This is a genomic window from Halegenticoccus soli (assembly GCF_002844195.1).
In the GTDB taxonomy this organism is placed as follows: Archaea; Halobacteriota; Halobacteria; order Halobacteriales; family Haloferacaceae; genus Halegenticoccus; species Halegenticoccus soli.
The window spans coordinates 1-56,193 of sequence record NZ_PEND01000002.1; the positions used below are offsets into that span (position 1 = coordinate 1).

Here is a 56,193-nt window from a genome sequence, read left to right on the forward strand (position 1 = left end):
CGAGGTTCGACACGGCGGTCTTGTAGTCTTCGACCTCGAGGAACGCCTTTTTGGCGTCCATGACGCGGATGTAGACGACGGCGTCGGCGGTCACCGGCGAGTTGTCGCGAGTGATCGCCTCCTGGCGGGGGACGTCGAGCGTTTGGGTCCGCAAGTCGAACGGGTAGGTGCGGCTGACGAACGGGGGAACGAAGTTGATACCGGGTTCGAGCAGTTTGCGGTACTCGCCGAACACCGTCAGCGCGCGCTTCTCGTACGCGTTGACGATCTCGACGGCGCTGTAGACGGTCGCGGCCGCGAGCAGGAGGGCGAAAAGCCCGACGAACGCGACCGGGTCGAACGAAAACGCGAGGAGGGCGAGCAGCGCGACGGCGCCGAGGGCCGCGGCGCGGGGGACGATGCTCGGGACGCCTCTCGCGCTGAGTCGCCCGAGTTCCCGAAAGAGGCTCGTCATACCTCCCCTTCAAAGTCAATCGAGTTACCTTTTACTCCGATCCGTCGCGCTCGTCCTCGGTTCCGCCCCCGTCCCCCGTTCCGTCACCGTCCTCCGTCCGCTCGCCGTCGGACGCCGTCGCGGTCGTCGCGCCGTCGCGGTCTCCTTCGTCCGTTCCCGCCCCGCTTTCGTCGCCTTCGACGGGGAGGGTTCGCCCTTCGCCGGCGTCCGCGCTTCCGTCCCGGTCGGCGTCGTCGCCTCCGTCGGTATTCCGGCCGGAATCGACCCGACCGTCCCCGCCGTCGACGACCTCCGCGCCCCCGATCTGGGGACGCTCGCCTGTCGCGTTCGCGTCATCCTCAGCCTCCTCGTCGCCCTCCCGTTCTGACGGGGGACCGACGAACCGGCCGGGTTCGCCGGCGTCGCCCGGGTCGCTCTCCCCGTCGCGTCCGCGTTCGCGCTCACGGCGCTCTTCGTCCAGGTCGGCCCCCGCATCCTCGCCGGCGATTCCGCGCGCGATCGCGGCAGACTCCGGATCGTCGAGCGCCTCGGCCCGGTCGCCGAGCGCGTCGAGGCGCGTTCCATCGACCCCCTTCGCTTCGAGTGCAGCGTCCGAAACATCAGACGAGATGACACGAAGCCCGCCGACCCGGCGGTCGAGGGTCCGCGCCTCGGCGGCCGCGGCGGCCATCCGAGCGCGGTACTCCCCCTCGCTCAGCGAGCCGTTCTCGCGCGCCTCGCGAAGGCGCTCGCGCTCCGCCGCGAGTTCGTCGAGGCGACGCTCGAGGCGTTCGGCCTCCGCCGCGACGACCGCCGCCTTCGATTCGTCCGTGCGGGCCCGATCGAGCCGCGATTCGAGCGCGCGCTCCGCGACTTCGCCGCCGACCTCCGCCTTCTGAACGCCGACGACGCCGGCGAACTGCTGCCCGGGGGTGACCGTGGACCGGTCGGCCGTCGGTCCGGCGGTCGCCGGAACTGCGCTCGCCGTCAAAAGGACGGCGACGAGGAGCGCGGCCATCCTGTTCATGCCGGCTCAACGCCCCCGTCGCGCATATATCGGCGCGATCGTCGATCCCGATTTAGCCGGATTAAGCCGGGACGATTCGATTTCCGTCGACCGGTTTCCACCCTACGCATCGGATTCCTCCTCGGGGAGCTTCAGCACGTTCTCGCGCCCGATGCGGAAGCTTTCGAGCTTCCCCTCGTCGCGCAACCCGCTCACGACCTGGCTCGTCCGCGCCTCGGTCCATCCGAGTTCCGAGACGACGGTCTGCTGTTTCATCCGCCCGCCGTTGCGTTCGAGCAGCCGGAGCACGCGCTCTTCGTTGCTCAGGAGCTCCGGCGGCGGCCCGTCGTCGCCGCCTCCCGACTCGCCGCCCCCTCTCTCTCTACCGCCCGCACCGCCGTTCGCGTCGCTTCGGCCGGCAGCGGAACTCTGACCGTCCGCGGTCGATTTCCGCCCCGCCGGCCGCCGCGCCGCGTCGCCGCGCAGACGTAGTCGACCGTCGTGCCGACGCCGCGTCCACCAGACCGCGCTCACGCCGCCGACGAGCGCGAGCGCGGCTGCGAGGAGTACCGGAAGCGACACCGGCGAGCCGCCGTCGGCGACGACGAGCCGCGGCTGGCCGCCGAAGTCCGTCGGCCCGTCCCAGACGACGGCCGTCTCGCGCCGCTCGTCCGGCGGCGGCGAGACGTCTCCGAGGGCGTACCCCGCGGGCCACGAGATCAGGAGGCGGCTCCCGGGGTCGAGGAAGAACCCGTCGAGCGCGTCGCCGACGACCAGCCGGTCGCCGTCGACGGCGGCGAAGCCGATCCACTCGAACCGGTAGACGACGACGCCGTACTCCCGCGGCAGTTGCCGGATCTCGGCGGACACGGAGACGTTCTCGATCGCCATCTCCCGTCCCGTCGCCGCCGCGGCGGCCGCCGCCGTGTCGTCCATCCGCTCTTCGAACCGGGTCGCGTACGCGGTCCCGTTCGCCTCGACGTCCGCCCGGAGGCTCTCGAATCCCGCGGTCTCGTTGTCGTCGTCGAGGCGGATCCGGTACTCGACGGCCCACGCGGCGGTGCCGTCCTCGCTTAGGTCGACCCGCAGGAGGACGCTATCGGCGCCGATCTCCGCGGTTCAAAACGGCCCGACCTTGCCGCCCGGTCCGCCGGCGGACGCGCCCGCGACGCCGAGCGCGACCGGCGCGACGATCACGAGCAGACAGCAGATCGCCGCGACCCGGGGCCGGGCGCGTTCGACCGTGTGCATGTTCCGTTGTTCTCGCCGACCTACAAAGTCGTTGTCACCGACAGGTTAGAGGATAATCAGGGGGTAGTGGCAGTACCTCGCCGGTATACTGGCACGAATCGCGGGCGGATCGAACCGATAGTTCCGAACCTGGAGTATAGTAGAAAAGAGATAGTTCGCACTCACGCCTCCGGGTATCGTTCGAGTTCAAGCGCCAGGTCCTCCACCATGTCGAGGCAGTCTTCGAGGAGCCCCGCCGTGTCGTCGGGGAGGTCGGCGTCGTCGATCTCTTCGAGGCTGCTGTGCGCCTCCCAGGCGAGTTCGGCGTTCGACGTCCGCTGGCTCATATTCGTGTGACGACTGCCCGGCGGGAAAGCTGTTGATCCGGTTCGCACCCCGTGAAACCGCAGCGCGAGCGGGGATCGGCCGGGAACGCGCCCCCGAACCGGAACCGCCGCCTCGGTCCCGACCGATACCCTGATGCCGGCGGCTCACCGCCTCTCGGTGTGTACAGCCTCAACGTCCCGGTCCCCGGCGAGGCGCGACGGCTGGCGGCCGACCTCCACCCCCGGCTCGCGGCCTTCGACCGGATCCGCGAGCGACACACGCTCGTCGCCAAGCGTCTCGGAGAGGGGCCGCCGCACCGCCTCCGCGAACGCCTGCGCGACCCCCTCCGGGGATCGGCGGCCTTCGAAGCGCGGATCGACGGGATCGATTACTTCGAACGGCCCACGCGCGGGGCCGGCCCGGTAGTGTACCTCTCGGTCCGGAGCCCCGGCCTTCGCGCCCTCCACGACCGCCTCGTCGACGAGTTCGGCGCCGTCGAGGGGATCGAGGGGTCGGACTACGTCCCGCACGTCACGCTCGCCCGCGGCGGCCCCGTCGACGCCGCGGAGGAGTTGACGCGAGTCGCTCTCGACCCGGTCGACTGGACCGTCTCGCGGCTCGATCTCTGGAGCGCGACCTACCGGGAGGTCGTCGGCTCGATCGACCTCCCGCGGTAGCCGCGAGGCACGGCCGCGACGGGGGCAGAAAACCGGCCGCGGTGGAAGTGGAAAACGGCTGCGATGGAGGGGAAAATCGGGGGCGGCGGACCTACCGCGCGCGGATCGTCATCTCCATCGGCTCCCGCGGGTGCATCGTGAGCGAGCCGCGCAGCTCCAGCGGCGGCTCCCGCGCGTAGTCGAGTTCGAACCGCCCGGCGACCGTCCCGAGGATCAGCTTCGCCTCCATCATCGAGAACTGCTTGCCGATGCAGTGTCTCGATCCCCCGCCGAACGGGAAGTACGAAAAGCGCGGGCGCGCGGAGCGCCGCGCCGGGGCCCAGCGGCCAGGATCGAAGGCCTCGGGATCGCTGTAAAAGCGCGACGAGCGGTGGACGGCCCACTGCGGCAGCATCACGGCCGACCCCGCCGGCACGCGGTAGCCGCCGAGCCGAACGTCGACCGTCGGCTCGCGGAACATGACGTAGACGGGCGGGTACAGCCGCATCGTCTCCAGCAGGACCCACTCGGTGTACTCCAGGCCCCGGAGGTCGGCCACCGTCGGAACGTCGCCGCCGAGCGCCTCGTCGAGTTCCGCGTGAACCCGCGCCTCCGCCTCGGGGTGCTGCGAGAGGAGGTACCACGCGTACGTGAGCGTCAGCGCGGTCGTGTCGTGACCCGCGAGCAGCATCGTCATGGCCTCGTCGCGGATCTGCCGGTCCGTCTGCTCGCCCCGGTTCTGCGCCCGGAGGAGCAGCGACAGGAGATCCGTCCGCTCCGCGTCGGTTTCGGTCCCCCGCCGCTCCTCGACGATGCCGTCGATGACGCCCTCCAGGATCCGGAGCGCCCTGCGGTACTCGCGGTTCTCCCTCGTCGGCGCCCAGTCGGGGAGCAGAAACCTGAAGGGATCCGGTTCGAAGCGCGCGCCGAGCGGTTCGAGGTTCTCCTGGACGAGGCGGATCCGTTCGTCCGACAGCTCGGCGCCGAGCATCGCGTCGACGATGATCTTCACCGTCAACCGTGCCATTTCGAGCTGCACGTCGACGACGTCGCCGTCGCTCCAGCCGTCGAGCATCGCCTCGGTGTGGTCCGTCATCATCCTCGAGAGCCCCGCCAGCCGCTGCATGTGGAAGGCCGGCTGGGCGAGGTCGCGCTGTCTCCGCCACGCCTCGCCCTCGCTCAACAGCAGTCCGTCCCCGAGCAGTTCGCCGATAGCGTCGTCCTGGAACCGCGGCTTGCGGAACTTCTCTTCTTCCGTCACCAGCACCCGCTCGATCTCGTCGGGTTCGGTGAGCATGTACGTCTCCATCGGGCCGAGGTCGAACCGCACGACGCCGTCGTAGGCCTCCGCGCACGCCGTCACGAACGCGAACGGATCCCGCGCGTACTGCCGGGCGTTCCCGACGATCGGGAGCCCTTTCGGCCCCGGGGGCTCTGTGCTCATCGCCGTCCCTAGGGAGGACGCCCGCATAAGGATTCGGCCGCCTCGCGCGTTTAGGGCCGTTCGAGCGGACGATTCGTGCGAACTAACTATCCGTCCGGGCCGACAGTCGTTCGAGCTGCGTCCCGCGCGATCACGGCCGCGGCGGCTCGCCGTCGTAGGCGTCGTGGTCCGCGTAGAAGTTCAACATCGCGAACTTCAGCTTCCCCGGCTCGATGTCGATCAGCTCCTCCCGCTCCTCGGCCGGGAACGTCCCGCGGACGCCGTACTTCCCCATGTCCGCCCGCGTGTAGCGCTTGTCGACGAGCGCGCGGACGCCGAAGTCCTCCGGCGAGCGGATCACCCGCCCGAGCGCCTGCCGCGTCTTGCGGATCGTCGGGATCTCCACCGCGTAGCGCCACCCGGCGTCGCGCGCCCGGTCGGCGTACGCGCGGTCGTAGGCGTCCTGGACGGCCTCCATCCGCTTCGAGAGGTGCGGGTACGGAACGCCGACCACCACCACCGTCCGGGCGTCGTCGCCGTCGAAGCTCACGCCCTCCGCGAGCGTCCCCCAGAGCGACGTGAAGAGCGCGGCGTCGTCGGACGCGACGAACCTGCTCCGGAGCTCCTCGGTCCGCGTGCCGGGTTCGTCGAGCAGCAGCTCCGTCCCCCTGGCGGCCGACGCGAGCGTCCCGTCGCGGCCGTCCCGTCCGTCTCGACCGCCGACGCTGCCGCCCAGGCGCTCGTAGTACCGCTCCGCCTCGGCGTACGAGGGGAAGAACACGAGCGCGTTTCCGGGGGTAAAGCGGATCGCGTCTTCGAGCACGCCCGCCACGACGCTCTGCGTCTCGGCGTCGTTGCGCTCGCTGGCGAAGAGCGGCGGCGCCCGGACCGCGTACGTCCGGCGGTTCCGCTCGGGGTATTCGAGCCCGTACGCGAGGGTCGCGGGGCTCTCCAGCCCGAGCACGTCCTCCGTCACGTCGAACGGCCGCAGCGTCGCGCTCATCAGGACGCTGGCGTACACTTCCTCGAACAGCTCCCGCGTCACCTCCCGGGGGATACAGGTGTACAGCTCGGCGCGACCGTAGATCTCGTCCGTCCCCGAGTCGCGGCGGACCGACACCATCGGGTGCTGGCCGAGCTTGGTGCCGTCTTTCATCCACGCCGAGACGAACCCCGCCGCCTGCAGGGTCTGACACTCGGAGCGCGTCGGCGTCTCGCCCTCCTTGTACGCCCGCTCGTACTCCTCGTCGAGCGTCTCCCCCAGCTGGAGGGCGAGTTCCAGCTCCGTCTCGATCCCGCGCCCCTCGTACTCCTCCAGGAAGGTGAGCGTCAGGTCGTCCCGGCGGTCCGAGTTCGCGACGGCGACGTCGTGCCAGTTCTCCCCCACCCGCTCGCGCTCCCCGTACTCGAAGGCGTTCGCGTACGTCTCGCGGAGCGCGCGGTAGAAGGCCCCGACGACGTTCTCGGCCGGCTCCGCCCGCGAGTCGTCGGCGTCTTCGAGCTCGTCGAGCGCGCTTTCGAGGGTGTTCTCCGTCAGCGTGCGGGTCGCGTGATCGCGGGCGGCCGACTCGACGTTGTGCGCCTCGTCGAACACCGTGATCACGTCCTCGGGGTCGCGTCCGAGCCACCGGAAGAACTGCTCTCTGATCATCGGGTCGAGCAGGTGGTGGTAGTTGCAGACGACGAGGTCGACCCCCTCCATCCCCTCCTTCAGGAGCTCGTAGCCGCACAGCGTCCGCTCGTCGGCGTACTCGTAGATGTCGTCGGGAGTCCGCACGTCCTCGAACAGCCACGCGAAGAAGTCGTCGGCGTCGCCGACGAGGTTGTTGTAGTAGTGCTCGCAGACGTTGCCCTCGCGCAGCGTCTCCAGCTCCTCCTCGATCGAGCCCAGCTCGTCCATGACGGCGCTCCGGGCCTCGGCTGCGCCCGAATCGCCCTTCCGGCTCTCCCCGAGGAGGGCGCGCTGGCGCTCCTCCAGCTGCCGTTTGTCCTCCTCCTTTTCGACGACCGCCCTGGTCGTGTCCCGGAGGCTCTGACACTCCTGATACCCCACGTCGATGTGACACATCGACGCCTTCCCGCGGAACACGACCGCCCGGATCGGCTCCTTGCGGGTGATCGCGCGGGCGTCCTCGACGAACTGGCGCATCTGCTGGTGGACGTTCGTCGTGATGACGACCGTCTTGTCGCGCTCGCGGGCGTGCTCCAGCGCCGGGACGAGCGCCGAGAGCGTCTTGCCCGTCCCCGGCGCACCCTCGAAGAGCACGTCCTGTCCCCGGGCCAGCGCGTTGGCGATTCTGTCCATCGCCTCCCGCTGGTTCGGATACGGCTCGTCGTAGGGGAAGAACCGCAGATGTCCGTTCGTTTCGGCCACTACGGCCCTCTCGTTCGCCATCCGATTAAAACGCTCGGAGGACGGCACCGCGGAGTGACACGAGTTCGCATATATCAATCTTTCTCCGCTCTGCGCGGCGCGCGCCCTGCCGGGACAGGATCTTGATCGAGAACCCGGAACTCTTTGCCGATGGCTTCCGAAACCGCGACCTCGACCGCGACGATCGAACGAACCGAACCCGGAAACTGGAAGGCCGGCGTCCTCGCCGGTCTCGTCGGCGGCGCCGTGATGGGCGCGATGCTCTCGGCGATGATGACGCCGGTCATCGAGGCCGCGATCCCGGCGCTGTACGGTCTCTCGGGCGGCCTCGCCGGGTGGACGATCCACATGGCCAACAGCGCGATCCTCGGCGTCGTCTTCGCCGGCATCGCGGGGGCGCTGCCCCGGTACGCCGAGACGTCGCTCAAAAGCGCCGGGCTCGGCGCCGCGTACGGCGTCGTCCTGTGGGTCGTCCTCGCCGGCTTCGTCATGCCGATCTGGCTCGGCGCGGTCGGCTTCCCGATGGCCCCGCCGGTTCCGAACCTCGATCCGATGAGCCTCGTCGGCCACGTCGTCTACGGCGCGATCCTCGGAGGGGTTTACGCGCCCCTCGCGGGCCGGATCTGAACACCGAACCGCCCGCGGGTCTGCGTTCGCCGCCGGTCGATCGTTCGACCGGTTCGGACGACGGCCATCCGACTCGATCCGACGCCGATTGACCGCTCGAATCGACCGACGTCGGCCCGTCGTCCGGACCCGACCGACCCGACGTCGGCCGAGGTAGACCGTCCGAAACGTGTTCAGTGTTCGCGTCTGTCACGATTTTCCCGGTGTGCGGCGACCGCGCCATCACGACGCGCAGTTTTGCCGGCTACCGGCGTCTCTTCACGTATGGCTTCCGCAACGCCGACCACGACCGTTCCAGAAACCGCGACCCCGGCCTCCTGGCAGGGGGGCGTCGTCGCCGGCCTCGCCGGCGGCGTCGTCATGGGCGTCCTCTTTGCGATCTTCGCGCCGCCGCTCCTCACCGACGCGATCCCGGCGCTGTACGGCCTCTCGGGCGGCCTCGCCGGGTGGACGATCCACCTGGCCAACAGCGCGATCCTCGGCGTCGTCTTCGCCGCGCTCGCCCGGGCGCTCCCGAAGTACAGCGACACGACCCTCAAGAGCACCGGGCTGGGTGCGGCCTACGGCGCCGTGCTGTGGATCGTCCTCGCGGCGATCGTCATGCCGCTCTGGCTCGCCGCGGTCGACTTCCCCGCGGTCCCGCCGCTGCCGAACGTCGACCTCATGGGGCTCGTGTTCCACGTCGCCTACGGGCTGGTCCTCGGCGCGACGTACCCCGCGTTCAGCCGCTGGCTGTCGCCCAAGGAACGCGCGTCGCCCGCGGCGTGAGACGACACGTCGCGTCGATCGAAACATCCCATTTTAGCCCGTCTCGTGTTCGCCTCACTACCCGTCGTTAACGTCGATTTCACGAATCGGCCGTCGTGACCCGCTCTTCGACGACGCGCAGACTCGTCCAGTACGTCTGCCCCTCGTAGCGGACGAGATAGTTCCCGTTCGGGGACTGATCCACCTCGTCCCTCCCTCTTTTTTCTTCGCCTACCGCGTCGTAGACGTCCGTTCTCGACCTGAACTGGTCGGCCAGCGCCCGCATCGCATCCGGCACCGACTCGCCGTGGGGAACGGTGTAGCCGTGGTCCTCCGCTATCGCCCGCGAGACGATCTCCCGCCGGTCGGCCGACAGCCCCTCCAGTTCGAACTCACACCGCTCCCGGACGTCGCTTCCGAACCCGGAGGCGGATTCGTGGATTAGTTCCGCCTCGTATTCGTACGTGTTCAGCGGCGCGTCGTACGATCCCCTCACGTCGAAGCGTCCGCGCGTCTCGGCGTCCCAGACGATCACCGAGTACTCGGGTTCGGGGACCAGCGCGGATTCTTCGATCGTATCGTCGAGATACAGCAGGGACGTGCCGAATCCGAGGAACTCGATGTCGCTCCAGCCGCGCCGCTCGAACGTCTCTCTGTCCACCTCGGGGAGGTCGTCGTACTCGACCGCCTCCGTGCCGTCGATTTCGCCGTCGGCCGGATTCAGCGTGATCTGAAAGGACGTCGCCGGCTCCGAGTCGACGACGGCGTGCGAGAGTTCGTACACCGCCCCCTCGTAGACGAACGCGTCGCGCGCGTGGACCGGCGGGTCCGTTCCCTCCGCTCGCGGCGACTCGCCGGCGACCGCGTTGGCCACCAGTTCTCGCTCCTCGTTCCGTCCTTCGAAGCTCAGATTCTGACTGTGCGTCGTGCGCTCCGCGATCTCCGCGTCCGTGACCGCGTCCATCTCGAAAGCCGCCGCCGGCGCTTTTCCGACGGCCGCCGCGCCGTTTCCGAACCCGGCGTTCCCGAGCCCGGTGCACCCGGAGAGCGCCGACGCGGCGAGGACGGAGCCGTACGCGACGAGGTCGCGGCGGTTCAGGTTCATACCGGGATCTTCGATCGCCGGGAAAAAGGTCTTCCGTTGACACAAACGCCGATTTCACTCTCCCCGCCTTTTTTCATCGTCGGATCGCGCGGAGCGCGACCGCTCCTCGAAAAAGCTGGATCGAAAAGGCCGCTCGCTCGTCCCTGCGGGACTCGCTCGCGGTTCAGTCACTCCAGGAGCTCGGCCAGCAACCCTTTCTGCGCGTGCAGGCGGTTCTCGGCCTGATCCCAGACCAGCGCGCGGTCGCTTTCGAGCACGCCGTCGGTGATCTCCTCGCCGCGGTGGGCGGGCAGGCAGTGCATCACCTTCGCGTCCGTGCCCGCCAGGAGGTCCTCGTTCACCTGGAATCCCTCGAACGCCGCGAGTTTCTCGGCCCGCTGGTCCTCCTGGCCCATGCTGATCCACACGTCGGTGTAGACCACGTCGGCCCCGGCGACGGCCTCCTTCGGGTCGTCGACGACTTCCGGGGCGCGGCCGAGCTCGGCAGCGCGGCCGAGCACGCCTTCGCCGAGCCCGTAGTCGGGGGGCGTCGAGACGACCAGGTCGATCCCGGCGAGCGCACAGCCGAGGGCGAACGACCGGCCGACGTTGTTGCCGTCTCCGACCCAGGCCGCGCGCACGTCGAACCCGCCGAACGCCTCCCTGATCGTCAGCAGATCCGCGAGCGTCTGACACGGGTGGGCGTCGTCGGTCAGGCCGTTCACGATCGGCACGTCGGCGTACTCGACGAGTTCGAGCAGGTCGGCGTGGTCGAACAGGCGCGCCATCACGGCGTCGACGTACCGCGACAGCACGCGCGAGGTGTCCTTCAGCGGCTCGCCGTGGCCGAGCTGAATGTCGTCCGGTCCGAGGAAGATGGCGTGGCCGCCGAGCTGCGTCATCCCCGTCTCGAAGGAGATGCGCGTCCGGGTGCTCGGCTTCTCGAACAGCATCCCGAGCGTCGACCGCGGGAAGCGCGCGTCGTCCTCGCCGGACTTGAGCGCCGCCGCGCGATCGAGCACGGTCGCCAGATCGTCGGCCGACAGGTCGTCGACGTCGGTCAAGTGCGTCGTCTGGATCGTCATTCCTCACCCGCGAGCCGTTCGCACGCGTCGACCAGCACCGCGACCGAGCGGTCGAACTCGGCGAGCGACAGGTGCTCGTCGGGCGCGTGGTCGAGGTCCGAGTTGCCGGGGCCGTAGGTCGCCATCGGGCAGTCCCACGCCCCCGCGAAGATGTTCATGTCGCTGGTTCCGGTCTTCCGGAGGAGCCGGGGGTCGCCGCCCGCGCTCCTGATCGCCACGCGGAACGCGCGGGCGACCTCGGTCCGGGGGCTCTGCATGACGGGCGGCACGTCGTCGTACCAGTGGACGGTGCCGCCGTTCAGCTCGCCGTCGGCGATCTCTCGCACCTCCTCGACCGTGTACTTCGGGGGGACGCGGAACTGCACGTCCATCGTCGCCTCCACCGAGAGCCCGTCGTCGGTCGTGCCGCCGCGCACGTCGACGGGCTTGCACGTCACCCGCTCGAAGACGGGCGTCCACTCGTCTTCCTCGAAGGCCGCCTCGACGCGGTTCCACCAGTCCATCGCGTCCTGGATGGCGTTGTTCTCGGGGCGGGAGGTGTGGCCCGATTCGCTCGTGGCGACGTACGTCCCGGCGAGCAGCCCCCGGTACCCGAGGGTAATGCCGTCCCAGCCGCTCGGTTCGCCGTTGACCACCGCGCCGGGCTCGTCCGCCCGGTCCTCGACGAGGTGCCGCGCGCCGCGCGAGTCGACCTCCTCGCCGGTGACGCCGACGAAGCTCACGCCGGTCTCGACCGCCGCCGCGGCCATCGCCGCCAGCGGACCGGTCGCGTCGACGCTCCCTCGGCCCCACAGTTCGGGGCCGTCCTCGCCCTCCTTCACTTCGACGGGGATGTCGCCGGGCACGGTGTCGATGTGGGAGGTGAGGAGCACCGCGTCGTCGGCCGGCGCGCGGACGTTCCCGACCTCGTCGATCCACGCTTCGCGACCGTGCGCCTCGAAGAAGGCGGCGAGCCGCTCCGCGGCCGCCCCCTCCTCTCCCGAAGGGGAGGGGATGGAGACGAGGTCGACGAGCAGTTCCCGCGCCTCGGTGTCGACCGCGCCGCTCGCGGCGGCGCTCTCGCCGTCCGCCGCGCTCATCCGAGCACCCCCGTCAGCGCGTCGACGAACCGGTCGGCGTGCTCCTCCTCGACGACGAGCGGCGGGAGCAGGCGGACGACGGACCGCCCGGCGGGGAGCGCGAGCACCCCCTCTTCCAGCGCCAGGTCCCTGAGCACGCGGTTCGCGCCGCGCTTCACCTCGATGCCGATCATGAGCCCCCGACCGCGCACGTCGCGGACGGGCAGGTCGTGCGCCGCCGCGGCCTCCTCGACGCGCTCCGTCAGGTACCCGCCGAGGTCGCCGGCGTGCGTCGGCAGGTCCTCCTCCACGATCACGTCGAGCGTGGCGTTCGCCGCCGCGCAGACGACCGGCCCGCCGCTGAACGTCGACCCGTGGTCGCCGGGCTCCTCGGCGATCCAGTCGGCGCAGAGCGTCGCGCCGAGCGGCAGACCGCTGGCGACGCCTTTCGCCGTCGTCAAGACGTCCGGCGTCACGCCCGCGGCCTCGCAGGCCCACAGCGTTCCGCACCGGCCGACGCCGGTCTGGATCTCGTCGAAGGCGAGCGCCGCGCCCGCCTCCTCGGTCAGGTCGCGGGCCGCCCGCAGGTACTCGGGGTCGGCGGGGTGGATGCCCCCCTCGCCCTGGACGGGTTCGAGGAACACCGCGGCGGTCTCGTCGTCGACCGCCTCGGCGAGCTCCTCCTCGTCGCCGTAGCTGACGAACTCAACGTCGCCCGCGAGCGGCTCGAACGGCGCCTTGTACTTCCGCTTCCACGTCATCGCCAGCGCGCCCAGCGTCCGGCCGTGGAAGCCGCGCTTCGTGGCGATGATCTTCGAGTTCCCGGTGGCGCTCCGGGCGAACTTCATCGCCGCCTCGTTGGCCTCCGTCCCGGAGTTACACAGCCAGACGTTGTCGATCCCCTCCGGCGCGAGCGTCGCCAGCTTCCCGTACAGCTCCGTCCGGGCCGCGACGGGGTACGACGCCTGCACGTACATGAGCTCCGCGGCCTGCTCTTGCACGGCTTCGACCACCTTCGGGTGGCAGTGGCCGACCGCCGCGACGGCGTAGCTCGCGCCGAAGTCCAGGTACTCGGTCCCGTCGTCGGCGTAGAGGTACGGCCCCTCGCCCGACTCGATCGCGACGGGCTTCTCGGAGAAGACGAAGCCGCTCATCCCGCGACCTCCGTCCCGTCGGCGAGCGCGCTCCGCTTCACGTGCGTCCCGCCGCCGTTGAGCGCCGCGATGATCGGGTCGCGGACGTTTGCGTCGGCGACGACGACCTCCGGCGATCCCCCGTCGAGGGCCTCGGTAGCCGCCATGACCTTCTTCGTCATGAAGCCCTCCGCGGCCTCCTTCAGGGCGTCGAGCTCCGCGGGCGTCGAAACGGACTCGACGAGCGTCTCCGGATCCTCGGGGTCGGCGTAGACGCCCGACACGTCCGTCAGCACGACGAGCGTCCCGCCCAGCGCCCCCGCGACGGCCGCGGCGGCGCGGTCCGCGTCGGCGTTGACGGGGACCCCGTCGTCCGCCAGCATCGGCACCGTCACGACGGGCGTGTACCCCCCGTCGAGCAGCGTCTCCAGCAGGTCGGCGTTGACCCCGGTGATCTTCCCGGAGTGGTCGCCGCGCTTTATCTTCTTCTTGCCGTCCTCGACCACGCGGACGGCCGACTTCCGGGGGCCGGTGAGGAGGCCGCCGTCGACGCCCGACAGGCCGACCGCGTCGACGCCGGCCTCGCGGAGGGTGGCCGTCAGGTCGGTGTTGAGCTTCCCGGGCATCACCATCGAGAACACCTCCATGGTGCGCTCGTCGGTGAACCGCCCCTTGATCCCCGACGGCGTCTCGACGTAGGTCGGCTCCTCGCCGAGCTCCTCGAGCGTCTCGTCCACCGCGGTCGAGCCGCCGTGGACGACGACGACCTTCTGGCCGTTGGCGACGAGGTGGGCGACGTCGCCGACCGCGCCGGCGGGGTCGACCGCCCGCGCCCCGCCGATCTTGACCACGACCGGCGGTTCCTCGGCCGTTCCGCCGTCGGTTCGTAACTGTCCTTTCGAATCGCCGTCGATCAGTTCCTCGTGCGCCGCGAGCAGTTCCTCGCGGGCGTAGGCGGTGTCGCGTCTCGTCATGGTTACGGGGCCCCCACGGGGTGCAGTCCGCCGAACTCCAGGCCGGCGGTCTCTTCGAGGCCGAGTGCGAGGTTGGCCGCGTGGACGGCCTGGCCGGCCGAACCCTTCATCATGTTGTCGATGGCCGAAAAGACGACCAGCCGCCGGTTCGGCGGGTCGACCTCGAAGCCGACCTCGGCGTAGTTCGTGCCGGCGACGACCTTCGGCTCGGGGTAGCGGTAGACGCCGCCCCCGCCGGAGACGGTCCGAACGAACGGCTCCGCCTCGTAGCTCTCGCGGTACGCGCCCCAGAGGTCGCCCTTCGTGACGGGACCGTCCGGGAAGACGTGGCAGGTCGCCGACGCCCCGCGGATCATGTCCACCGCGTGCACGGTGAAGGAGACGGACAGGCCGAGGTACTCTTCGATCTCCGCCTCGTGGCGGTGGCTCGTGGGGGCGTAGGGGCGGACGATGCCCGATCGCTCGGCGTGCGACGAGGCCTTGCCGGCGCTCGCGCCGCCCTCCGAGGAGCCGACCTTCACGTCGACGACGACCCGCTCGTCGCCGTCGAGGATCTCCGCGTCGAAAAGCGGCTTCAGCCCGAGGATCGTCGCGGTCGCGTTGCAGCCGCCGGCCGCGATCAGCTCCGCGCCGGGGAGGTTCTCGCGGTTGAGTTCGGGCAGCGCGTACTCGGCCTTCTCCAGGTACTCGGGGCACGCGTGCCCGTCGTACCACTCGTCGTACTGCTCCTCGGTCGAGAGCCGGAAGTCCGCCGAGAGGTCGACGACCGCGTCCGCGGCGTCGAAGAACGCGTCCACGTGCCGCATCGAGACGCCGTGGGGCGTCGCGGCGAACAGCACGTCCACCGATTCGAGGTCCTCCGGCGACGAGAAGCGCAGGTCGAGGTCGCGGAGGTTGGGGTGGACGGAGCCGACCGTCTTTCGGTCGTACTCGCGGCTCGTCGCCTGCGCGATCTCGAAGTCGGGGTGGCCGGCGAGCAGGCGGAGCAGCTCCCCGCCCGTGAAGCCGCTGCCGCCGACGACGGACGCCGAAAGCGTCACGGCGTCACCTCCGCCACCTCGTCGCCCGCGCTCGCGGCCCTGGCTTCGAGCCAGTCGACGACCGCGGCGGGCACGTCGACGTCTGCCGCCTCCGAGAGCGCCTTGAACTCCACGGTGTGGTTCACCTCGTGGACGGTGTAGCTCTCGCCGGTCTCCATGAGGTCGACGCCGAGGAGGCCGCCGCCGACCGCGTCGCTCGCCGCCGCCACGAGTTCGAGCGCCTCGTCGTCGAGCTCGAATGCGTCCGTCTCGCCGCCCTTCGCGGCGTTCGTCAGCCAGTGGTCCGAGCTCCGGGTCATGGCGGCGACGGGCTCGCCGTCGGCCGCGAGCACGCGGATGTCACGCCCGGGTTTCTCGACGAACTCCTGGACGTAGAACACCTTGTGCTCGTAGTGGCCCAGGGTGGCCTTGTGTTCTAAGATCGCTTCGGCCGCGTTCCGGCTGTCGATCTTCGCCATCAGGCGGCCCCACGAGCCGACGACGGGCTTGAGCACGCAGGGGTAGCCGAACGACTCGATGGCCTCCAGCGCGGCCTCCTTCGTGAACGCCACCTCGGTCTGCGGCGTGGGCACGCCGGCCTCGGCGAGCGCCAGGCTGTTCTTCGCCTTGTCGGCGCAGATCTCGGCCGTCTCCGCGGAGTTGACGACCGGGACGCCGTACGATTCGAGAAAGCGCGTCGCGTACAGGCTCCGGCTCGTCGCCAGACAGCGGTCGACGACGAGGTCGACATCCTCCACGGGCGCGGTCGTCCCGTCGAGTCCGAACCGGTGCTCGCGCACGTCGATCTTCGTCACGTCGTGGCCGCGGTCGCGCAGCTCCGACAGGAGCAGCTTCTCGTCCCTGCGGATCCGGGAGTAGAGGATTCCGACGTGCAATTTACTCCCCCCAGTCCTCTTCGAGCTCCGGGGCTCGCTCGAGGACCGGCGGGTTCACGTCGATGACCTCCAGCTCCGCGCCGCAGGTTCCGCAGTCGATGATCTCACCCGTCTCCAGGTCGTCGTACAGGGACACGTCGGCCCCGCACTCGGGACATTCTACCTCGGTCATGCGTGTCTGCTCCTTCCCCGTTGACCACTATAAAGCCTTCGAATATGTATTAAATCAAACAAGACAGATACTACACTCTAACCGGGATTTAGGCGTTCTTTACTCGCATCGGTCGAACCCGTTGTCAGAATTTATATGAATTATGCGTCCCCTACCGGGGACGGCGGCAGCGGTCGCGGCGGTCGTTGAAGGATCGTCTCACACATAGCGCTGTACCTCCGCTGTCAGGCGGTCGTCCGCTTCGACTATCGCGTCGCGTCGCGCGGCGAGCGCGGCGGCGTCCGCGTCGGCGGTCGTCTCCGCGTCGTCGAGCTGGTCCGCGACGGCCGGGGCGGCCGGGCCGCCGGCCGAGTCGCGGCTCTCGACGCTCTCTCCGGGGTCGAGCGCGGACTCGACGGCGTCGCGGGTCACGAACGCCGATACGGGCTCGCCTACCACGCGTTCTGCGGCCGCGTCAAGTGTTGCGACGGCCGACGCCGGGTCGTCGCCGAGGTCGACGTCGGGGGCCGCCTCCGCGACGATCTCGTGGGCCGTGCGAAACGGCATCCCCGCCATCGCGAGCAGATCCGCGACGCCGGTCGCGGTCGAAAAGCCCTCGCCCGCCGCCTCGGCGAGCGCCTCCTCGTTCCACGTCGCGGTCGCCACCGCCCCCGCGGCGACCTCGGTCGCTTCGGCGACGAGGTCCGCGGCGTCGAAGGCGTGCCGGTGTGCGCGCTGCAGATCGCGGTTGTACGCGCGGGGGAGCCCTTTGAGCGTCGTCAGCAGCCCGGCGAGGTCGCCGACCGCGTCGCCGGCGCACGCGCGGACGAGCTCCAGCGTGTCGGGGTTCTTCTTCTGGGGCATGATCGACGAGGTCGACGAGTAGTCGTCCGACAGCTCGACGTGGCCCCTGTTGGCGAAGAGGACGAGGTCCTCCGCCAGCCCCGACAGCGTCACGGCGTGCGTCGCGAGCGCCGAGAGCGTCTCCGCGAGGAAGTCGCGGGCCGACGAGGCGTCCATCGAGTTGCCGAGGACGCCGTCGAAGCCGAGGAGCTCGGCGGTGCGCTCGCGGTTGACGTCGAAGGGTGTCCCGGCGAACGCGGCCGCGCCGAGCGGCGACTGGTTGATCCGACCGTACGCGTCCAGGAGCCGGGCCGTGTCCCGCCGAACCGCCGCCTCGTACGAGAGCAGGTAGTGCGCGACCGTCGTCGGCTGGGCGGGCTGGAGGTGCGTGTAGCCGGGCATCACCGTCCCGACGTGCTCCTCGGCCGCCCCGATCAGCGCCTCGCGGAGCGCGAGCGTCGCCTCGGCCGCGTCGAGCACGTCCTCGCGGAGGCGGTACCGGATGCACGCCGCCACCTCGTCGTTGCGGCTCCGGGCGGTGTGCATCTTCCCGCCCTCGGTGCCGACGCGCTCTATGACCGCCGACTCGACGGCCTCGTGGATGTCTTCCCCCCCGGGAAGCGCGGCGTGGCCCGCCGCCTCCACGTCGTCGAGCGCCGCGAGGATCTCCCCGGCGACCTCGTCTTCGACGATCCCCCGCTCTGCGAGCATCACCACGTGCGCGCGATCGACCGCGAGGTCGGCCGCGAAGATGCGCTCGTCGGCCGCGAGGCTGGAGAGGAACCCGCGGGCGGGGCCGCCGCTGAACCGATCGCGGCGGACGACGCTCGAATCGCCGGGCTCCTCGCTCGTCATCGGATCACTCCTCGTTCGCGTCGGTCGATCCATCCGTCCCGCCGTCGGCGGCGAGTTCGGGCTTCTCGACCTTCTTCGCCACCGAGTTGGCGAGGCGCGACTGGAAGCCGTGGTACTTCGCGACCCCGGTCGCGTCGGCCTGCGTGATGCCGTCGACCGTCTCCGTGTTGAACGACGCCGCCGATTCGGAGTAGACCGCGTAGTCGCTCTCGCGGGCGACCGGGCGGGCCTGTCCGCCCTGGAACTTGATCGTCACCGTCCCGGTCACCTTCTTCTGGGTCTCGTCGATGAATCCCTGCAGCGCCTTCACGAGCGGCGCGTCGACGAGACCCTGGTAGCCCTTCTGGGCCCACTCGTCGTCCACGAGCGCCTTGAAGTCCCGCTCCTCCTTCGTCAGGACCAGCTGCTCCAGCGCCTCGTGCGCGTTGAGGAGCGTCGTCGCCGCGGGGTGCTCGTAGTTCTCGCGCACCTTCAGCCCGAGCATGCGGTCCTCCATCATGTCGGTGCGGCCGACGCCGTACGATCCCGCGAGCTCGTTCAGGTGCTCGATGAGTTCGACCGGCTCCATCTCCTCTCCGCCCCCAGCCGTCGGCTGGGAGCTCGTCGAGGTCCCCCCGACGGTGTTGACGGCGACGGGGTAGCCCTCGTCGAACTCGATCTCCACCAGCTCCGTCTCGCCCGTCGGGGCGGTCGTCCACTCGTAGATCTCCTCCGAGGGAACGTGACCCGGATCCTCCAGCTTGCCGCCCTCGATCGACCGGCTCCAGAGGTTCGTGTCGATCGACCAGACGCCCTCGTTGCCGCCCTCGACGGGGAGGTCGCGCTCCGCGGCGTACTCCATCTCCCACTCGCGGGTCAGCCCGAGTTCGCGCACGGGGGCGATCACCTCCAGGTCGGAGGCGCGCCACACCGCCTCGAAGCGGAGCTGGTCGTTGCCCTTGCCGGTGCAGCCGTGGGCGACCGCGTCGCAGCCGCGCTCCTTCGCCACGTCGAGGATGGCCTCGGCGATCACCGGGCGCGCGAGGGCGGTCCCGAGCGGGTACCCCTGGTAGGTCGCGTTCGCGCGCACGGATTCGAGGCACTGCCGGGCGAACTCGTCTCGCGCGTCGACGACGTAGTGTTCGAGGTCCAACGCCTCGGCGGTTTCTTCGGCCTCCGCGAACTCCGCCGCGGGCTGGCCGACGTCCACCGTGACGCCGATCACTTCGTCGTACCCGTACTCCTCTTCGAGGAGCGGGACGCATACTGTCGTGTCGAGTCCGCCCGAAAACGCGAGTGCCACGCGTGTCATGTACTCCCCTCTCGGGCGTTCCGGGACTTAAATTCTACGCTTCTAATTAACGAAATAAAGGGGCAGAGATGCCTATAGACGATGCAAGAGCTTCTGAGTTCGTAGTCGGAATCTACGGGGTCGGGGGATGAAGTGTAGTTGGGCCTAACGGCCCGGTCGTCGCGGTCGTCGGGCTCGCGGGGCGCGGAAAAGGGGAACGCGGGCGCTCGACGGGGCGTCGAGGTCGCAGGTCGTGCCGCGAGCCGATACCATTGGAACGGTGTTGTCGACGCGGGGTATTAAACGCTTTCGGCGAGGCAAAGCTTACGCGTCCGACTCGTCCTCGCCGGTCTCCTCGGCCGTCGCCACCGCCGGCGGCCGTCTGTGTCGCGTCGCCGACCGCTCCGCCCGGACCGGTAGTCCCGCGGGTCGACAGCCGACCGTACCGGGGCTACCCGGCCGTCTCGGACCGGTCTCTGAGCACCAGCCCCTCCAGCGCGCCGGTGTACTGCATGATCACCGTCCCGAGGATGCTCATGACGAGGACGTAGCCGACGGCGAAGGCCGGAATGACCTCGGTCATCACCCGGGTGGTTCCGGCGGCGGCGGTCGTGGCGATGATGAGCGAGAACTCCCCGCGGGTGACCATGCTCGTCCCGACGCGGAGCGCCCGCCGGTCCTCCAGGCCGTAGAGCCGCCCGGAGAGAAAGCCCGAGACGAGCTTCGTCGGCGTCGTGAGGACCACCGCGGCGGCCAGGAGCCCGGCCGTCGCGGCGACGAGCCGGGGATCGGTGTTGAGGCCGATCCAGAAGAAAAACAGCGCCGCGAACACGTCGCGGACGGGCGACAGCAGGCGTTCGAGCCGCTCGACGTGGTCCGTGTCGGAGAATCCCATCCCGACGAAGAACGCCGCGACGGCCTCACTCACGCCGAGTGCCAGCGCCGCGCCCGCCACCGGGACGGTGATGCCGAGCGTCCGGAGCACGAACGCCTCGTTCGACCCCACGTCGAGGACGCGCCCGAGCCACCCCGATCCGTAGTGGGCGGCGGCCACGAGGACGAGGAGAAAGCCGACGGCGACGGCCACGTCCCGGAGGGTCTCGTTCAGCTCGCCCCCGCCGAGGACCAGCGAGGAGACGACCGCGAGGTACACCGCGATGAACAGGTCCTCGAAGACGAGCGTCCCGAGGATGGGTTCGCTCTCCGCGTCCGCGATCCAGCCGAGGTCGATGAGCGACTTCGTGATGACCGCGCTGGAGGAGATGTAGACGATGCCCCCGAGCAGCAGCGCTTCGAGGACGCTCCACCCGAGGACGAGGCCGATGGCGACGCCGACGGGGAAGTTGACGCCGACGTCGAGGAGGCCGACGGCGGTGAGTTTCCGCCGGTTTTCGAGGAGCCGGTCGAGGCTGAACTCGAGGCCGAGAAAGAACAGCAGGAGGACGATGCCGATCTCCGCCAGGAGCGTGATGTAGTCGATCGCCGCCGCCGAGACGTGCGGGACGGCGGAGAACGGCGGCAGGTCGACCGATCCGAGCACCGACGGGCCGACGAGGACGCCCCCGACGACGTACAGCGGGATGACGGACAGCCCCACCCGCGAGGCGACCGCGCCCGCGGCGGCAATCGCGGCTAACGCGGCACCGAACTCCAGCAGCGAGACCTCCGCCATCTATGCCGAATCACCGACGAGTTCCGTGAACTCCTGGCACTCCTCGCGCGTGCCGAGGACGATGAGCGTGTCCTCGGGCCGCAGCTCCGTCTCGCCGCCGGGGTTGGTGAGGGTCTCGTCGCCGCGCCTGATGGCGATGACGGACGCGCCGGTCCGCTGGCGGACCTGCGCGTCGGCGAGGGTTTGCCCGGCCAGCGGCGAGTCCGCGGTGAGCTTCACCCACTCGATGAGCGAGTTCTCGTCGAGGACGGTCTCGATGGTGTCTGTCCGTATCGGCTGGAAGTACGCCCCCTCCATGATGGTGCCGACCTGTCGGGCGAGCTTGTCCGACAGCTCGAACAGCTTCTCGGAGTCGGCGTCGTCCGACTGTCGGCGGTACAGCTCGCGCTTGCCCGTGTTGTGGATGACGATGACGAGCCGGGAGCCGTCGTTCAGATCCACCTCGAACTTCTTGCCGACGCCGGGCAAGTCGCTCTCGTAGACGGTCACGATCTTCCTACTCGGACGGCGCTAATAAGGTTCCCGACGCGATCTCGCGGCGGACGGCGGCTCTCCGGGCTCGATCCCTCGAACTCCCCGTCCGCCGCGCCTCCGTCGACCTCCGCACCGTCCGCTTACTCCCCGTTCACCTCCCCTCCGGATCTACGTCCCGGCCGCCCGCAGGACGACGAAGATGCCGACGGACGCGACGATCGGGATGGAGAGGTTGTCGTCGATGACGTAGCCGGCGACGATGGGTTTGATCCCGTCGGCGACGGTCGCCCCGGCCGCCCCGACCGCCGCGGCCGCGGCGGCGATCGGCAGCGGCGCGCCGACGCTCGGATCCGTGACGAACGGCCACGCGAGCGCGAAACAGACGCCGAACATCGCCGCCAGCACGCCCGCCTGCTTGATCTGGCCGGCCCTGTTCGACCCGAGCACGCCGCTTATCGGGTCGCCGATGGAGAGCATCAGCATCCCCGGCACCGCGACGTACCACTCGAACGCGAGCGCGACGGCGGTCATGCTGAACATGTACAGCGCGTACCCGGCCGGGTTGTTCTCCTCGTACTCGCGGGTGAGCCTGTCGTAGACCCACCAGTCCAGCCCCCAGTACAGCCGCACGGCTTCCAGGACGGCCGCGACGGCCGACAGCCCGAGCAACACGTACTGCAGCCCCGTCCACGACACGAGTCCCAGGAGGTACAGGAGCGGTATCCCGGTGCCGCTGAGGTGGACGAGCCGACGGCCGAGTTCGCTCACGCTCGCGCTTCAGCGGCCCCGGCCGCCGTCGTCGTACTCCGCGCGGAGGTCGTCGAAGGCCTTCCGCCCGCTCCGGATCGCCGCCAGTTCGTCCGCCAGCGCGTCGATCGGGACGCGGACCTGCGCGGTCGTGTTCCGCTCGCGGATCGTCGCCGTCTCCGCCCCCGCGGTTTCGAGCCCCTCGTGATCGACGGTGACGCAGAAGGGCGTGCCGATCTCGTCCTGTCTGCGGTACCGCCGGCCGATGTTCCCCGAGTCGTCGTACGAGACCGACAGCCCGGCCTCGCGGAGGTCCGAGACGACCTCCCTCGCGACCGCCGTCAGCGCCTCGTCGTTGCCGAGGAGGGGGAACACGCCCACGTACGTTGGGGCGATCTCGGGGTCGAGCGCGAGGTACGTCCGCCGCTCGCCGTCGACCTCGTCGGTCACGTACGCGTGCGCGATGATCGTGTACACCGTGCGGTCGACGCCGAACGACGGCTCGATCACGTGCGGCGTGACGTGCTCGCCGGCCTCGGTCTGTTCTTCGATCCGGAAGTTCGCCACTTCCGCGTCGACGGCGTGCTCCTCGCCGTCGACCTCGACGGTCACCGTCTCGCCGTCGAAGGCGTCGGGGTCGCGCGCGGCGAGGTCGGACAGCGCGTCGGCGACGTCGGTCGCCTTCCCGCCGAACTCCGGGCCGAGGGTGCTCATGTCCGGCTCGACGACCGCCCGCTCGACCGTCTTCGGCTCGTCGTACTGCTCGAAGACGGTGAAGGAGTCGTCGGCGTGCTCGCCGTGCTTCGAGAGGTCGTAGTCGCCGCGGTAGGCGAACCCCGCGATCTCGATCCAGTCGCCGGCGGACGGATCCGCCGCCTCGCCGGCCTCCGACTCCGGAGACGCGGAGACGCCGCCCAGTTCGGCCTCGGCGTCCCAGCAGTCGCTCGCGTAGTGCGCCCGCTCGCCCGAGAGGTGCTGGCGGAACCGGAATCGGTCCATGTCGACGCCGACGCGGTCGTACCACCGCTGGGCGACGCCGAGGTAGTAGCCGATCCACTCGTTCGCGATGACACCCGACTCGACGGCTTCCCCGATGGTCGTCAGGAGGTAGCCGCCGTCGTCCTTCTCCTGCTCCGTCGCGGGGTAGAGCCGCACCTCCACGTCGGCCACGGAGTCGAGCGACGGCTCGTCGCGCTCGGGGTTGATGAACTGCTCCAGCTCCGCCTGGGTGAACTCCCGGGTGCGGATCAGCCCCTTCCGGGGGCTGATCTCGTTTCGGTACGCCCGGCCGATCTGCGTCACGCCGAACGGCAGCTGGTTGCGGGCGTACTCCTTCAGCCGGGGGAACTCGACGAAGATGCCCTGCGCCGTCTCCGGTCGGAGGTAGCCGGTCTGGCCGGAGCCGGGGCCGATCGAGGTTTCGAACATGAGGTTGAAATCCTCGACGGGCTGCCCGGCGAGCGGCGCGCCGCAGTTCGGACACCGCAGGTCGTGGTCGGCGATGAGCTCCTCGACCTCCGGGATCGGCAGGCTCTCGGCCTCCTCGATTTCGGTTTCGTCCTCGACGAGGTGGTCCGCGCGGTGGCTCACGCCGCACTCGGCGCACTCGACCAGCATGTCGTCGAACCCGTCCAGGTGGCCCGACGCCTCGAACACCGGCTCCGGCATCACGGTCGGAGCCTCGATCTCCTGGTTGCCCTCCTTGACGGTGAAGCGGTCGCGCCAGGCGTCCTCGACGTTCCGCTTCAGCGCGGCACCCTGCGGGCCGAAGGTGTAGAAGCCGGCCACGCCGCCGTAGGCCTCGGCCGAGCCGAAGAAAAAGCCCCGGCGCTTGGCGAGTTCCGTGATCGCGGCCGAAGCGTCCTCGACGCCCTGCTCGGCTTCCGCGGTCGACTCGTCCTCACTCATCCTCACAGCGCCTCCAGCAGGTTCACGTCGCGGACCATCCCGATGAGGTCGCCGCCGTTCACGAGCGGGATCTGCTCGATGTCCTTCGAGATCATGAGCTGTGCGGCCTTCTGCGCGGTGCGCTTTCGGGAGACCGTGACGAGGTCCTCGGTCATGAACCGCTCGACCGGCTCCGCGGGGATCTCGACGTTCCGGGTCGGGAGGTAGCGGTTTCCGACCGCCTTGATCCCCTCCCACATCCACTCATCGTCCTCGGTGGCGATGCTGTCGCCGGTGTCGTCCTCGCCCTCGACGACGCGGGCGACCTCGATGATGTCCACCTCGGTGAGGATGCCGGCCATCCCCCCCTCGTCGTCGAGCGCGATCGCGTAGGGGACGTTGGCGTAGTAGATCTCGCGCTCCGCGACCGTCAGCGGGGTCCCGACGTAGGTGGTGTTCACGTCCGGCGTGGCGAGGTCGCCGACCTCGGTTTCGCCGTCCGCGTCGCCGCGGGCGATCGCCCTGATAACGTCCGTGACGGTGACGATGCCTTCGAGCGCCGTGACGGGCCCGCTCTCGCTCACGACCGGAACGCGGCGGGCGCCCGTTTCGACCATGAGCCGGGCGACCGTCTCCAGGCCGTCCTCGCTCGTCGTCGTCGGCACCTCCCGCATCAGGATGGCGAGCTGGTCCTCGTCGGGGTGCTCGATGAGGTCGTCCCGCGAGATCAGCCCGCGGTACTCCTCGCCCTCGTCCGTCTGTTTGACCACCGGCACGGAGGAGAAGCCACGCTCCTGGAGGTACTCGAGGACGTCGTCCCGCGTACCCGGGAGCTCGACCGTAACGACCTCCGAGCGGGGCGTCATCACGTCGGCTACGTTCATATACCCTGCTTACAGGCCGCCGCCTCTTGTACTCTGCGAACCGATCACCGGACGACCGCGTCCGGATCGACCGGCGACGTTCGCGTCCCGCAGAATGTTTGCAACTTCTTAGCACACGTATTTCCGCGCGGGCGTTGCACTGTCACCCGTATGACGGCTGTAAAAATCGTCAAGGTGCTCGGAACGTCTTCGGAATCGTGGGAAAACGCGGCCGAAGAGGCCGTGAACAAGGCCAGCGAGACGATCGACGACATAAGCGGCATCGAGATCGAAGACTGGACGGCGAGCGTCGAGGACGGACAGATCACGGAGTACAAGGCGACCGTCGAAATCGCCTTCCCGGTCCGCGAAGAGGCGTAGCGGGGCGGTCAGTGGATCAGCGGTCGTCGGCGAGGCGACTCCAATCGCGGGTCGATGCGCGACCGATGCGCGACCGATCCGCCATCGATCGACGATCGGTCCGCGATCGATCGCGGATCGGTTCCCGGTTCGCTGCCGCTTTTTTCGCTACGAGTCGATCCAGTTTTCGACGTTCTCGGGGAAGAACTTCTCGTAGTCGTCGTGTTCGAACGACCCCAGGTGGGTGCCGTCGAGCTTCTGGACGTGCGTGTACATCTTCCCCGCCTCCTTCGCCGCCCTCGCGCACCCCGCGGCGTGGCGCAGTTCGTAGGTCCCGGCGACGAGGATCGCCGCCTTCGTCTCGGGGTCGAACAGCGTCGTCACGACGAACGCTCGCCCGGCGGCCTCGGCCCGGTGGACCTCGTATCGCGGGAATTGCCCGGCCTCGAACAGCTCGACGAACTCATCCTCGACGTTCCCGGGAACGACGTGGGTCAGGCCGAACCGGTCGTGCGTCCCCGACTCGGGGCTCTCGGGGGCGGTGTGGCCGGCCGCGACGAGGAGCGTCCGCCACCCGTCGGCTTCGAGGTCCGCGGCCATCGCCTCCGCGTCCGACAGCGTCGCCCGCCAGGCGCTCTTCTCCGCGTCGGCGTTCGCGCTGATCCGCTCCGCGTAGTCCGCGCCCTCGTTTCCGGTTTCCGGCATATCCCGGGTTCGAACGCCGATACGGTAAAGCCTACCGGACGTGCGCCGCGCCCGTGCGTCGGCGGTCACCGGTTCTCCGTCGGCGGGTCCTGCCGCTCTTCGACGGCGGTCGCCGCGCTCACGGGACGCCGACGCCGAAGACGAACTCCATGGCCGCCGAGGTCCCGAGGACGACGAGGCTCGCCGCGAAGAGCCGCGCTGGCGCCGGGATCCGCTCCTCGGGGGGCAACACCAGGTCCGCCGGCAGCGGCGTCCGCGCGAGTCGCTGGAACCGCGTCTCCCTCGCGGGATCGGACTCCTCGGCGGCCTCGCCCCGCCGCTTCCACAGCGACTTCGGCCGGAGGCGGAACGTCGCGTACCCGAGCAGGGCGAACCCGGCGAAAAAAAGCAGGTGTTTCACGCCGACGAGTCCCCGTCCGAGGGCGAAGCTCACGGCCGCCGAAACGACGAAAAGGAGGCCGGTCAGGACGGCCGCGTAGGAGGCGGCGTCGAGCAGCTGTCGTCCCAACCGGTTCGCGTTCATTCGCCGCGGTTCAGCTGTCGCCGGTAGACGGTCGCCGGCTCGTCATGTTCCGGCGCGTGGCGGTGACAGAGGCTCGCGCGCCCGGATCCGCTCACGCGGTAGTGATCGGGGCGCTCCGTGTCGCACTCGCTCCCGAACTCGGACAGGAGGTACCGGCGCGCCTCCGCCTCCTTGTTCGCCCTGACGTACGCCGCCGCCTCGTCGACGTGCGCCTCGATCTCGGCCGGCACGTCGACGTCGCCGAACAGCTCCCCGCGGATCTCGTCGATGTCGGTGTAGCGCGTCTCCATCCCGAGCAGTTCGCGCGCCCGATCGGAGAGCGACCGCTCGGCCCGCGAGCGCTCCCTGAGGACCTCCCGGAGCACCTCGATGCGCTCCCAGAGCTCCTCGTCCACGTCGGCGTACTTCTCGGGCCGTATCTTCACCGGACACCGCGTGCTGAACGGGCAGCCGGCCGGCGGGTCGCGCGGGCTCGGCGGCGTGCCCCGCAGGGTGATCCGCTCCTTCTCGCTCGTCGGATCCGGCTCCGGGATCGCGGACAACAGCGCGTGGGTGTACGGGTTCGCCGGGTCGTCGAACAGCTCCTCCGCCGGTCCGAGCTCCATGATGTTGCCCAGGTACATGACGGCGACGCGGTCGCAGATGTGCCGGACGACCGCGAGGTCGTGGGCGATGAACAGGTAGGTGAGTCCGAACTCCTCCTGAAGGTCCTCCAGCAGGTTCAGAATCTTCGCCTGGACGGAGACGTCGAGGGCGGAGACGGGCTCGTCGAGGACGATGAACTCGGGTTCGAGCGCGAGCGCGCGGGCGATCCCGATCCGCTGGCGCTGCCCGCCCGAGAACTGGTGCGGGTAGCGGTAGTAGTGTTCGGGTCGGAGGCCGACCGTCTCCAGGAGCTCGCGGACGCGGGCGCGCCGCTCCGGCGGCGTCTTCCAGTCGTGCACGTCGAGCGGCTCGCGGATGATCTCGCCGACCGTCATCCGGTCGTTGAGGCTGGATTCCGGGTCCTGGAACACCATCTGCGTGTTCCGCCGCCACTCCTTCAGCTCGGCGCCGGAGAGCGTCGTCGCGTCGCGGCCGTCGAACAGCACCTCGCCGTCCGTCGCGCGTTCGAGTTGCACCAGCGTCCGACCGAGCGTCGTCTTCCCGCAGCCGGACTCGCCGACGAGTCCCAGGGTCTCGCCGCGCTCGATCTCGAAGCTGACGCCGTCGACGGCCTTCACCGGCTCGCCGCCGAACAGGCTGCCGTCGTCGTAGTACTTCTTGAGCCCCCTGACCTCGATGAGCGTCTCGCCGGATCTCCGCGCCGATTCGCCCTCGACCGTCGCCTGCTCGCTCACGCGGAATCACCTCGTTCGCCGTTTCTCGACTCGTGAAGCGACACCGCCGCCTCCCGACTCTCGTCCTCGGGGTAGAGCAGGCAGGCCGCGGTGTGGTCGCGCGCGCCGTCCGCCACGTCGACCGGCACCGGGTGGACGCGGTCGCACTCGTCGAACGCCTTCGGACAGCGCGGCGCGAACCGGCAGTACGTCGGCTCCTCGTTCGGCGTCGGCACCTCGCCCTCGATGGTGCGCAGGCGCTCGTCCCGCCCCTGCGTTCCGGGAATCGACTCTAGGAGCCCCCGCGTGTACGGGTGCTTCGGCCGCTCGAACAGCTCGACGACCGGCGCGCTCTCGACGATCTCGCCCGCGTACATCACGTTCACGCTGTCCGCGATCTCCGCGATGACGCCCATGTCGTGGGTGATGAACATGATCGCCAGGTCGCGCTCCTCCTGGAGGTCCCGGAGGAGTTCGAGGATCTGCGCCTGGATCGTCACGTCGAGCGCGGTCGTCGGCTCGTCGCAGATGAGCACCTCCGGATCGCAGGCGAGCGCCATGGCGATCACCGCCCGCTGGCGCATCCCGCCGGAGAACTCGTGGGGGTACTCTCTCACCCGCCGCCCGGCGTCGGGGATGCCGACGGCTTCGAGGAGGTCGATCGCCTCGCGCGTCGCGTCGCTCCCCGTCAGCCCCCGGTGAAGGCGCAGCGCCTCCTTGATCTGGTTGCCGACGGTGTACACCGGGTTGAGGCTCGTGAGCGGGTCCTGGAACACCATGGCGATGTCGCCGCCGCGGAGCTTCCGAAGGGCCTTCTCCGGCGCTCTGACGACGTCGACGTACCCCCTCGTGATCTCGCCGTCCCGGCGCTCTTCGACGACGACGAAGTCGTCCTCGCCGATCGCCCCCTCGCGCTCTTCGGGAGCGAGGTCGCTCACGTCCGCCGTGCGCCCGCCGAACTTCGAGGCGAACCGGCGGACGGCGTCGGGATCTCGGAACCGTACGCTCCCCCGGAGAACGCGCCCCGGCGACTCGACGAGCCCCATGATGGTCCGGGCGGTGACGCTCTTGCCCGAGCCGGACTCGCCGACGACGCCGACCGTCTCGCCGCGGCGGATGTCGAAGCTCACGCCGTCGACCGCGCGGATGACCTCCTTGTCCGTGAAGAATGCGGTTCGGACGCCGTCGACTTCGAGCAGGGGCTCGCCGTCGGCGTCGCCACGTGCGGTAGACGGCGCTGCGACAGCCGACTCGTCGTCACCCCTCGCCGGTGGCTGTGCCGGCTCGCCGTTACCCCTCGCCGACGACCGAGTCGGCTCGTCGCTGCCCCTCGCCGGCGATCGTGCCGGCTCGTCGCTTCCCGCCATTATCCGCCACCCCCTGCCGCGACGACAGCTTCGTCGGCGGCGTCGCCGCCGCCCGCGCTCTGCGGGTCGATCGCGTCGCGGACGCCGTCGCCGAAGGCGTTGAACGCCGTCACGACGATCACGACCAGGATCCCGGGGATGGTCGAGATGTGCCACGAGACGGTCGCGATGTACGACCGCCCGTCGCTCACCGCGCGACCCCACTCGGGCGTGGGCGCGCTGACGCCGACGCCGAGGAACGACAGCGCGGCCGTCGCGATGATGATCCCGCCGAGCGTGAGCGACGCGTACACGAGCAGGTAGCCGATGATGTACGGGGCCATGTGCTTTTTCATCGTGACGTGCGGCCGCTGGCCGAAGCTCCGCGCCGCGTCGATCCACTCCTGCTCCGAAACCTGCAGCGCCGGGCCGCGAACCGCGCGCCAGAGGAACGGCCAGGTGGTGGCCCCGAAGATGAGCGCGAGCAACAGCCCGCCGCTGTACACCTCCGACAGCCACGTTTCGGCGAACACCACCGACAGCAGGATGATGAGGAGCAGCCGCGGGAGCGACTGGATCGAGTCGCTCACGATGACGGCGAGGAGGTCGGCAACTCCCTTGTAGTAGGCCGTGACCAGCGCGAGCACCGCCGCGATGAGTCCGCTCATCCCGAGCGCGAGGATGCCGATGAAGAGCGAGACGCGCGCGCCGGCGGCCATGAAGGTGAAGAGGTCCTTCCCGGAGACGAGCGTCCCGAACGGGTGGAACCTGTCGTACTCGTCGTACTGCATGACGCCGACGTTCCGATCGGGGTTGCCGGCGGAGGAGGATCCGAGGTTCGCGTCGCCGACCGTGATCGTCGCCGTCCCGCCCGCGGCCTCGTCCCAGTACGTCAGTTCGTGCGAGTACGGGTTCATGATGTTCCGCTCGACGGTGGTGGGGCCGATCGGGGGCGCGAACACCGCGAAGACGACGAACATGAACACCACGACGAAGCCGAAGAGCCCCCAGTAGTGGTTGCGGAAGCGGTCGACCATGTCGTCGCGGGGGGTCCAGTCCGCGTAGCGGTAGTGCTCGCGGAAGACGTTGTACCCGCGCCAGGCCCACGCGAGGAGGGCGAAGGCGTACGCGTACACCAGGGCGACCCGGAGCGCCCACGCGACCGCGGGCGGGAGGCCGAGGAACGGCCCGACCCACCCCCGATCGGGGTGCTCGTACCCCTGATTGGGGATGAGCTCTCTGGTGAGAAGCGTCGGGAGCGGCTGGATCGCGTGGACGCCGACGAGTCCGACGAGCAGCGCGATCCCGCCGATCACGGCTCCGCGCGGCGAGCCCCGTGCGACGCCGGTGCCGACGAGCGCGAGCGCGGCCAAAAGCGCGAGGGCGGTGACGGCGATCGTCGCGTTCCCCCCGAGCGCGATGCCGAGTTCGACCGCGACCAGGAGCGAGAGCGCGCCGCCCCCGGCCGCCCGGAGCGATCCCTCGCGCCAGTAGTGTGCGAACCCGATCCCGGCGACGACGGCCGCGGACGCCAGCAGGACGAACCCGACGGCACCCGCGGGAAGCCCGAGTGCGCCGGCGGGCCGCTCGTAGAGGTCGGCCCACGGAACCGGGCTGGTGAGCGACTCGGCGAGCGCCCCGAACTCCAGCGCGAGCAGGACTGCGAACCCGGCGACCCAGACGAGCGCCGGGCGCGGGTTCGCGGCGATTCGATCGACGAGCGGCGCGTCCTCGGAGGGTGATGTGTCACTCATGGTGTTACCTCTCGTACCCCACTCGCGGGTCGATGATCGTGTACAGGAAGTCCTGCAGGATGTTGACGACGACGAGCAGGAGGATGAAGATGAACATCAGCGAACCGACCAGCGGCAGGTCGCCCTGCGTGATGGCCTGGAAGAACAGGTAGCCCAGCCCGTTGATCCCGAACACGGTTTCGACGATGACCGACCCGCCGATGAGCAGGAACGCCTCGCCGGTGATGATCGGCACGAGGGGGATGAGCGCGTTGCGGAAGACGTGCTTCCAGACGATGCTCCGCCGCGGGACGCCCTTGGCGCGAGCGGTCTCGACGTAGTTCGAGTTAATCGTCTCCAGCACCGCCGTCCGGCCGATGCGCATCTCGTTGCCCATCGACGCCGACCCGAGGACGACCGCCGCGGGGGCGATCTTCTTCAGCGCGGCGAGGAAGTCGGGCCACGTGTCGCCGGGCGCGGTTAGCAGCCGCAGCGGATCGGAGAAGAAGCCGAGGTCGGGCGGTCCGATGATGTTCGTCTGCGGCCCGAGGTTGATCCACGCGCCGCCGAACGGCCCCGAGAGGCCGAGCGCCCCGACGAGGATGATGGCGAGCCAGAAGTTCGGCATCGCCCGCCAGACGATGCCGCCGAAGGAGGCGAGGTAGTCCGAGGGAGTGTTCGGGTGCAGTCCGGCGTAAAAGCCGAGCGGAATCCCGACGAACAGGGCGATGAGCACGGACCAGAAGCCGAGCCAGATGGTCCGGGGCGCGAAGAGCAGGATGAGGTCGTACGCGTCGGTGTCCGGGTTGATCACCCACGACTGCCCCAGATCGAAGGTGAACAGGCTCACCATGAAGTCGATGTACTGCTCCCAGAGGGGCTTGTTCAAGCCGAGGTTCTCCTGAATTCGGTTGTACGCCTGCGGGGAGCCGGTCGGGCCGAGGATCGCGCTCACCGGGTCGAGCGGCCCGGCGCGGAGGATGAGGAACGTGATCGTCGTCCCGAAGATGACGACCGGCACGGCGAGCAGGAGCCGTCGGAGGAAGTACCCCCAGCGGCTCATACTGCCCTCCGACGAGGCGGCGCGTCGCTTATCATCGTTGAGATTTCTTTTGAATTACCGTGGTTATATCTTGCGTTACGGTTCGCGCGATTCTTTCGCCAACGGAAAACGCACATTTCGAAGCGCCCCCGAAACGGGGCGACGTCGCCGGGTTCAGTTCCGATCGCCGAGCGTCGTCGTGTTGAGCTTCATCCGGCTGAAGCCCCCGCCGCCGAACTTCGGCATGTCTACCCACTGGTAGTTGAACAGCTGGTCCATCCGGTGGTAGACGGGCAGGAGGACGACGTCCTGCCAGTTCGCCTCCTCCATCTGGACGTAGGCCTCGTTGCGCGCCGCTTCGGCCTGGTCGGTCGGCTCGGGGTTGTTCGCGATCCGCTCCCACGCCTGCTGGGCGCGCCGGGAGGCTTCGGTGCCCTGCCAGTCGACGTAGGCACCCTTGGCCCCGCCCTCCTGGGAGGTGACCGTGAGCTCCGGCACGAGGTTCTGCAGGAAGTTGTCCGGCGCCGGCCAGTCCATGATCCACCCGAGCGAGTACGCCTGGAGGTTGCCCTCGCGGCCGCGCTGGAGCAGCGTCGCGAACGGCGCTTCCTCCAGCTGCATGTCGATGTAAGCGCTCGCGAGCTGGTCGCGCAGGATCTGCCCGATCTGCTGCCAGCTCGGGTCCTCGTAGGTGGTGAAGGTGAGCTGGTAGCGGTTGCTCTCGCTGTAACCGGCCTCCTCCATGACCTGCCGGGCCTTGTCGAGCTGGGTCTCGTTGTACCCGTAGGGGTAGTTGTTCTTCGCGTGCTGGTCGTACGCCTTCGCGCCGTCGGGGTAGATGTTCGGCGGCGTGAAGTGGTACGCCCCCTCGCCGCGACCCTTGAACACCTGGTCGATCGCCGTCTTCTGGTTGAGCGCGTAGGCGGCGGCCTTGCGGACGGCCGGCTCGTCGACGTTCTTCTGGTTGAACGCGATGTAGAAGGTGTTGATCGTCGCGACGCCGACGTAGTCGACGGTCGTCCCGTCGAGGTCGTAGGTGCCGACCTCGCGGCCCTTCTCGTCGGTGTTCTCGACGTTGAGGTTGTTCGGGTTGTACTTCGCGGTCGGGATGGCGAACGCGTCGGCGTTCTTGTTCCGGGCGTACGAGTAGGAGGCGTCAGCGTCCTCGATGATCTGCCAGCGGACACCGTCGACTTTCGCCGCCTCGCCGTGGTAGTCGCCGTACTTGTCGAGGATCGCCTCGGTGTTGGTCTGCCACTTGCGGAACTCGAACGGACCGCAACCGATCGGGTTCTTCGTGGCGAACTCCTGGTGTTTCATCTGGCCGTCGTACCCCTCGATGTCGCCGACGATCCCCTCGGGAATCACCGCGAAGGAGGAGTACGCCAGCATCGGGATCGTGGAGGCGAACGGCGTCTCCAGCTCCATTTCGAGGGTGTAGTCGTCCGGCGCGTTGAGCGCGAGCGAGCCGGGCTTGTACTGCTCTTCCTCCTCGCCGTCGTCGTTCGTGACGGTCTGCGTCTCGTGTTTGACGCCGAGCGAGTCGAGGATGAAGTACTGGCGGCGGGAGTTCGACGACTGCGCGAGCCGCTCGAACGAGTAGATGAAGTCCTGCGCCGTGACCTCGCTGCCGTCGTGGTACTTCACGCCCTGTTTGATGTTGAACGTGTAGGTGGTGAAGTCCTCGGAGGTCTGGTAGTCCTCCGCGAGCAGCGCCTCGGCGGCGATGTCGCCGTTCGGATAGTTCGTCAGGCCGTCGAACAGCTGCTGAATGACCCGTCCGGAGGCGGTGTCCGTCGCCTTGATCGGGTCCAGCGTGGTCATCGTCGAGTTGATGAGCTGGAGGTAGTTCTCCCCGACCTGGGTCCCCTGGCGGCCCCCGCCGCCGCTCTGGTTGCCGTCGTTTCCGCCGTCGCCGTCGCCGTCGTCGCCGGTGCAGCCGGCGATCGCCGCCGCCGCGGCCGCGCCGCCGGTCGCCTGCAGGAATCGGCGGCGTGAGAGGTTGTTACTGTCTGTCATCTGACTCCTCCTTTTTGATGTGCTCTGATAAATTTACCGTATTCGAATCGTATTTGACAGTCGCCTTCTCGGCCGCAGATCCGTCTCGAACGCGATACGACATGGTATCTCGTTCCGAGTTCGGCCGTAAGTATTCGTCGTAGGCTGAAATCCGGATTTCACCTATCCTCGCTCGTCTCCCGGCGACCGACCGCTGTCGTTTCGACGGCCTTATGTGGATGTGATAGAAATTCGCATACATGGCGACGGACACAACGGCCGCGAACGTGTCGAGCCCCGAGGTCATGGCCTCGGTGAACCCCTCTCCCTGCGGGGACGAGCTCGTCATCGCGGACATCACGTGCGACGACGCCTGGCTGTCCGTTCGAGCCGACGACGCGCCCGTACTTCCCGACTGGCGATAGGCGAGCTTTTTTGTTCCGGTCGCACGTTCACCGCCACATGAACTACCGCGAGGTCACACAGAGCCGGGAGTTCCTCGCGCGTCTCGAGCACGGTGCCGACTGGCGCGAGGAGATCGAGGAGTTCGCGTCGCGCGAGGGAATCGAGTCGGCCTGGTTCGCCGCGATGGGCGCGGTGCAGGACGCGGAACTGTGGTACTACGACCAGGACGACAAGGAGTACCGGTCGGTCACGTTCGACGAACCCCTCGAAGTGGCCTCCTGCGTCGGCAACGTCGCGCTGCTCGACGGCGAGCCGTTCGCGCACACGCACGTCACCCTGTCGCGGCGGAGCGGGCAGACGCTCGCCGGCCACCTCAACGCGGCCACCGTCTTCGCGGGCGAGGTGTACCTCCGGAGCTTCGAGGAGCCGCTGGAGCGCTCCCGCGACGACGTGACGGATCTCGACCTCTGGCTGTGATCGCGACGACGGGGACGCAGGCGTGAGACCGGAGGACGAGCGGTACTTCGCGCGGATCGAGGACCGGCTGGACGAGGCGTTCGAACTCGCCGAGGCGGCCAAAGCGCAGGGCAAGGACCCCGAGACCGAGGTCGAGATCCCGGTCGCCCAGGACATGGCCGACCGCGTCGAGAACATCCTCGGCATCGAGGGCGTCGCGGGGCGGGTCCGCGAACTCGAAGGGCGGATGTCCCGCGAGGAGGCCGCGCTGGAACTCGCGGAGGACTTCGCCGAGGGCCGCGTCGGCGATTACGAGACGCGCGAGGGGAAGGTCGAGGGCGCGGTCCGCACGGCCGTCGCGCTCCTCACCGAGGGCGTGGTCGCCGCGCCCATCGAGGGCATCGACCGCGTCGAGATCCTGACGAACGACGACGGCACCGAGTTCGTCAACGTCTACTACGCCGGCCCGATCCGCTCCGCCGGCGGGACGGCGCAGGCGCTGTCGGTGCTCGTCGCCGACTACACCCGGACCCTCATCGGCCTCGACGAGTACAAGGCCAGGAACGACGAGATAGAGCGGTACGTCGAGGAGGTCAACCTCTACGACAAGGAGACCGGCCTCCAGTACTCGCCGAAGGACAAGGAGACGCGGTTCATCGCGGAGCACATGCCCATCATGCTGGACGGGGAGGCGACGGGAGACGAGGAGGTGTCGGGCTTCCGCGACCTCGAACGCGTCGACACCAACTCCGCCCGCGGCGGCATGTGCCTCGTGATGGCCGAGGGTATCGCCCTGAAAGCGCCGAAGATCCAGCGGTACACCCGCCAGCTCGACGAGGTGGACTGGCCGTGGCTCCAGGACCTCATCGACGGCACCATCGGAACGGACGACGGCGGGGAAGACGCGGATCCCGCGGCGGACGAGGGGGACGACGAGGCCGAAGCCGACTCCGAGGCGAGCGACGCGGCGGACGACGGGGACGCCGACACCGCGGACGCCGGGGAACCGGCGGGACCCCCCCGCGTCGAACCGGCGACCAAGTACCTCCGCGACCTCATCGCGGGCCGCCCCGTCTTCGGCCATCCGTCCCGCGCGGGCGGGTTCCGCCTGCGCTACGGCCGCGCACGGAACCACGGCTTCGCGACCGCGGGCGTCCACCCCGCGACGATGCACATCGTCGACGACTTCATCGCCACGGGGACGCAGATCAAGACCGAACGGCCCGGAAAGGCCGGCGGGGTCGTCCCGGTCGACTCGATCGAGGGGCCGACCGTCCGCCTCGCCAACGGCGACGTCAGGCGGATCGACGACCCGGAGGAGGCGCTGGAACTCCGAAACGGCGTCGAGGAGATCATCGACCTCGGCGAGTACCTCGTCAACTACGGCGAGTTCGTCGAGAACAACCACCCGCTCGCGCCCGCCTCCTACGCCGTCGAGTGGTGGATCCAGGACCTCGAACGCGCCGGCGCGGACGTGCAGGCGATGCGGGACTCCTACCGGATCGACCTGGAGGACCCCTCGGCCGAGGAGGCGCTGGCGTGGGCGACCGAGTACGACGCGCCGCTTCACCCGAAGTACACCTACCTCTGGCACGACGTCACCGTCGAGGAGTTCGAGGCGCTCGTCGAGGCGGCCGCGGCCGGCGAAATCGTCGGGGACGCTGCGCGGGAGGGTTCGAACGGCGATCGGCCGACCGACGATCGGCCGAACAGCGACCGGAGAAACAGCGACCGGGCGAACGGTCGGCGAGCCGACGCGCCGACGGACGGCGTCCTCGTCCTCGAACGCACGGAGACCGTCCGCCGGGCGCTCGAACGGCTCCTCGTCGAGCACTCCCAGACCCCGGACTCGCTCCGCGTCCCGGACTGGCGGCCCCTCGTCCGCAGCCTCGGATTGACGGACGGGCTTCGGAAGGAGTGGGACGGCCTCTCAGAGGAGGCGCGCGCGTGGGACGGCGGGAACAACGCCGTGAAGGCTGTCAACGAGGTCGCCCCCTTCGCGGTGCAGGAGCGCGCGCCGACCCGGATCGGCAACCGGATGGGCCGCCCGGAGAAGTCAGAGAGCCGCGACCTCAGCCCCGCGGTGCACACGCTGTTCCCGATCAACAACGACGGCGGCAACCAGCGCGACGTGGCGGCGGCCGCCCGGAAGATGGACGATCGCGGGCGGCGCGGCGTCATCAACGTCCGGGTCGGCCGCCGGCGCTGCGCCGACTGCGCCGAGCACACGTACAAGACCCGGTGCCCCGACTGCGGCGGCCACACCGAGCCGTACTACGAGTGCTCGGAGTGCGAAATCGCGGTCGAGCCCGACGAGGCCGGGCGGACCGAGTGCCCCCGCTGCGGGCGGGAGGTCGAAAGCCCCGACTGGCACACGGTCGACCTCGGACGGGAGTACCGAGACGCGCTCTCGAACGTCGGCGAGCGCGAGGCCGCCTTCGAGATCCTGAAGGGCGTCAAGGGGCTGACCTCCTCGCACAAGACCCCGGAACCGATCGAGAAGGGGATACTTCGGGCCAAACACGGCGTGTCGAGCTTCAAGGACGGGACGGTCCGCTACGACATGACCGACCTCCCGGTGACCGCCGTCCGCCCGGAGGAGCTGGACGTCACGGCCGACCACTTCCGGCAGCTCGGCTACGAGACGGACGTCGACGGCGAACCGCTCCGCCACGACGACCAGCTGGTCGAGCTGAAGGTGCAGGACGTCGTCCTCTCGGACGGCTCGGCGGAGCACATGCTCAGGACCGCGAACTTCGTCGACGACCTGCTGGAGAAGTTCTACGGCCTCCCCCGCTTCTACGAGGTGAACGAGCGCGACGACCTCATCGGCGAGCTGGTGTTCGGGATGGCCCCGCACACGAGCGCGGCGGTCGTCGGGCGCGTCGTGGGGTTCACGTCGGCGGCGGTCGGCTACGCCCACCCGTATTTTCATGCTTCGAAACGGAGAAATTGTGATGGGGATGAGGATTGTATTATGTTACTCCTCGATGGTCTATTAAACTTCAGCAAGAGTTACTTACCCGACAAACGAGGCGGGAGAATGGACGCGCCGCTGGTCATGTCCTCCCGGATCGATCCCGCGGAGATCGACGACGAGGCGCACAACATGGATGTCGTCGAGCGGTATCCGCGGGAGTTCTACGAGGCCACCCGCGAGATGGCCGATCCGGGCGAGGTGGAAGACCTCATCGCCATCGCCGAGAAGAACGTCGGCACCGACCGAGAGTACACCGGCTTCAGGCACACCCACGACACCTCGAACATCGCACTCGGACCGGATCTGTCGGCGTACAAGACGCTCGGCTCGATGATGGACAAGATGGACGCCCAGCTCGAACTGGCCCGAAAGCTCCGCGCCGTCGACGAGACGGACGTCGCAGAGCGGGTGATCGAGTACCACTTCCTGCCTGACCTGATCGGAAATCTCCGCGCCTTCTCCCGGCAGGAGACGCGCTGTCTCGACTGCGGCGAGAAGTACCGGCGGATGCCGCTGACGGGCGACTGCCGGGAGTGCGGCGGCCGGGTCAACCTCACCGTCCACCGCGGCTCCGTGAACAAGTACATGGACACCGCGATCGAGGTCGCGGAGGAGTTCGGCTGCCGCGAGTACACGAAACAGCGACTCCGGATCCTCGACAGGAGTCTGGAGAGCGTGTTCGAGAACGACAAGAACAAACAGAGCGGCATCGCCGATTTCATGTAAACCGACCGTTTGCTCTGCGTTCGGCCCTTCGGGCCTCACTCGGCAAACGGTCGATCGATCGCGGTCCAACCGCTCTGCGACGCAGGTGACGTAGCCGCTGTGCGGGTTTGGCTAGCCACTGTGCGACGTTGGCGGTACAACCGTCGTGCGATCTCCGCGGGCCGCGTCCGCGTTTTCACCGCCGCGGCCGTTGGCATTTAATTCGTTCGCCGTCGAACGTGTACGCATGGTCGGCGATGGCGGCGAAGAACCCGACGACGTGTCCGAATCGGAGATCGAACAGCTGAACCTGGGCCAGTCCGTCTACGACGAGGACGGCAACGAGCTCGGCACGGTCCGCGGTTTCGACGAGGCCGGCTTCTACGTGACGATGCGCGAGGGCATGGAGTCGCTCAGCGTCGAGCACGCGCGGGCCGGTCACGAGTTCGGCGAGGGCTTCCTCATGTGGCGCTGCACCCAGTGCGGCGAGATGGGCGAGATCGACGAGGGGCTTCCGGACCAGTGTCCGAGCTGCGGCACCCCGAAGGAGGACCTCTACTACTGGACCGAAGACTGAGTTCCGCGGGTCGAAGAAGGCCGCGCCTCGCGAGTCGGGGCGGGTCGCGCGTCACGAATCGAAGCGTATCCCCTTTTACCGCCCGCCCGCCACCGGTCGGGCATGGAGATCGTCGTCTTCGGCGCGGGGAGCCTGGGCAGCCTGATCGGCGGCCTGCTCGCCCGCCGCCACGCGGTCACGCTCGTCGGACGCGATCCGCACGTCGCCCGCGTCCGCGAGGCGGGCCTGCGCGTCTCCGGCGCGATCGACGCCCGCGTCCGCCCCGACGCGCTGACCGATCTCGGCGGCCGGTCGGCGGATCTCGCGATCGTGACCGTCAAATCGTACGACACCGCGTCCGCGGCGGACGCGCTGGCCGCCGCGGACGCGGACGCCGCGCTGTCACTGCAGAACGGCCTCACGGAGGAGGCGCTCGCCGATCGCCTCGACGCGCCGGTGCTCGCCGGGACCGCCACCTACGGCGCGAGGCTGCTCGCACCGGGGCGCGTCGAGTGTACGGGCGTCGGGGAGATCGCGCTCGGCCCGCGCGAGGGCGGGCGGTCGGCCCTCGCGGCGCGCGTCGGCGAGGCGTTCCGCGCCGCCGGCCTGGAGACCGCCGTGGCGACCGACATGCCGCGCAGGCGCTGGGAGAAACTCGCCGTGAACGCCGGCGTCAACGCCGCGACCGCGCTCGCGCGCGTCGAAAACGGCGCGCTCGCCGACGGCGAGGCCGCGTCGCTCGCCCGAACCGCGGCCCGGGAGACCGCCCGCGTCGCCCGCGCCGAGGGCGTTCGGCTGACGGACCGCCGGGCCCGCGAGGCGCTCGACGAGGTGGTCGAGGCGACCGCCGCGAACCGCTCGTCGATGCTCCAGGACGTCGAGGCCGGACGGCGGACCGAGGTGGACGCGATCAACGGCGCGGTCGTCAACCGCGCCCGGAGACGCGGGCTCGACGCCCCGACGAACCGAACGCTCGCGGGGCTGATCCGGGCGTGGGAAGCGGGGCGGGGACTCCGGCCGACTGCTCCGGAGTAGCGGTTCGAACCGCTCACTCCATGTATCCGAGGTCCTGCAGCCGCTTTCGCGCCTCGTCGTCCATCTCGTCGAGCGACTCGTCGGTCACCTCGACGTCGTCCGTCCCGGTCCAGGCGCCGCCGGCGGCCTCCTCGAACTCGGCCAGCGCCGCCTCCGTCTCCTCGATCAGCTCGTCGCTCGATCCGGCGAGGTTCTCCGCCTCCCCGGGGTCGCGGTCGATCCGGTAGGCCTCGTCGGGGACGCGGTCGATGCGGACGTACTTCGCTTCGAGCCGCCGGGCCGCGCGCATCCGCGAGTAGAAGCGCGAGTCCTCCGGGATCGTGATCCCCGCCTTCCTGGCCTTCTCCTCGAGCTGTTTCAGCTCGACGACGGGCCGCGAGTACTCGACGAACGCGTACGTCCCGTCGCCGCGCTGGCCGGGGTCGCGGTCGGCCGCGGGAACCGACGCGAACGAGCGGTAGTCCGATGAGAGAAGCGATCGCGTGCGGTCGAGCGTCACCGCGTCGTCGCCCGGCGACGCCGGAGCGCCGCCCTCGACGCCCAGCGAGTCCAGCACCGTGTGGTAGAGGTCGATGAGTTCGACCTGATCTCCGCGCCGCCCGCCGTCGAGCGCGGGGTGTTTGACCACGAGCGGGACGTTGACGAGCGGGTCGTACAGGCAGAACTCGTGGCCGTAGGTGTCGTGCTCCCCGTGGAGTTCGCCGTGATCGGCGCAGACGACGACCATCGTGTCGTCCCACCGCCCCGTCTCCTTGAGGTGGTCGAAGAGGCGGGTGAGCTGGTCGTCGATGTGCGCGATCTCGGCGTCGTACAGCCCCCGGATCGCCTCCCACTCCTCGTCGTCGATGTCGCGCGCCCCGGAGTTGTACTCCTTCGAGTTCTGGCACACCTCGGTGGAGTCGACGCCGGGCGCGAACCGCTCCCGGAACTCCGCCGGCGGGTGGTACGGGAGGTGTGCGTCCATGAGGTTGATGAACGCGAAGAACCGATCGGAGTCGTCGACGAACTCGATCGTCCGGTCGATCACCGCCGGCGTCTTCGAGTCGGCGGTCCCGCCGCCGGCGAGCATCTCGTGGGCGGTGTTGCCGAGGCTGACGAGCTTGTCGGCGACGGCGCGGAGCGACTCGTTGTCGTTCAGCGTCTTCCAGGCCTTCGCGAGCGGTCCTGACAGGAAGTCGCCGGGCATCACCTCGAAGAAGTTGTCCTGGTCGTCGAACCCGTCGGTGAGGTGGGTGTACGGCGTGATCCAGGCGTTCGAGGAGTAGCAGGCGGTGTCGTACCCCGCCGCGGACAGCGTCTGCGCGAGCGTGGTCGCGCCCTCGAGGTAGGGGTTCTCCTGATCGGCCCCGTGCTGGTGCGGGTACATGCCGGTGAAAAGCGACGCGTGCACCGGGAGCGTCCACGGCGCGGGGGCGACGGCCTGGTCGAACACGGTCGCTTCCTCGGCGAAGGACTCCAGCCCGGGCGTCGTCGGCTCGTCGTACCCGTACGGAGTGAGGTGATCCTTCCGGACGGTGTCCATCACGACGAACAGGACGTTCCGGGGCGACTCGCTGCTCATACCACCCTTTCCGCCGGAGGAACGGTTAAATCTCCGGTATTGACGCGTCAGTCCTGTCGGGCATCGAAAACGAACGTCGCTTCGCTCCGCCGAATTTCGACGGCTCCCGCGATCAGAACGGGGCCTGCGGGCCTTCGTCGCCGTCGTCCTCGCGCGTCGTCTCGCCGGGGAACGACGGGCTCATTCCGCCGCCCGCGCCGCCTCCCATTCCGGTGTCCGCGTGGACCGTCTCGATCTCGGGGATCTCCTTGACCATCCGGGTCTTGATCGCCTGGATGGTCATCGGGGAGATGCCGCAGCCGGAGCACGCGCCGCCGAGCGCGACGGTCACCTCGCCCGTCTCGCGGTCGAGGTCGCGGATCGCCGCGGTGCCGCCGTGCATCTGGATCTGCGGGAAGTTCCGGCGCAGGAAATTCGCCACGCGCTCTTTGAGGTCCTCGTCCGGGTCCTGACTCTCCGTGCTCATGTTCCGGCTTTGGTGGTCGGCGTTCTTAGGCTTTTGGTTCACGCACACCGCGCGCACCGGCGAACTTCGGGCGCGCGACGGCCGTTCGCGGCCGTTCTCACGGGCGCTCGACGCCGAACACGCGATGCAGTTCGGATTCGATCTCCTCGACGTAGCGCGACAGCGTCGCCTCCAGCTTCTCGTCGTCGACGAGGACGCCGCTGATCCGGTCTGTCGGGTTCTCGGGGAGGTCGACGCGGAACTCGCCGTCGGCGTAGAACGGCTCCGACTCGTTGAGGATCTGCTGGTCGATCGCGTGGATCAGCTCGGAGTCGTACGCGTCGTTCATCGTGGTGAACGCGTTCTTGTACGCCCGCTGGAGCTGCGGGAAGTAGTGAACGTACTTGTCCTCGAACTTCTCCGGGTCGAACTCGGCCATGGCGGAAAGTGGGCGGGTCGGGGCTAAAAATTGGGCGATGGCGCGCCGGGGTCCGGATCCGGATCCGGTGCGGGGCACACCTTTATTCTGTCGCGCTTTCGATACGCGGTGTGAGCCGGAGCCGACGCTTTCACCTGCTGCTCATCGGGCTGCTGATCGCCCTGTCCGCGCTCCTCCTCCTCCCGTTCCTCCAGTACGCCCTCTCCGCCGTCCTCCTGGCGTACCTCCTCTACCCGCTCCAGCGCCGGCTCGAACCGCACCTCGGATCGCAGCTGTCGGCGGTTTCCCTCATCCTCCTCAGCGCCGTGGCGCTGCTGCTCCCCTTCGCGGTCGTGATCGGCGTCGCGGTGGAGCAGGCGATGGACATCGTCGAAAGCGGCGGCGAGGGGTTCGAGCCGGACGCGATCGAGGAGAGGATCCGAAACGCCACCGGCATCGAAGTCGACATCCCGTCGCTCTCTGTCGACCTGAGCCGGTTACTGACCGAGCTTCTGAGCCAGATCGACGGCCGGGGGACGACCGACCTGCTCGGACGCGTGCTCGGCGTGTTCGGCGGCGTGTCGGCGGTGTTCATCGGCATCACCGTCTTCGTGTTCCTCCTGTACTACCTGCTCGCGGACGGGGACGGCCTGCTCCGCTGGCTCTCCGACGTGTCCCCGCTGTCGCGCGGCGCGCAGGCCGAACTGTACGCGGCGACCGACCGGATCATGTGGGCGGTGCTCGTCGGCAACGCCGTCGTCGCGGTCGTCCAGGGCGTGCTGACCGGCGTCGGCCTCGCCGCCGTCGGCATCTCGAACGTCGTCTTCTGGACGGTCGTCACGACCGTGCTGTCGTTCCTCCCCCTCATCGGCGCGTCCATCGTCTGGGTGCCGGCGTCGATCTACCTGCTCGCCGTCGGCCGCCCCGTCGCGGGGGCGGCCCTCTTCGTCTACGGGACCGTCGTGGTCAGCCTCTCGGACAACTACGTGCGCCCGGTGGTCAGCGGCCGCGGCGCGAACCTCAACCCGGCGATCGTCATCGTCGGGATCTTCGGCGGGCTGTACCTGTTCGGCTTCGTCGGGCTGTTCTTCGGCCCGATCGTCCTCGGCGTCCTGAAGGTCCTCGTCGAACTGTACGCCGACGAGTACGGGCCCGTCCGCGCCGACTGAGGGTGCCCTCGCGGAGCCCGAAGCGCAAGCTGACCGCGCCCGATCCCCGTTTCGACCACGAAGCATTTATAGGACGATTGACGAGATGTGGCCGATGATAGCCCTCCAGTCGACGACGATAGCGCGGTCGAGGCGGTGGTGACCGTGCCGGCCGTCGAGATGACGAACCTGACGAAGCGGTACGGCGACGTGACCGCCCTCGACTCCCTCTCGCTTTCGGTCGCCGATGGCGAGGTGTTCGGCTTCCTCGGCCCCAACGGCGCGGGCAAGTCCACGGCGATAAACGCGATGTTGGACTTCGTCCGGCCCACCTCCGGCTCCGTCTCGGTGTTCGGCCTCGACGCGCGGGCCGAAAGCGTCGCGGTCCGCGAGCGAACCGGCGTCCTGCCCGAAGGGTACGACGTGTACCCCGAGCTCACCGGCCGCGAGCACCTCGAACACGTGATCGCGGTGAAGGGCGCGGGCGACGACCCGGACGACCTCCTCGCGCGGGTCGACCTCGAAGGTGCGGCCAACAGGGCGGCCGGCGGGTACTCGAAGGGGATGCGCCAACGCCTCGCGATCGCCGCGGCGATCGTCGGCGAACCCGACCTGCTCGTCCTCGACGAGCCGTCCTCCGGGCTGGATCCGAACGGCGGCCGCCGCCTCCGGGAGATCGTCCGCGAGGAGAACGAGCGCGGCGCGACCGTCTTCCTCTCCAGCCACATTCTGGACGAGGTCGAAGCCGTGTGCGACCGGATCGGCATCCTGTTCGACGGCCGCCTCGTGACCGACGGGAGCGTCGCGGAGCTCCGCGCCGAACTCGCGGCCGACGCGACGCTCACCGTCGCGGTCGAGCGAGTCCCCGACGGGCTGCTCGCGGAGCTCGAAGCGGTTCGGGGGGTCACAGGGATCGCGGCTCGCGCCGGTCGCGTCGTCGTCGAGTGCCGCGGCGGAGAGGCGAAGTTCGACGCGTTGCGCCGCGTCCGTCGCTCGGACGCGGGGTTCGTCGATTTCACGACTGACGACCCGTCGCTCGGCGAGGTGTTCTCGGAGTACACGACCGGCGGGAGGTCGACCCGTCGAAACGCCGGCGAACCGGTTTCGCGGCGTCGCGGGGCTCGTCGGCGTGTTCGTCGCGTTCCGCCTCGGCTGGATGGGCGTGCAGGCGCTCGGACTTCGGCTCGCTGACGCGTCGGTGCATCCGACTCCCCCGGACTGGTACTTCCTGATCGGTCGGCTCAATCCGATGAACGCCTACGTGCGACTGACGAACGCGCTCATGACGGAACCCGAACGGTACCACCCGCTGCTCACGCAGCCCGGGGACGCCGAACCGGTCTGGATCTCCGCGCGGTTCGCGCTCCTCGTCCTCGTCGCGTGGGCCGTCGCGGCGCCGCTCCTCGGCTACGTCCGATTCGAGCGCGCGGATCTGGACTGATCCGTCGCGCCTCCGCCTCCTCACCGGTTCACGGCCGAATCGACGACTCCCCCGCGGCCATCGCGTCGTCCCACCCGTCGAGGCGACGCGCTCTGGGCACCGTAACGGGCGGACCGACCGACGCGAACCGGCCCCTCCCCTACGGGATCGTCCGGCCGTCCACCGTCACCGTCACGGCGTCGACGAACGCCCCGTCGTAGTCGGCGGCGGTGAGCGTCGCGGGCGACCCGACGGGAAACACGACGTCGCTGACGCTCGTCTGCCCCGCGACCACCGACCCGGTCCACACCTCGCTGCCGCTCGACGAGACGACGGCGAGTTCGCGGACGCCCACCGCTCGCGTCGCCCGGCGCGTCAGCGTCACTTTCGCCGTCGTCCGGGTCGTCGCCCACGACTCCGCCAGCGACACGTCCTCGAACACGTTCGACCCCGACAGGCCGTCGACGGACGCCCGCAGCCCCGTCGTGAGACACCCGCCGAAGCCGACGCTCGCCGCGGCCGCCGCTCCGGCGAGCAGCCGGCGCCGCGGCACTCGGCGGCACCGATCCGGTCGAATCCGATCCCCGCTCTCTTCGTCGCGTTCGTCGCTCTCGTCACTCATGGCGGCGACGCCCCGTCATCGCCGTCGGCTACGCCGCACTGCCGCATCAGTGGTTCGGCCGGGCTACCCGAGCTGTTCGCCCACGATCCGGTCGGCGTGCTCGACGAACGCCCGCTGCTTCCCTCTCGGAATCGTCGCGCCCGCCGCGACGTCGTGGCCACCGCCGTCGCCGCCGACCGCGCGGGAGGCCTCGCGCATCACCGCCGAGAGGTCTAACCCCCGACGCGTCAGGACGTGACTCCCGCGGGCCGAGACTTTCACCTCCTCGTCACTCTTCTCGGCGAACGCGATGATCGGCAGCCGCGGGCTGATCCCGTTCGCGCCCACGGCCATGCCCGCGATGATGCCCACGATGGTCTCGCGGATGCGCGCCCCGGCGTCGAACCACTGGACGTGCTCCTCGACGGTGACGCCCTCGTTTTTGACCCACCGGAGCCCCTCGGAGAGGTTCCGGCGGTGGTTCCGCAGCAGCCGCCGCGCGGACTCCAGCGCGTCCGCCCGGTCGCCGAGACAGACCGCGAGCCCGACGTCGGCCCGATCGTAGCGCGCCGTCGCGTTCAGCAGCGTCGAAAACTCGCTCACGTCCCGCAGTTCGGTCCCCTCCCGCTCGTCGGTGAGCGTGTAGGTCGTCCCGACGAGCGAGTCGATGCGTCCGGCGGGGACTCCGGACGAGACGGCGCGCTTGACGAGCGCGCTGACGACGGTCCGCCGCTCGTCGGCCGCGAGGTCGACCCACCGTCGCCACTCGCCCCCCTCCTTCAGGTCGAGATCGAGGTCGGCGAGAAAGGCGATCGAGCCCGCCTCGTCGTTCGAGACGCCTGGGATCCGCACGTCGCTCGCGTATTCGAGCAGCTTCGGCAGCGGTCGGGTCTGCCGGCCGTACAGCGCGAGGTCCCGCGCGGATTCGAGGACGCCCGCCTCGATCCCCTCCTCGACGATCCGCTCGTTCGCGCCGGTCAGCCCGCCGTCCGAGTTCTGCATGTCGCCGACTGCGCCGACGACCGCCAGGGCCGCGAGGTCGCGGTTGTCGCCACCCTCGGGTTCGAGTGCGCGCGCGAGCGCGTAGCTCGCGCCCGCCCCGGACAGCTCCGTGGCGCCGTCGAGGCCGAAGAGCAGCGGGTTCAGGTGGTGTTCCGTCTCCGCGTCCGCGGGCCGGTGGTGGTCCGCGACGACCGGCGTGAACGCCCCCGCGTCCTCGTGTTCGGCGATGACGTCGAGCTGCCCGCTCCCGAAGTCGGTGAACAGCACCGTCTCGTGGTCGCAGGCCGCGATCGACGCGATCTCCGCCTCGTCGAGCTGCTTCGAGAACACCGCGTCGAAGGGGATCCCCGCGCGTTCGAGCGCGCTCGCCGCCACCGCGGCGCTCGTGAGCCCGTCGGCGTCGATGTGCGAGGCCAGGAGCACGCTGTCGGCCTCCCTGAGACAGTCCGCGCACGCCGCCGCGCGCTCCGCCAGCTCGGGAATCGGTCCGTCCATTACCCGTCGGTAGGCGCGGTTTCGGATATAAACCTCCGGCTCTCTCCCACCGCTCGCCCTCGCGGACTCCCTCGGCTCGTTACCGTTCGAGGAACGCCCGCGTCGCCTCCCGGCACGCCTCGTCGCGCCTGAGCTGCGAGAGCGCGCCGACGATCCGGTCGCGCGCACCCGCGTCCGACGCGCGCCGCGCGGCGTACCGCTTGGTCGCCGCAACGGACGCGGCCGGAGATTCGGCGATCCGCCGGACGAACGCTTCGACGGTCGGCTCCAGCTCCGATTCGGGGACGACTCGGTTCACCAGCCCCCAGTCCAGCGCCCGCTCCGCGCCGATCGGCTCGCCCGCGAGCGCGAGCTCCATCAGGCGCTTTCGCCCCCCGACGGCCGCGATCCGCTCGACGGCGTACGGCGGGTACGCGCCGATCCGGGTTTCGGGCAGCGCGAAGGTCGCGCCCTCGACGGCGACGGCGAGGTCGCACCCGAGAACGAGTTCCAGCCCGCCGCCGTAGGCGAGACCGTTGACCGCCGCGATCACCGGCACGTCGAGCGCCTCGACGCCGAACAGCGCGCCGTGGAGGCAGTCGGCGAGCTCTTCCACCTCGTCGGCGGTCTCCGCGTCGTCGATGACGGCGATGTCGTCCCCGGCGCAGAAGGCGTCGTCGACGCCTGTTACCACCGCCGCCCGCGCCTCGCTTTCCGCCCGCTCCAGCAGGCGCGCGAGCTCGCGCCACCCCTCGACGTGCACCGCGTTCCGCTTTTCGGGCCGGTCGATCGTGATCCACGCGGCGTCGCCGCGTCGGTCGTAGGAGAGCATGCGTGTGCGTGACGGGGCCGCGGCGCTTATACTCGCCGCCGGACGCCGAGGAGCAGTCCGATCGAGGCGAGCGCCGCCGCCGCGAGGAGGCCCCAGCTTGCGCGGTAGCCGAGGTGGTCCGCGATCCAGCCGAACGCCGGCGGCGCGAGGAGCGCTCCGGCGTTCAGCGCGGTCTGCCCGCCGGCGGTCGCCGCGCCGAGGTCGTCGGCGTCGACCAGCGCGCTCAGGCAGGAGTAGTACACCCCCGTGAGGCCGAGGATCGTCGCGCCGAGCGCCAGGAACAGCGCGACCGCGACGGGTGCCGGCGGCGTCGACAGGGCGAGCGCGGCGTAGAGCGCGGCGGCGAGCGCCGTCTGCCCGACGAGAACCGCGAGGGGGGCGCGCGCGGCCGATCCCGGGAGCGAGAGCCGATCGGCGAGCGAGCCGGCGACGACGCGCCCGGCGCTGCCCGTCACCTGCGCGCCGGCGAGCGCGATCCCCGCGAGTCCGACCGTCGTTCCGACCGCCTCCGTCAGGTAGAGGACGACGTACCCGACGGTGGTGAAGAGCGCGGCCCCGAGGAACAGCCCGGCGCTCACGAGGCCGAGGTACGCGCGGTTGGCCCGAAGCCCGCCGAGATCCGGGCGTTCGAGCCGCCCCGTCCCCCCGGTTCCGGCGTACGCGAGCGCGAAGGCTCCCGTGCCGACGAGCGCGACGGCGGCGATCAGCAGGAATCCGGCCCGCCAGGCGGCGACGGCCGCGATTCCCGTGACCACGACGCTCGCGGCGGCGCTGCCGAGCGTGACGCCCACCTGCTTGATCCCCATCGCGAGGTTCCGCCGCGCGTCCGCCACGGCGCCGACGATCGCCCGGTTCGTGGCCGGCATCGATCCGGCGTACGCCGCGCCGAGGGCGAACGCCGCGAGCAGGAGCACCGGGTACGACGGCGCGGCGACGACGCCCGCCGTGGCGGCTCCGAGCGCGACCAGCCCGCCGACCATCACCGGCTTCTCGCCGAATCCGTCGACGGCCGCGCCGCTCGGGAAGAGGTTGAGCGTGTACCCGAGCGTGAGCACCGTCATGAGGACGCCGACGAGCGCCCGCGAGAGGCCGAACGCCTCGCGGATGAACGGCGTCGCCGCGAAGACGCTGTAATAACAGAGGCTCGCCGCGGTCTGCCAGCCGGCGACGATCCCGATCGGGCGCCAGGTTCCGCTCACGCTCAGCCGCGGTACGTCGGCGCGGCCGCCTCGACGACCGCGCGGGCGAGCTCCTCGATGTCGGCGCGATCGGGAACCACGTCGACCTCGATCCCGCGCTCCTCGGCCGTCCGACGCGTCGGCTCGCCGATCGCGCCGACGACGGCCGCGTTCAGCCCCCGGAGCGCGTCGTCGCGGACGCCGCGGGCCTCGGCCGCCGCGAGGAAGTTCTCGACGGTCAGCGAGGAGGTGAAGATCGCGGCCTCCAGCTCCCCGGCGGCCGCCCGCTCGGCGGAGTCGCCCGCGCCCTCGGGGCGAACGAGCCGGTAGAGGACGGTCTCGCGCACCTCCGCGCCCGCCTCGCGCAGCCCGTCGAGGAGCACGTCGCTCCCGTGGTCGCTCCGGGCGACCTCGACCCGCTTCCCGCCGACCTCGCCGTCGAGCGCGGCGACGAGCCCCGACGAGGAGAACTCCTCTGGGACGCGGTCGACCCGGTAGCCGGCGTCGCGGAGCGCCTCGGCGGTGGCCTCGCCGATGGCGCAGACGACCGTCCCGTCGCCGGGCGCCCACCCCGCCTCCGCAGCCAGTTCGACGCCGGTCTTGCTCGTGAAGATCACGTAGTCGGCGCCGTCGGTTCGCGGCGTCTCGCCCGTCGGCTCGACCGCCAGCATCGGGTCCGGGACGGGCGTCGCGCCGAGCGAGTCGAGCAGTTCGACCGCCTTGCGGAGCCGCTCGTCGTCCGGGCGGAAGACGGCCGCGCGAACCTCCCGGCTCACGGCTCGCCCCCCGCGTTCTCGAGGAACTCGAGGACGCGTTCGCGCGTCGCCGCCACCTCGCCGACGACGGTGAGCGCGGGCGGTTCGATCCCCGCGTCGTCGCGCACCTCGACGATCGTTTCGAGTGTCCCCGTCGCCACGCGCATGTCGGGCCACGTCGCCCGTTCGATCAGGGCAACCGGCGTGTCCGGGGCCTTCCCGGCGTCGAGCAGCGCCCGCGCGTACTCGGGGAGCTTCCCGACGCCCATGAGGACGACGATGGTGCCGCCGGCGTCCGCGAGCGCCTGCCAGTCCACGGCGGACTCGTCCTTCGTCGGATCCTCGTGGCCGGTGACGAACGACACCGAGGAGGCGTGATCGCGGTGCGTAAGCGGGATGCCGGCGACGCCCGGCCCCCCGACCGCGGAGGTGATCCCGGGGACGATCCCGAAGGGGATCCCCTCGCGGGCGAGGTGCTCCATCTCCTCGCCGCCGCGGCCGAAGACGAACGGGTCGCCCCCCTTCAGGCGGACGACGGTCGCGCCCTCCCGGGCGAGTTCGACCATCCGGCGGTTCGTGTACTCCTGCGGCGTCCACTCGCCGCCGGCGCGCTTGCCCACGTCCTCCCGCTTCTCCTCGGGGATGGTGCCCAGGATCTCGGGGCCAGGAAGCCTGTCGTGGAGGACCACGTCCGCCTCCTCCAGGAGGCGTCTCGCCTTCACGGTCATCAGTTCGGGGTCGCCGGGGCCGCTCCCGACGAGGTAGACCGTGCCGGTCGGCGTCTCGCCCTCGTCGCTCGAAACCGCGTCCTCGTCGGTCGAACGCTCGTCGCTCATCTCGGTCACTCCCCCCGCTTCCCCTCGTCTTCCGCCTCCGCATCGCGCTTCGCCCGCTCGATGAGGTCGGCCGCGCCCCGGTCCCGCAGATCCTCGGCGAGATCGGCCGCCGCGCGACCGTGGGTTTCCACCGGGAGGTCGCGCGAGGCGTCGATGACCTCCTCGCCGTCCCGGCTGAGCACCTGCACCCGCGTCCGCACGTAGGCCCCCTGGAGCACCGCGCTGATGCCGATCGGGGCGACGCACCCGCCGCCGAGCTCCGCGAGCACCGTCCGCTCGACGGTCGTCTCGACGCGCGTCCGCGGGTGGTCTATCGTCCGGTGGATCGCCTCCGCGGCCTCGCCGTTGGTTCCCGTCACCGCGATCGCGCCCTGCCCCGCCGCCGGCACGAAGGATTTCATCGGCAGTCGCTCGAACGCGACGCGGCGGTCGAGGCCGCTCCGCCGCAGGCCGGCCTCGGCGAGCACGATCGCGTCGTACTCCGTCTCGACCTCCCGCCCGAGCGCCCGCCGCCGGATCTCCGAGAGGTCGTCGAACCACTCCTCCGGCCGGCGATCGTACTCCGGCTCGTAGTCGTCCTCGCCGACGTGCCCCTTCCGGTCCTTGTCGGCCTCGACCCGCGCCTCGTGTTCGCGCTGCAGCGACGGCGCGAGGAGCTTCTCCACCCGGGTGTCGACGTTCCCGCGCAGCGGGACGACTTCGAGATCCGGCCGGGCGTTGAGCAGCTGCGCCCTGCGCCGGAGCGAGGAGGTACCGACGGTCGCCCCCGACGGGAGGGCGTCGAGGTCGTCGCCGTCGGGCGTGACGAGCGCGTCGCCCGCGGGCGCGCGCTCCGGGACGCCCGCGACGAACAGCTCCGACGGCATCTCCGTCGGCACGTCCTTCATCGAGTGGACCGCGGCGTCGACCTCGCCTGCGAGCACCTTCTCGTCGAGCGCCCGGACGAACGCCCCCGTCCGCCCGAGGCGGTGGATCAGTTCGTCCCGGAGCTGGTCGCCGCGCGTCTCGACTTCGACCAGCTCCACGTCGCGCCGACGGCCGGAGAGGGCGTCCGCGACGCTCGACGCCTGACGCAGCGCGAGGTCCGAGCCTCGCGTCGCGAGCCGCAGGGTCCCGTGAGTGCTCATGAACGTGGAGTGGGCGGCGGTCGGTGAAAAGCCCTTCAGTTCCGGGATTCGGCGGCGTTCGTCGTCCGGTGCGGTCGCACCGCCAGCGCGTTCGGCGCGGCGACCCCCGGCCTCACGGCGTCCCGACGTGCTTGTGCCGGAGGTACAGGTAGTAGACCGCGAGCGGCACGCTCACGACGAAGTTCGTCACGATGACCGCCGCGAGGGCGACGAGCCCGTACAGCGCCGGATCCGGGTCCCACTCCAGTCGCGCCCGCGAGACGGCCCTCGCGTCGACGTAGATCGCGATCGGGAACAGCACCGCGATGACGACGCCGGCCAGGCCGAGCAGGAGCGCGGCGAACGCGACCGCGAAGAACGACCCGATGCTGGCGAGGCCGCCCAGCCCCGCGAGGTCGAGCGCGAAGCCGAGGCCGAAGAGCGCGAACGCGCCGACCGCGGCGAGGAACGTCACGACGAAGTACGCCGGGACGGCGGCGATCCAGTACCACCACCGCGAGTCGACGGTCGCGTCCGGCAGGTACCGGTCGAGCCCGCCGGACTCCCGCTCGCGCTCGCGCGGGTCGGCGCGTCCGGTCCCCTCGTCCGGCGTCGCGCGGGCGCGTTCGGTCGACTCGACCGAGTCGGTCGAGTCGATCGAGTCCGCCGATTCGGCGGCCCGCGTCGCTCGATCGGGTCGGTAATCGGACTGATCGGAACGATGACCGGACCGCTCCGATCGGTCGGTCCGCTCGTCTTCGCGGTCCCAGTCGTCCGGCGGAGGGCTGCTCATACTCGATGCTACGCCGCCGAAGGCAGATAAACACGGAGGTTCGACACGTCGAACCGGCGACCGGTCGGCCGAACCCTACAACGCCTCCTTGTACGCCTCGAGCGTCTCCTCCACGTCCTCGTCGGTGTGGGCGTAGCAGACGAACTGCGATTCGAACTGGTTCGCGGTGAGGAACACGCCGCGCTCTTTCATCCGGTGCCAGAAGACGCGCTCCCAGCGCTCCGTTTCGGCGTTTTTCACGTCGGCCCCCGTCTTCGGGCAGTAGTCGTACCGCGGGCAGTCGGAACGCTGCCGGCACCCCGCCTCGCACTGTCCGGTCAGGTCCGGCGGCGCCTCGCGCGTGAAGATCGTCTTGAACATCGAGTCGGTCCCGACGACCGTGTACTCCGGCGCCTGGTCCTCGCAGATCTCGGTGATCCCCCGCCGAAGCTTCTCGCCGAGGCGGTTCACGTGTCCGTACACGTCGTTCTCGGCGGCGTACTTCAGGTACTCGTGGCCCGCCGCCATCGTCACCGGGTGCCCGGAGAACGTGCCGGACTGGAACACGTCGCCCGCGGGCGTGAAGTGCTCCACGATCTCGGCTTTCCCGCCGACCGCGCCGACCGGGAAGCCCCCGCCGATGATCTTCCCGAACGTCGTGAGGTCGGGCGTGACGCCGAACTTCCCCTGGGCGCACTGGAGGCCGCCGACGCGGAAGCCGGTGATCACCTCGTCGAAGATCAACAGCGCGCCGTGCTCCTCGGTGAGTTCGCGGAGCGCCTCGTGGTAGCCGTCGACCGGCATCACGATGCCCGTGTTCCCCAGGATCGGTTCGACGAGGACGGCCGCGATCTCGTCGCCGCGCGCCTCGAACACCTCGACGATGGCCTCCTCGTCGTTGAAGGGAACGGGGATGGTGTGCTCGGCGAAGCTCCCGGGGATCCCCGCGGTGCTCGGCCGGGGGTCGTCGGGGCCGCCTTCCACGAGCGTCGACTCCTGCGCGCCGTGGTAGCCGCCCCGCATGACGACGATCTTGTCCCGCCCGGTGTAGCCTCGGGCGAGGCGGACGGCCGAGACGGTGGCCTCGGTGCCGGAGTTAACGAAGCGGATCATCTCGACGCTCGGGACGTGCCGGGCGACGAACTCCGCGTGCTCGACCTCGATCTCCGTCGGCGCGCCGTACATCGGCCCGTCGCTGGCGTACTTCTGGACGGCCGCCCGGACCGGTTCGGGCATGTCGTGGCCGTACAGCAGGGGGCCGTACCCCATCACGTAGTCCACGTACCGGTTGCCGTCCGCGTCGATCACGTGGCCGCCGTCGCCGCGCTCGACGAAGAACGGGTACGGGCGGGTCGCCCGGACGGACGAGTTCACGCCGCCGGGCAGCACCGACAGCGCCCGATCGTAGAGGTCCCGGGAGCGCTCGTGGTTCACGCCCGGACACCTCCGAGCGCGAGCGGGCGGATCCCGGTCCGCGAACCGGACGAATCGACCGACCTGTATCGTCTCGACGTGTTCATGCTCCGCCGTTCGAATGCGGGGAGGAAAGTAGTTACTGACGCGTCGCGTCGGCTACTCCGACGTCTCGGGCCGTCGCGAGCCGTTCGCTCCGAACGGCTCGCGCAGGCTCTCGAACGGATTACCCAGGCTCCCGAACGGATCGCCCGGAGCACTTTCGTCCGCGCGCTCCAGGAGCAGCAGCCCGAGCGCGTCGTTCAGCGCGTGGACGCAGATCAGCGCGGGCAGGTTCCGCAGGCGGAGGTACAGCAGGGTCGTCACGAGGGCCGGGACCGAGACGCGGAGCACCTCGTCTCGGCTCCGCCCGCTCGCGTGCGCGGCGGTGAAGGCGGCGAACGACGCGCCGCCGGCGAGCGCCGGGCTCCCCGTGACGGCGACGAGGCGCTCCACCGCGTAGCCCCTGAAGGCGAGTTCCTCGGTCACGCCCGCGGTCGCCACGACGAACAGCCGTCTGCCGGTCGAAAGTTCCGAGAACGGCGAGAGCCCCTCGTCCGTTCGGCCGACGCCGAGCCGATCGAACGCCGGCGACGCGACGGCGCTCGCGGACACGAGGAGCGCGGTTCCCCCGCACACGGCCGCGACGAAGGCCGACGGGGACAGGGAGCGCCCGCTGAGCGACGAGAGCGGGAGCCGCTCGACGAACAGGGTGTAGGCGACGACGCCGCCCGCCACGGCCCACTTCAGCAGATCACCTTCCAGCAGGTCCCGCGACGCGGGCAGATCGGTCGGCCGGAGCCGGTCGTGAAGCCGGCCGGCGATCGGCATGCCGCCGAGCGCGAGCGCGAGCGCGAGCCCGCCGAGGGTGACGAGCGGTTTCATGCGCCGTCGTTTCGGCTCGCGGCGGATAACTGCGGCGCGGCGTGGCAGCCGGCGAGAATCGGAGGACTTCGAAAGGGAGGCGCGCCGATCAGACCGCGTCTCGCCCGCGCTTGCCCGTCCGGACCTGCACGGCGTCGGCCACGTCGAGGACGAAGATCTTCCCGTCGCCGGGCTCGCCGGTGTTGGCCGCCTCGCGGATCGCGTCGACGACGTCGTCGGCCGGGATGTCGGCGACGACGCACTCGACCTTCACCTTCTGGTGGAGGTCGACCGTGTACTCCTCGCCGCGCCACTGGCCCTTCTTCGCCGGCTGGCTGCCCCGGCCGGAGACGTTCGTGACCGTGAGAGAGGGCGCGCCGACCTCGGCGAGCCCCCGCTTCACGTCGCCCAGCTTGTCCGGGCGGACGATCGCCACGATCATCTTGATGCCGCCGTCGTTCGGGAGGTCGGACTCACTCATCGTTCGCACCCCCGTCGCCCTCGGACTTGTACGCACCGTCGACTCTGTTGGACGGGTCCCCGGCTCCGCCGTGCGCGCCGTTGACTCGGTCGTACGCGCCGCTTATTCCGTCGTACCCGCCGCCGGCTCCGGCGACGCCGCCGTCCGGGCGGATCGGCGCGCCGGCGCCGTCGGCCACCGCGTCCGGCTTGCCGAACTCGGGGTAGGTGTCGACGCCGTGCTCCGCGGAGTCGAGCCCCTCGCGCTCGTGGTCGGGCGTGACGCGCGCCTCGCCGAGCGCCCTGATCGCGCCGAACACGGCGGCGGTCGCGGCGAACGTCCAGAGCGCGATCACGGCGACGCCGACGACCTGCGAGACGAACTGGCTCGCGGTGAACCCGTCGACGGCGAACACCGGAAACAGCACCGCCCCGAGGACGCCCGCCGAGCCGTGGACCGGGAAGACCGCGCACACGTCGTCGATCCGCAGGCGCTTCTCGACGAACTCGAACACGAGCGGGAGCTGCCCGCCGGCGAGCAGGCCGATGACGAGCGCGCCGGGCCAGACGATCGCGTCGGTGTTGCTCGTGATGCCGACGAGGCCGGCGAGCAGGCCGTTTGCGACGTACAGCGTGTCGACCTTGCCGGTCTTGTACAGCGCGACGGCGGCCGCGCCGATGGCTCCCGCGGCCATCCCGAGCGTCGTCGTCAGCGCGACCCGACCGACGTAGCTGAAGTCGCCGAGGACGGCTTCGCCCCCTTCGAGGGTGAGCGGCGCGGCGGCCGTGCCGACGTTGAACCCGTACCAGCCGAACGCCAGCACGAGCGTCCCGAGGACGGCGAACGTCAGCGAGTGGCCGGGGATGACGTTC

56 protein-coding genes (1 of these 56 only partly in view) are annotated in these 56,193 nt (G+C 70.0%); 12 read left to right on the forward strand and 44 right to left on the reverse strand.

The window, feature by feature from the left end; genetic code table 11:
- From CNO20_RS04860 to CNO20_RS22910, 5 genes are all read right to left on the reverse strand, one after another.
- A partial coding sequence (locus CNO20_RS04860) for an SPFH domain-containing protein (protein WP_269844119.1) occupies positions 1–454 on the reverse strand: 454 nt, incomplete at its 3' end.
- A gap of 31 nt (positions 455–485) precedes the next feature.
- Positions 486–1,460, reverse strand: a complete 975-nt coding sequence (locus CNO20_RS04865) for a hypothetical protein (protein WP_101295034.1) — start codon at positions 1,458–1,460, stop codon at positions 486–488.
- 102 nt (positions 1,461–1,562) lie between these two features.
- Positions 1,563–2,549, reverse strand: a complete 987-nt coding sequence (locus tag CNO20_RS04870; protein WP_449405040.1) for a helix-turn-helix transcriptional regulator — start codon at positions 2,547–2,549, stop codon at positions 1,563–1,565.
- A gap of 9 nt (positions 2,550–2,558) precedes the next feature.
- Positions 2,559–2,690 (reverse strand): hypothetical protein, encoded by a 132-nt coding sequence (locus CNO20_RS24040; RefSeq protein WP_269844120.1) that lies wholly within the window; start codon positions 2,688–2,690, stop codon positions 2,559–2,561.
- A 161-nt stretch (positions 2,691–2,851) separates the two neighbouring features.
- Positions 2,852–3,016 (reverse strand): hypothetical protein, encoded by a 165-nt coding sequence (locus CNO20_RS22910; protein WP_158237367.1) that lies wholly within the window; start codon positions 3,014–3,016, stop codon positions 2,852–2,854.
- Positions 3,017–3,175: 159 nt separating this feature from the next.
- Here CNO20_RS22910 and CNO20_RS04875 point away from each other — a divergent pair, with 159 nt between their 5' ends.
- The gene (locus CNO20_RS04875; protein WP_101295036.1) at positions 3,176–3,673 is read left to right on the forward strand and encodes a 2'-5' RNA ligase family protein; all 498 of its coding nucleotides are present in this window, start codon (positions 3,176–3,178) and stop codon (positions 3,671–3,673) included.
- 91 nt (positions 3,674–3,764) lie between these two features.
- Here CNO20_RS04875 and CNO20_RS04880 read toward each other — a convergent pair whose 3' ends face one another.
- Together CNO20_RS04880 and CNO20_RS04885 are read right to left on the reverse strand one after the other, a co-directional pair.
- Positions 3,765–5,096: a cytochrome P450 gene (locus CNO20_RS04880; RefSeq protein ID WP_101295037.1), complete on the reverse strand. Its 1,332-nt coding sequence runs from the start codon at positions 5,094–5,096 to the stop codon at positions 3,765–3,767.
- A gap of 130 nt (positions 5,097–5,226) precedes the next feature.
- Entirely contained in the window at positions 5,227–7,449 is a 2,223-nt protein-coding gene (locus CNO20_RS04885; RefSeq protein ID WP_233203927.1) for an ATP-dependent DNA helicase, read from the reverse strand.
- 150 nt (positions 7,450–7,599) lie between these two features.
- Between CNO20_RS04885 and CNO20_RS04890 the strand changes: the two genes are divergently transcribed.
- Positions 7,600–8,076 carry a DUF6789 family protein gene (locus tag CNO20_RS04890; protein ID WP_101295039.1) on the forward strand — a complete coding sequence of 159 codons (477 nt, stop codon included), beginning with the start codon at positions 7,600–7,602 and terminating at the stop codon, positions 8,074–8,076.
- A 264-nt stretch (positions 8,077–8,340) separates the two neighbouring features.
- On the forward strand, positions 8,341–8,844 hold the full coding sequence (locus CNO20_RS04895; protein WP_101295040.1) for a histidine kinase: 504 nt from the start codon (positions 8,341–8,343) through the stop codon (positions 8,842–8,844).
- 79 nt (positions 8,845–8,923) lie between these two features.
- Here the strand turns inward: CNO20_RS04895 and CNO20_RS04900 are convergent, their stop codons facing one another.
- From CNO20_RS04900 to CNO20_RS04970, 15 genes are all read right to left on the reverse strand, one after another.
- A complete protein-coding gene (locus CNO20_RS04900; RefSeq protein WP_101295041.1) occupies positions 8,924–9,928 on the reverse strand; it encodes a hypothetical protein in 1,005 nt (334 codons plus the stop codon).
- A gap of 167 nt (positions 9,929–10,095) precedes the next feature.
- Positions 10,096–10,992 (reverse strand): ornithine carbamoyltransferase, encoded by an 897-nt coding sequence (argF, locus tag CNO20_RS04905; RefSeq protein WP_101295042.1) that lies wholly within the window; start codon positions 10,990–10,992, stop codon positions 10,096–10,098.
- The gene (locus tag CNO20_RS04910; RefSeq protein WP_101295043.1) at positions 10,989–12,071 is read right to left on the reverse strand and encodes a [LysW]-lysine hydrolase; all 1,083 of its coding nucleotides are present in this window, start codon (positions 12,069–12,071) and stop codon (positions 10,989–10,991) included. The genes argF and CNO20_RS04910 overlap by 4 nt, the downstream gene beginning before the upstream one ends.
- Positions 12,068–13,204: an aspartate aminotransferase family protein gene (locus CNO20_RS04915; RefSeq protein ID WP_101295044.1), complete on the reverse strand. Its 1,137-nt coding sequence runs from the start codon at positions 13,202–13,204 to the stop codon at positions 12,068–12,070. Before CNO20_RS04915 ends, CNO20_RS04910 begins: the two co-directional genes overlap by 4 nt.
- On the reverse strand, positions 13,201–14,157 hold the full coding sequence (locus tag CNO20_RS04920; protein ID WP_101295045.1) for an acetylglutamate/acetylaminoadipate kinase: 957 nt from the start codon (positions 14,155–14,157) through the stop codon (positions 13,201–13,203). The genes CNO20_RS04915 and CNO20_RS04920 overlap by 4 nt, the downstream gene beginning before the upstream one ends.
- A 2-nt stretch (positions 14,158–14,159) precedes the next feature.
- A complete protein-coding gene (gene argC / locus CNO20_RS04925; RefSeq protein WP_101295046.1) occupies positions 14,160–15,197 on the reverse strand; it encodes an N-acetyl-gamma-glutamyl-phosphate reductase in 1,038 nt (345 codons plus the stop codon).
- A complete protein-coding gene (gene lysX, locus CNO20_RS04930; protein WP_101295047.1) occupies positions 15,194–16,072 on the reverse strand; it encodes a lysine biosynthesis protein LysX in 879 nt (292 codons plus the stop codon). Before lysX ends, argC begins: the two co-directional genes overlap by 4 nt.
- Before the next feature lies 1 nt (position 16,073).
- Positions 16,074–16,244 carry a lysine biosynthesis protein LysW gene (lysW, locus tag CNO20_RS04935; protein WP_101295048.1) on the reverse strand — a complete coding sequence of 57 codons (171 nt, stop codon included), beginning with the start codon at positions 16,242–16,244 and terminating at the stop codon, positions 16,074–16,076.
- A gap of 198 nt (positions 16,245–16,442) precedes the next feature.
- The gene (gene argH, locus CNO20_RS04940; protein WP_101295049.1) at positions 16,443–17,921 is read right to left on the reverse strand and encodes an argininosuccinate lyase; all 1,479 of its coding nucleotides are present in this window, start codon (positions 17,919–17,921) and stop codon (positions 16,443–16,445) included.
- Positions 17,922–17,925: 4 nt separating this feature from the next.
- Positions 17,926–19,212 (reverse strand): argininosuccinate synthase, encoded by a 1,287-nt coding sequence (locus CNO20_RS04945; protein ID WP_101295050.1) that lies wholly within the window; start codon positions 19,210–19,212, stop codon positions 17,926–17,928.
- Between the two features lie 430 nt (positions 19,213–19,642).
- Positions 19,643–20,863 (reverse strand): cation:proton antiporter, encoded by a 1,221-nt coding sequence (locus CNO20_RS04950; protein ID WP_101295051.1) that lies wholly within the window; start codon positions 20,861–20,863, stop codon positions 19,643–19,645.
- Positions 20,864–21,352: a cation:proton antiporter regulatory subunit gene (locus tag CNO20_RS04955; protein ID WP_101295052.1), complete on the reverse strand. Its 489-nt coding sequence runs from the start codon at positions 21,350–21,352 to the stop codon at positions 20,864–20,866.
- A gap of 153 nt (positions 21,353–21,505) precedes the next feature.
- Positions 21,506–22,105, reverse strand: a complete 600-nt coding sequence (locus CNO20_RS04960) for a diacylglycerol/polyprenol kinase family protein (protein WP_101295053.1) — start codon at positions 22,103–22,105, stop codon at positions 21,506–21,508.
- 9 nt (positions 22,106–22,114) lie between these two features.
- Entirely contained in the window at positions 22,115–23,992 is a 1,878-nt protein-coding gene (glyS, locus tag CNO20_RS04965; protein WP_101295054.1) for a glycine--tRNA ligase, read from the reverse strand.
- Between the two features lie 2 nt (positions 23,993–23,994).
- A complete protein-coding gene (locus tag CNO20_RS04970; RefSeq protein ID WP_101295055.1) occupies positions 23,995–24,855 on the reverse strand; it encodes a CBS domain-containing protein in 861 nt (286 codons plus the stop codon).
- 150 nt (positions 24,856–25,005) lie between these two features.
- Between CNO20_RS04970 and CNO20_RS04975 the strand changes: the two genes are divergently transcribed.
- On the forward strand, positions 25,006–25,215 hold the full coding sequence (locus tag CNO20_RS04975; protein ID WP_101295056.1) for a dodecin family protein: 210 nt from the start codon (positions 25,006–25,008) through the stop codon (positions 25,213–25,215).
- Positions 25,216–25,362: 147 nt separating this feature from the next.
- Here the strand turns inward: CNO20_RS04975 and CNO20_RS04980 are convergent, their stop codons facing one another.
- The 7 genes from CNO20_RS04980 to CNO20_RS05010 form a co-directional block, all read right to left on the reverse strand.
- Complete coding sequence (locus tag CNO20_RS04980) at positions 25,363–25,899, reverse strand: DUF7529 family protein (RefSeq protein ID WP_101295057.1); 537 nt, start codon at positions 25,897–25,899, stop codon at positions 25,363–25,365.
- Positions 25,900–26,017: 118 nt separating this feature from the next.
- On the reverse strand, positions 26,018–26,422 hold the full coding sequence (locus CNO20_RS04985; protein WP_101295058.1) for a DUF7555 family protein: 405 nt from the start codon (positions 26,420–26,422) through the stop codon (positions 26,018–26,020).
- Positions 26,419–27,762: an ABC transporter ATP-binding protein gene (locus CNO20_RS04990; protein ID WP_101295059.1), complete on the reverse strand. Its 1,344-nt coding sequence runs from the start codon at positions 27,760–27,762 to the stop codon at positions 26,419–26,421. Before CNO20_RS04990 ends, CNO20_RS04985 begins: the two co-directional genes overlap by 4 nt.
- Entirely contained in the window at positions 27,759–29,108 is a 1,350-nt protein-coding gene (locus CNO20_RS04995; RefSeq protein ID WP_101295060.1) for an ABC transporter ATP-binding protein, read from the reverse strand. The genes CNO20_RS04990 and CNO20_RS04995 overlap by 4 nt, the downstream gene beginning before the upstream one ends.
- Positions 29,108–30,841, reverse strand: a complete 1,734-nt coding sequence (locus CNO20_RS05000) for an ABC transporter permease (protein ID WP_101295061.1) — start codon at positions 30,839–30,841, stop codon at positions 29,108–29,110. Before CNO20_RS05000 ends, CNO20_RS04995 begins: the two co-directional genes overlap by 1 nt.
- A gap of 4 nt (positions 30,842–30,845) precedes the next feature.
- Complete coding sequence (locus CNO20_RS05005; protein ID WP_101295062.1) at positions 30,846–31,883, reverse strand: ABC transporter permease; 1,038 nt, start codon at positions 31,881–31,883, stop codon at positions 30,846–30,848.
- 153 nt (positions 31,884–32,036) lie between these two features.
- Positions 32,037–33,881 carry an ABC transporter substrate-binding protein gene (locus CNO20_RS05010; RefSeq protein WP_101295063.1) on the reverse strand — a complete coding sequence of 615 codons (1,845 nt, stop codon included), beginning with the start codon at positions 33,879–33,881 and terminating at the stop codon, positions 32,037–32,039.
- A 239-nt stretch (positions 33,882–34,120) separates the two neighbouring features.
- Here CNO20_RS05010 and CNO20_RS23210 point away from each other — a divergent pair, with 239 nt between their 5' ends.
- The 5 genes from CNO20_RS23210 (at position 34,121) to CNO20_RS05030 (ending at position 39,997) form a co-directional block, all read left to right on the forward strand.
- Positions 34,121–34,285 (forward strand): DUF7556 family protein, encoded by a 165-nt coding sequence (locus CNO20_RS23210; protein WP_199174738.1) that lies wholly within the window; start codon positions 34,121–34,123, stop codon positions 34,283–34,285.
- A gap of 37 nt (positions 34,286–34,322) precedes the next feature.
- A complete protein-coding gene (locus tag CNO20_RS05015) occupies positions 34,323–34,742 on the forward strand; it encodes a PPC domain-containing DNA-binding protein (protein WP_101295064.1) in 420 nt (139 codons plus the stop codon).
- 22 nt (positions 34,743–34,764) lie between these two features.
- A complete protein-coding gene (locus tag CNO20_RS05020) occupies positions 34,765–38,427 on the forward strand; it encodes a DNA polymerase II large subunit (RefSeq protein WP_101295065.1) in 3,663 nt (1,220 codons plus the stop codon).
- A gap of 226 nt (positions 38,428–38,653) precedes the next feature.
- Positions 38,654–38,983 (forward strand): DUF7130 family rubredoxin-like protein, encoded by a 330-nt coding sequence (locus CNO20_RS05025; protein ID WP_101295066.1) that lies wholly within the window; start codon positions 38,654–38,656, stop codon positions 38,981–38,983.
- Between the two features lie 102 nt (positions 38,984–39,085).
- Positions 39,086–39,997: a ketopantoate reductase family protein gene (locus CNO20_RS05030; protein ID WP_101295067.1), complete on the forward strand. Its 912-nt coding sequence runs from the start codon at positions 39,086–39,088 to the stop codon at positions 39,995–39,997.
- A gap of 13 nt (positions 39,998–40,010) precedes the next feature.
- Here the strand turns inward: CNO20_RS05030 and CNO20_RS05035 are convergent, their stop codons facing one another.
- The 3 genes from CNO20_RS05035 to CNO20_RS05045 all read right to left on the reverse strand — a co-directional run bounded on the left by CNO20_RS05035 (position 40,011) and on the right by CNO20_RS05045 (position 42,442).
- Positions 40,011–41,558, reverse strand: coding sequence for a sulfatase (locus tag CNO20_RS05035; protein WP_101295068.1), 1,548 nt, complete (start codon positions 41,556–41,558; stop codon positions 40,011–40,013).
- 112 nt (positions 41,559–41,670) lie between these two features.
- Positions 41,671–42,024 (reverse strand): NifU family protein, encoded by a 354-nt coding sequence (locus CNO20_RS05040; protein ID WP_101295069.1) that lies wholly within the window; start codon positions 42,022–42,024, stop codon positions 41,671–41,673.
- Positions 42,025–42,121: 97 nt separating this feature from the next.
- Positions 42,122–42,442: a DUF5783 family protein gene (locus CNO20_RS05045; protein ID WP_101295070.1), complete on the reverse strand. Its 321-nt coding sequence runs from the start codon at positions 42,440–42,442 to the stop codon at positions 42,122–42,124.
- 110 nt (positions 42,443–42,552) lie between these two features.
- On the opposite strand from CNO20_RS05045, the gene CNO20_RS05050 reads away from it, so the two are divergent.
- The 3 genes from CNO20_RS05050 (at position 42,553) to CNO20_RS05060 (ending at position 45,010) form a co-directional block, all read left to right on the forward strand.
- Complete coding sequence (locus CNO20_RS05050) at positions 42,553–43,590, forward strand: AI-2E family transporter (RefSeq protein ID WP_101295071.1); 1,038 nt, start codon at positions 42,553–42,555, stop codon at positions 43,588–43,590.
- 144 nt (positions 43,591–43,734) lie between these two features.
- Positions 43,735–44,760, forward strand: coding sequence for an ABC transporter ATP-binding protein (locus tag CNO20_RS05055; protein WP_101295719.1), 1,026 nt, complete (start codon positions 43,735–43,737; stop codon positions 44,758–44,760).
- Positions 44,699–45,010, forward strand: coding sequence for an ABC-2 transporter permease (locus CNO20_RS05060; protein ID WP_143423146.1), 312 nt, complete (start codon positions 44,699–44,701; stop codon positions 45,008–45,010). The genes CNO20_RS05055 and CNO20_RS05060 overlap by 62 nt, the downstream gene beginning before the upstream one ends.
- 139 nt (positions 45,011–45,149) lie before the next feature.
- Here CNO20_RS05060 and CNO20_RS05065 read toward each other — a convergent pair whose 3' ends face one another.
- The 12 genes from CNO20_RS05065 to CNO20_RS05115 form a co-directional block, all read right to left on the reverse strand.
- Positions 45,150–45,611 carry a hypothetical protein gene (locus tag CNO20_RS05065; protein WP_233203929.1) on the reverse strand — a complete coding sequence of 154 codons (462 nt, stop codon included), beginning with the start codon at positions 45,609–45,611 and terminating at the stop codon, positions 45,150–45,152.
- A gap of 63 nt (positions 45,612–45,674) precedes the next feature.
- The gene (locus CNO20_RS05070; RefSeq protein ID WP_101295073.1) at positions 45,675–47,087 is read right to left on the reverse strand and encodes a RecJ family nuclease; all 1,413 of its coding nucleotides are present in this window, start codon (positions 47,085–47,087) and stop codon (positions 45,675–45,677) included.
- Positions 47,088–47,166: 79 nt separating this feature from the next.
- Entirely contained in the window at positions 47,167–47,898 is a 732-nt protein-coding gene (locus CNO20_RS05075; RefSeq protein WP_101295074.1) for an enoyl-CoA hydratase/isomerase family protein, read from the reverse strand.
- A gap of 26 nt (positions 47,899–47,924) precedes the next feature.
- Positions 47,925–49,103: an MFS transporter gene (locus tag CNO20_RS05080; RefSeq protein WP_101295721.1), complete on the reverse strand. Its 1,179-nt coding sequence runs from the start codon at positions 49,101–49,103 to the stop codon at positions 47,925–47,927.
- Positions 49,100–49,852, reverse strand: coding sequence for a uroporphyrinogen-III synthase (locus CNO20_RS05085; RefSeq protein WP_101295075.1), 753 nt, complete (start codon positions 49,850–49,852; stop codon positions 49,100–49,102). Before CNO20_RS05085 ends, CNO20_RS05080 begins: the two co-directional genes overlap by 4 nt.
- On the reverse strand, positions 49,849–50,667 hold the full coding sequence (gene cobA, locus CNO20_RS05090) for a uroporphyrinogen-III C-methyltransferase (protein ID WP_101295722.1): 819 nt from the start codon (positions 50,665–50,667) through the stop codon (positions 49,849–49,851). The genes CNO20_RS05085 and cobA overlap by 4 nt, the downstream gene beginning before the upstream one ends.
- 5 nt (positions 50,668–50,672) lie before the next feature.
- Complete coding sequence (gene hemC, locus CNO20_RS05095; RefSeq protein ID WP_101295076.1) at positions 50,673–51,794, reverse strand: hydroxymethylbilane synthase; 1,122 nt, start codon at positions 51,792–51,794, stop codon at positions 50,673–50,675.
- Between the two features lie 112 nt (positions 51,795–51,906).
- Entirely contained in the window at positions 51,907–52,566 is a 660-nt protein-coding gene (locus CNO20_RS05100; RefSeq protein ID WP_101295077.1) for a hypothetical protein, read from the reverse strand.
- A 75-nt stretch (positions 52,567–52,641) separates the two neighbouring features.
- Entirely contained in the window at positions 52,642–53,979 is a 1,338-nt protein-coding gene (hemL, locus tag CNO20_RS05105) for a glutamate-1-semialdehyde 2,1-aminomutase (protein WP_101295078.1), read from the reverse strand.
- Between the two features lie 138 nt (positions 53,980–54,117).
- A complete protein-coding gene (locus CNO20_RS05110) occupies positions 54,118–54,882 on the reverse strand; it encodes a CPBP family intramembrane glutamic endopeptidase (protein ID WP_101295079.1) in 765 nt (254 codons plus the stop codon).
- A gap of 88 nt (positions 54,883–54,970) precedes the next feature.
- Entirely contained in the window at positions 54,971–55,342 is a 372-nt protein-coding gene (locus CNO20_RS23215) for a nitrogen regulatory protein GlnK1 (RefSeq protein ID WP_199174739.1), read from the reverse strand.
- Positions 55,335–56,193, reverse strand: the 3' portion of a protein-coding gene (locus tag CNO20_RS05115; protein WP_199174740.1) for an ammonium transporter. Its footprint extends 605 nt past the window's final position; only the last 859 of its 1,464 coding nucleotides appear in the window; the start codon falls outside the window, past its right edge; it ends in the stop codon at positions 55,335–55,337. The genes CNO20_RS23215 and CNO20_RS05115 overlap by 8 nt, the downstream gene beginning before the upstream one ends.

Bases quoted from the DNA above. Each gene is read 5' to 3' on its own strand.
- CNO20_RS04865 (WP_101295034.1), bottom strand. From the start codon at position 1,460: ATGAACAGGATGGCCGCGCTCCTCGTCGCCGTCCTTTTGACGGCGAGC.
- CNO20_RS24040 (WP_269844120.1), bottom strand. From the start codon at position 2,690: ATGCACACGGTCGAACGCGCCCGGCCCCGGGTCGCGGCGATCTGCTGT.
- CNO20_RS22910 (WP_158237367.1), bottom strand. From the start codon at position 3,016: ATGAGCCAGCGGACGTCGAACGCCGAACTCGCCTGGGAGGCGCACAGC.
- CNO20_RS04880 (WP_101295037.1), bottom strand. From the start codon at position 5,096: ATGAGCACAGAGCCCCCGGGGCCGAAAGGGCTCCCGATCGTCGGGAAC.
- CNO20_RS04890 (WP_101295039.1), top strand. From the start codon at position 7,600: ATGGCTTCCGAAACCGCGACCTCGACCGCGACGATCGAACGAACCGAA.
- CNO20_RS04895 (WP_101295040.1), top strand. From the start codon at position 8,341: ATGGCTTCCGCAACGCCGACCACGACCGTTCCAGAAACCGCGACCCCG.
- CNO20_RS04900 (WP_101295041.1), bottom strand. From the start codon at position 9,928: ATGAACCTGAACCGCCGCGACCTCGTCGCGTACGGCTCCGTCCTCGCC.
- argF (WP_101295042.1), bottom strand. From the start codon at position 10,992: ATGACGATCCAGACGACGCACTTGACCGACGTCGACGACCTGTCGGCC.
- CNO20_RS04910 (WP_101295043.1), bottom strand. From the start codon at position 12,071: ATGAGCGCGGCGGACGGCGAGAGCGCCGCCGCGAGCGGCGCGGTCGAC.
- CNO20_RS04915 (WP_101295044.1), bottom strand. From the start codon at position 13,204: ATGAGCGGCTTCGTCTTCTCCGAGAAGCCCGTCGCGATCGAGTCGGGC.
- CNO20_RS04920 (WP_101295045.1), bottom strand. From the start codon at position 14,157: ATGACGAGACGCGACACCGCCTACGCCCGCGAGGAACTGCTCGCGGCG.
- lysW (WP_101295048.1), bottom strand. From the start codon at position 16,244: ATGACCGAGGTAGAATGTCCCGAGTGCGGGGCCGACGTGTCCCTGTAC.
- argH (WP_101295049.1), bottom strand. From the start codon at position 17,921: ATGACGAGCGAGGAGCCCGGCGATTCGAGCGTCGTCCGCCGCGATCGG.
- CNO20_RS04945 (WP_101295050.1), bottom strand. From the start codon at position 19,212: ATGACACGCGTGGCACTCGCGTTTTCGGGCGGACTCGACACGACAGTA.
- CNO20_RS04950 (WP_101295051.1), bottom strand. From the start codon at position 20,863: ATGGCGGAGGTCTCGCTGCTGGAGTTCGGTGCCGCGTTAGCCGCGATT.
- glyS (WP_101295054.1), bottom strand. From the start codon at position 23,992: ATGAGTGAGGACGAGTCGACCGCGGAAGCCGAGCAGGGCGTCGAGGAC.
- CNO20_RS04970 (WP_101295055.1), bottom strand. From the start codon at position 24,855: ATGAACGTAGCCGACGTGATGACGCCCCGCTCGGAGGTCGTTACGGTC.
- CNO20_RS04975 (WP_101295056.1), top strand. From the start codon at position 25,006: ATGACGGCTGTAAAAATCGTCAAGGTGCTCGGAACGTCTTCGGAATCG.
- CNO20_RS04980 (WP_101295057.1), bottom strand. From the start codon at position 25,899: ATGCCGGAAACCGGAAACGAGGGCGCGGACTACGCGGAGCGGATCAGC.
- CNO20_RS04985 (WP_101295058.1), bottom strand. From the start codon at position 26,422: ATGAACGCGAACCGGTTGGGACGACAGCTGCTCGACGCCGCCTCCTAC.
- CNO20_RS04995 (WP_101295060.1), bottom strand. From the start codon at position 29,108: ATGGCGGGAAGCGACGAGCCGGCACGATCGCCGGCGAGGGGCAGCGAC.
- CNO20_RS05000 (WP_101295061.1), bottom strand. From the start codon at position 30,841: ATGAGTGACACATCACCCTCCGAGGACGCGCCGCTCGTCGATCGAATC.
- CNO20_RS05005 (WP_101295062.1), bottom strand. From the start codon at position 31,883: ATGAGCCGCTGGGGGTACTTCCTCCGACGGCTCCTGCTCGCCGTGCCG.
- CNO20_RS05010 (WP_101295063.1), bottom strand. From the start codon at position 33,881: ATGACAGACAGTAACAACCTCTCACGCCGCCGATTCCTGCAGGCGACC.
- CNO20_RS23210 (WP_199174738.1), top strand. From the start codon at position 34,121: ATGGCGACGGACACAACGGCCGCGAACGTGTCGAGCCCCGAGGTCATG.
- CNO20_RS05015 (WP_101295064.1), top strand. From the start codon at position 34,323: ATGAACTACCGCGAGGTCACACAGAGCCGGGAGTTCCTCGCGCGTCTC.
- CNO20_RS05025 (WP_101295066.1), top strand. From the start codon at position 38,654: ATGGTCGGCGATGGCGGCGAAGAACCCGACGACGTGTCCGAATCGGAG.
- CNO20_RS05030 (WP_101295067.1), top strand. From the start codon at position 39,086: ATGGAGATCGTCGTCTTCGGCGCGGGGAGCCTGGGCAGCCTGATCGGC.
- CNO20_RS05035 (WP_101295068.1), bottom strand. From the start codon at position 41,558: ATGAGCAGCGAGTCGCCCCGGAACGTCCTGTTCGTCGTGATGGACACC.
- CNO20_RS05040 (WP_101295069.1), bottom strand. From the start codon at position 42,024: ATGAGCACGGAGAGTCAGGACCCGGACGAGGACCTCAAAGAGCGCGTG.
- CNO20_RS05045 (WP_101295070.1), bottom strand. From the start codon at position 42,442: ATGGCCGAGTTCGACCCGGAGAAGTTCGAGGACAAGTACGTTCACTAC.
- CNO20_RS05065 (WP_233203929.1), bottom strand. From the start codon at position 45,611: ATGAGTGACGAGAGCGACGAACGCGACGAAGAGAGCGGGGATCGGATT.
- CNO20_RS05070 (WP_101295073.1), bottom strand. From the start codon at position 47,087: ATGGACGGACCGATTCCCGAGCTGGCGGAGCGCGCGGCGGCGTGCGCG.
- CNO20_RS05075 (WP_101295074.1), bottom strand. From the start codon at position 47,898: ATGCTCTCCTACGACCGACGCGGCGACGCCGCGTGGATCACGATCGAC.
- cobA (WP_101295722.1), bottom strand. From the start codon at position 50,667: ATGAGCGACGAGCGTTCGACCGACGAGGACGCGGTTTCGAGCGACGAG.
- hemC (WP_101295076.1), bottom strand. From the start codon at position 51,794: ATGAGCACTCACGGGACCCTGCGGCTCGCGACGCGAGGCTCGGACCTC.
- CNO20_RS05100 (WP_101295077.1), bottom strand. From the start codon at position 52,566: ATGAGCAGCCCTCCGCCGGACGACTGGGACCGCGAAGACGAGCGGACC.
- CNO20_RS05110 (WP_101295079.1), bottom strand. From the start codon at position 54,882: ATGAAACCGCTCGTCACCCTCGGCGGGCTCGCGCTCGCGCTCGCGCTC.
- CNO20_RS23215 (WP_199174739.1), bottom strand. From the start codon at position 55,342: ATGAGTGAGTCCGACCTCCCGAACGACGGCGGCATCAAGATGATCGTG.